Below are 57,671 nucleotides of genomic sequence, written 5' to 3' on the forward strand. Positions count from 1 at the left end.
GATTGATCTTGCTGGTTGTGATTGCCGTCTCTACTGTCGAGCTTGGAGAGGCCCTATGACCGCAAAATCTATACCGATTGAAGACCTTCGTTTAGACATCAAAAATCCCCGTATTGCAGACGCCAGCAGTCAGCGTGATGCGCTGCTAAAGATCGTGACCGATCAGGATGTTAAGCTTGTCGCCTTGGCTGAGAGCATTGTGGAAGATGGTCTCAACCCGATGGATCGCTTTCTAGTCATCCCTTCCGACGAGGAGCCAAACAAGTACATTGTACTTGAGGGAAACAGACGGCTGGCGGCGCTTAAAATTCTTCGCAACCCAACCGTGCTTACAGGCATGCAGGTTCGCGGACCCGTTCAGAAGAGGCTTGAGGACTTGGCTGCCACTTTCGACCGTGATGGCCTCGCTGACGCGGATTGCTTCGATATTGTGGCGCGAGAAGACGCTGCAATGTGGATCAACCAGCGCCACACGGGCGAGAACGAAGGGCGTGGCATCGTCGATTGGAGCGGTGTGGCAAGTGCCCGGTTCCGTGGGAACGATCCCGCGCTACAGGCCTTGGATTTTGTCACCATGCGAGGCAATCTGACGGAGGTGGAGCGGGCCAGAATTGCTGAGCGTTTTCCCATCACTACGCTTGATCGCCTGCTCTCAACCCCTGCTGTTCGGGGAATTATTGGCGTAGACATCAAGGGTGGTAAACTACTGAGCGGATTGCCTTTCGCTGAGCTGATCAAACCGCTCCAAAGAATGGTCCGCGACCTTGCGTCGGGTACAGTTACCGTCACTAACCTCAAGCGCCAGCCTCAAATGGTTGCGTACGCAAGCGGTCTGGATGCTGATCTACCAGACCCGACAACTGTATCGAGTTCCATCCTGCCAATTGAAGCCATTCTGCCTCTGGCCTCATCGGCAGCAAGCGGAGCGAGCAACAGTACTAGTACGGCAGGAGGTAGTACCGGCCAAGGTGGAAACACAGGGCAAGGCAGCACTGGTGCTGGCGGATCAGGTGGAGCCGGTGGAAGCAGTGCTGCTGCTAATCCGGGAACAAAAAAGAAATCCGCAAGCCGTGGCCCAGCCCTGATACCTAGGGCGTGCGTCTTGAGGGTAACCAACACAAAGATTGCGGAGGTCACCAAAGAACTTCGGACTTTGCACGTCAAAACGTACCCACACGCCATATCGGTGCTGTTTCGCGTGTTCCTGGAGTTGTCGGTAGATGAATACCTAAAACAGCATGGCATTAGCCTGACGTTAACGGTTCAGGGCGGAAGAATGACCGACAAGAAACTGGCAAAGAAGGTTGATGAGGCAGTGCAGCACATGGTCTCTGCGGGGGCACCAGCGAAAGAGTTTACCGGCATTACCAAAGCACTGTCGGACAAGAGCAATCCGCTACATCCCGATACACTGCATGCCTACGTGCACAACGCCTTCTACTCCCCTACGGAGCGAGATTTGACGGTTGCTTGGGACAACGCACAGCCATTTTTTGAACGGCTTTGGCCATGAGCGCGGATGATGATCGACCGCTGCCAAAGCGTCTTACTCGCTTCACGCCACTTCGCTATCCGGGTGGTAAAGGCAAGCTGGCCGCTTACATCAAAGCTCTGTTGACAGCAAACGACCTGCTGGATGGCGAATACGTCGAGCCGTATGCGGGTGGAGCAGGTATTGCACTTGAATTGCTTCTACAGGAATACGTCCGCCGCATTCATATCAACGATGTGAGTGAATTGGTTCACAGCTTCTGGTGGAGCGTTCTGCATGAGACTGAAGGTCTCAGCCGCTTGATCACGGACACTCCACGAACGGTAGAAGCATGGGACAAGCAGAAGCGCGTTCTAATGAAGCCAGCAGAGTACTCGCAGCTGGAGGTTGGCTTTGCTACGTTTTTCCTGAACCGGACTAATCGCTCAGGAATATTGAACGGTGGTATCATCGGGGGAAGAAACCAGACAGGGCCATGGAAGATCGACGCAAGATACAATGCGAGCGATCTTATTGCGCGCATTAGGGCTATTGCGCAGTTAGGTTCACGCGTGTCGCTGACCAAACTGGACGCCATCGCTTTTCTGAGTGCAGGCAAAGAGGTCTGGCCCCGAAAGACCCTGATATACCTGGACCCTCCATACTATGAGAAGGGTCGCGAACTCTATTACGACTTCTACAACAACGACGACCATGTAGCTGTTGCGGACTATATGCAGAGCGCGATCGTTGACCAGCAATGGATCGTGTCCTACGATAATGTAGAGCCGATCCGAAACATGTACTCTGGTCGCCGCCGTTCCACTTATAGCATCGGGTATAGTGCTCGTGGTAATCGCCAAGGCTCTGAAGTTATGTTCTACTGTGATAGCTTGAAAGCGCCTCCCTTGGTTGGTCCGGTAGTAGTCGCAGAGCAAGCAGAATTTGCATCTGTGTCAAATGTCAGGCCTCTCATTATTAGCCGGATGTAAGTCTTGACCGTGCGATGACGACATTCAGGCGTTTGACCTATAGCAGCAATCACAATACGACGGATTTCTACGAGTGGGTATTTAAGTTGTTTTCTGCAGCTATTTCCCCCTTGGACGGCACGGGTCTGATGCATCAAACTTTCCTTCACGCGTCATATACCATCTCGGCTCCAGACCCGCGTTCTGACACCGCGGACATAAGGCGGAGGTGCGGGCCCTTGTCCGCAAGGGTATATCTTTGCGGACATTGTTTGTTGTTGCAATTTAACGTCCGCAAGGCCTGAATTTAATCACCGGACAGCCGGGGCATCGGATAGAACCCTTTCGGACGCATGAGCAATTTGGAGCGACGGCCACTCTTGAGGTACCATCATCGTAAATCTACGACCTAAATGAAGGCGCATAACCGCTTACTTCAACGATATCGGTCCGCCGGCCTGTTGCCTTGCTCTCTCGAAAACTCCAATGTGGCCCGCGCGAACTGGAGATTGACTGATGAGTCATCGCTTAACGACAGCCATTCGAATTTGCGATGCTGCGAAGGCGGTACTTCGAAAGACGCGCAGTTTTCCCAAGGAGGCCTCTTCCGAGCAAGACGCCACCCTTCGCATGAAGGAAATGGGCGTTGAACCCATGCTACTTGGTCTCGCCATGGAGCTGGCATTGAAAGCGTGGTTCGTTTTCGATTTCGATGACCCTAAACATTCTAAGTCACATGACCTCTCCAAGCTCTTCGGCCAGCTCAAATTCGAAAGCCAAGAAAAGCTGGATCAAGAGTTTAAGAGGTCGATTGCACCGTACCACCCCAACATTTTCTATGTCGATTACGGCATTAAACACGTACTTTATCAGCATAGGAACGCCTTCGTAGATTGGCGCTATATCCATGAGCCTAAATCGACGACATTCGAACCTGGTACTTTCGAAGCGACTCTGGAAATGATTCTCAGTGAATTTGAAAAAAGATACCGCTCCGTACCGGTGATTCCACTGTGGCAGTCCTGACCGCTGTTGGGCGTTCTGTCAGACATAGTCATGATGCGCTATTGACCAAACTGGGCCCGCCGCCTGTAGGAATGGAAGCTTTCAGGAACTGGATACCCTACTCCAAATGATTGGAATGAGGGCGCAATCCAGCCAAGACGGCGATCAACCCAAATCGCCGAGCCGCAGAGACAGAGTTCCCCTTGGGGATGGCTCATCTGCGGTACGCCCTCCGTTATCCAGCGTCGCAATCATATTCTCGTTCGCCGTTACACAGGGCAGGCCCACGCATTCGGCCCTCGGAACGCAATCCTAGAATCCCGATAGCAACAAACTTCAAACCAAACACCGAGCTTCATCTGCTGGACGGAGGGCACTGGCTTATGGAGAAAAACCTCGACGATGTTTCACGGCATACCTGCGCAGGTCTGCGATGGCATCAATGTCATGCCCCTAGCGCCGCCGAACATTGTGCAACGCACAAAATTCGGAGGAATAGGTATGAAATTCGGATTTTTAGATACATATCATCCGAAAAAATTCGTCTAAAACTCTCTCAACTCAAGGAGAGAGACCATGACGGACACGACATCAGAATTTGATGGGTCAACAATTGCCCTGGAGGCCGCCGAGGAACCCGCATGGACCGCTGCGACCTGGTTCGCCGTTCTTTCGATGGCGGCCACCAGTTTTGCGCTGGTATCGGCCGAGTTTCTGCCAGCGGGATTGTTGACGCCCATGGCGCGCGATCTCGGTATTACCGAGGGTACAGCCGGACAGGTTGTTACGGCGACCGCTTCCGTTGGCGCTGTGACTGCGCTGCTGAGCAATGTTCTCATCGGCAAACTAAACCGCAAGACCGTGCTTGTCGGTCTTAGTGCGCTAGCGATCGCCTCCAACATTCTAGCGTCATTTGCTGCCGATTTCTGGCTATTGTTGGTGGGCCGGGCCGGACTGGGCATCGCGCTCAGCGGTTTCTGGGCGCTTTCGGTTGCTGTTGTGGCGCGGCTCGTTGGCGCGAATTCTACCGGGCGCGGCATGGCTATCGTCACCCTCGGCGTTTCGCTCGCCACCATCGCTGCCCCTTCAATGGGCGCCTTGATCAGCGACTGGGTGGGATGGCGCATTGCCATGTCGATGACGGCGGGGCTTGCCGTGATTGCCATGCTGTTGCAGATACTCAGCCTGCCATCTCTGCCGGCAAATACGAGCAACAGTCTTTCCGATGTTTTCAGGCTGACGCGGCGGCGCAGCGTTCAACTGGGGATGCTTGCAATACTGTTGCTGATGACAGGGCATTTTGCCGGCTCGGTCTATGTGCGTCCCTTCCTCGAACAGGTGACGCTGCTTGACACCACGCCGATTGCCCTTGCCCTGCTCGGCTTTGGCGTTGCTTCCGTACTCGGCAATGTGCTGGGGGGCCGGATGGCTGACACCAGTATCCGCCTCGCACTCATCGTTACTGCCGCCCTGATGGCATTTGCGACGATTGCCCTCGTTATCTGGGGTGTTCATACCGGTGCCGCATTTGCTCTCGTCGCCCTTTGGGGCCTTGCCTTCGGCATGGCGCCTGTGGTGCTGCCGACCAACCTTTCCCGCGGCGCACCCGACGCGCTGGAGGCGGCAGGCAGCCTGATGGTCGTTTCCTTTCAGGTGGCCATCAGTATCGGTGCGGTTTTCGGCGGCTATATCGTCGATTCCTACGGTGCTACTGCGCCGCTAGCTCTGACCGCGATACTGGCTGCATCCACGGTCGCTCTGGCCTTGCTGCAGCGTCCAGAGTGATCCTTGCCTTTGTGCGGGATACCTTCAGCAAAAATCCTGCCTGATCTTCCGGATCAGTCAGGACGTTTCATGGAAGAGCAGATTTTCGTTGCGGTCTGGCGCGCTGGACAGGACGTTTGAGCTTTGTTTAGCCGCGCGCGCCCAGTGGGGCGGCACCGGCGGAGGTCTTGCCTGGTCTACGGCTTCATGCGCCAGAGCGGCGGGGCCTCCAGATCACATCCCAACCGGGTGCGGTGCTTTTGCATCGCTGAAATTCCCGGTTTCGGCAGCAGGATGTGGAACCCTATCGTGGTTGACCGAAATGGCTCGATCTCGTTGGAGATCAAGCCACTTCCGTAGTCTTCGATGCAAACGAATTTGTAATCAATGAGCGAGCCACTACTGCCGCAGAGGCTCGCTCTTTTCACGCGCACTGGTTACTTCCGGTAGGCGAGCCCACCCCAGATGCGGCCTTCGTCTCTGTGTCGGCCGCCGTGCACTGCGCCGATATAAGCAGCAGCAGCGGAAACGAGTGCAGAAGCCGCCAGCAGGAACGCTGTCAGAATGCCCGCGATACGCGCTTTTTCAGCGGCATCGGCAGCCTTGTTCTTGGCGTCTTCCAAAGCCTTCTGCGCTTCCGCCTTCACGGCCTCGACCTGCTTCTGAGCTTCATCCACCTTTTTCTGGGCTTCCGCCCTGACTGCCTGCACGCGCGCAACCGTCTCGTTTACCCGTGTCTGCGCATCGGCCTGGCTGATGCTTGTACGGGCTGCAATCTGGTTGGTGAGCCAGGTTTTGTCAGCATCGGAAATCTGGCCGGTTGCGAGAAGATTACCGAGAATGCCGCTGATTTGCCGCTGATAGTCGCCGGCGCTTTGATCAGCCGGGACAGGAGTGGTGGGAGCATCGGTTCTCAGAAGCGTATCGGTGAAGTAGTCGATAGGATTGGTCTTCAAGCCTTGCGGCAGCATCTGCTCTATGCTTGGCGCCGCCGCCTGACCGGCACCCTGTGCGAGGCCGCCTGCAGCACTGCCAGCGCCGGAGATGATACCGCCAGCCAGCTGGCCTGCGCCCTGTACTGCGCTTCCCACGGCTGAGCCGGTTGCCTCTACGGCAGTTTGTGCAACACTGCCGACAGCTTTGGCTCCACCGGACAATACGCCAAGGGCGAGGAACGCGGAAACAACCGTTCCGAGGCCCCACACCACCAGGCCATTCACACCGTCGCGAACGGTCAGTTCGTTTCTATCGGCAGCGCCGGCGGGCCGCCGCATCCGGCCGGCAATATAGCCACCCAGCATATAGGAGCCGACCATGGAGATGATGACAAAGAGCCCGGTGATAATGAGCCAGACTGTACTGATGTCGCCACCATCGTCCGCTGAAATTGAACTCAGGCCAAGGCCGCCTGCGAATGCGGTGAGGATAGCCATGGCTCCCGAGGAGATTACCGCGCCGGCAAAAATTGCGGGCCAGTCGACATAGCTGCGGTTTGGATTCGTCTCGATACCAATTGGATCAACCATCAGCGTAACCCCAGCAATGAGAGAATAAACAGGACAACGACGACGAGGCCGACTAGATAGATGATGGAATTCATGCGATCTCCTCCGAATGGACGATCAATCCTCCGCGTAGCGGTGATTATATGCAGTGAGACATGCGAGCTGATTGCTCCTTCACCAAACTCGCCGCGCTCCAAAAAGTTTCACAACCAGTCATTGACGCAGGACGATTTTAAAAAATGTCGGCTCTCCGTAGCGCGACGCAGGCGTCCCGGATGTATGGCGACCTGCACCCGTCGGCCGGGACGATTTGCAATGGTTGGCCGTTGAATGAGGTGTAGTGCTGTATGGCGATCATGGGGAATGGAGGTTTCATCAAGTATGATCCACTATATGGACCTTAAAGGCGCGCAAATTAACTGCATAAATCCGTCTATTTACTGTTGATTTCGTGAAATATCCTGTGTATCCCGGATACATGGTTTTGTAACGGTCCATATTGTGGAGGCAATATCCCGATACATTCAGACCTTTGGAGGGGTCTGGCCTGTCTGGCAACAACAGCTATCCTGATGTCGCGGTCGTGGCACGGACATCCTGTTTTGCCGACACCTTTGTTGCGAAGGTTGTTCTGTGGGAGAGGAGGCCCCGATGACCATGACCGCAAACGCGAATGACGACGTATTTGTACTCGATGGCGAACTGTTGCACACCGGGCCGGTAACAGGCTCGTGGTTCATGCGCCCTATCGAGGCAGTGGCGGCGGTGCTGCTGGCGGTGATGATCGGCCTGCTTGTGCTGGGCGTGACGTCACGTTATGCCCTGCATCTGCCGATTGTCTGGATCGATGAAACGGCGTCCTTGTGCTTTCTGTGGTTTGCCATGCTGGGCGCGGCAATCGCCATCGATCGCAGTGAACACCTGCGCCTCACGCTGTTTCTCAACATGTTCCCGCAACGTGTTCTGGGCTATATCAATTCCCTGGCACTGGTGCTGGTGGCGACATTTCTTGCCGCAATCATCAAGCCCGCCATGGAATACGCCATCGAGGAGTGGGTGGTCACGTCAGCGGCGCTGAATATTCCGATGTCGTTTCGCGCTGCGGCGCTGCCGGTCGGCGCCTGTCTCATGCTGCTTTTGGTGCTCAACAATCTCTTCCGACGAGAAAATCTGCGCGATATCATTGCGGCCCTTGTAACGGTCGCGGTTGCCTCCGGTCTGCTCTATCTGGCATCGCCGATGCTGGAATCCCTCGGCAATTTCAATCTGGCGATCTTCCTCGGCCTGTTCGTTGCGGTATTTCTGGTGCTGGGCGTTCCGATTGCCTTCTGCTTCGGCCTTGGAACCCTCGCCTATCTGACCTTCACCACCTGGGTTCCGACCATTGTGATGATCGGGCGCATGGATGAGGGCATGTCCGGCATCATTCTGCTGTCAGTGCCAGTCTTCGTGCTGCTCGGCTGCGTGCTCGATGCAACCGGCATGGGTAAGGCGATTGTCGAGCTTCTGTCCTCGATGTTCGGCCACATTCGCGCGGGCATGTCCTATGTTCTGCTCGGTTCGCTATTTCTTGTCTCCGGCATTTCCGGCTCCAAGGTTTCTGATATGGCAACCGTCGCACCGGCGCTGTTTCCGGAAATGAAGCGCCGTGGCCACAAACCCAAGGAAATGATCGCGCTTCTGGCCACCGGCGCCGCCATGGCCGATACGGTTCCGCCCTCAATCGTGCTGATCGTTCTGGGTTCGGCGGCAGGTGTGTCTATTGCCGGCCTCTTCACCTCCGGTTTCATGATTGCAATGGTACTGCTTCTGGTGCTGGCCGTTCTGGCCCGCTGGAAGGCGCGGGATGAAAACATGGAAGGCGCAAAGCGCACGCCATGGCCGCAGGTCGGCAAGGCAGCCCTGATTGCCGCACCGGCGCTCGTTCTGCCCTTCCTCATCCGCAGCCTGGTGGGCGGCGGTGTCGCCACGGCAACCGAAGTATCCACTATTGCCGTGCTCTACGCCATGATCGTCGGCGCGGTGCTTTATGGCGGCATCAGCCTCAGGAAGCTTTATTCGATGCTGGTCGAGACGGCAGCACTTTCAGGGGCGATCCTGCTGATCCTCGGCTGTGCATCGGCCATGGCCTGGGGGCTGACACAGAGCGGCTTTGCTTTCCAGCTGACCGCGATGATTACCGATCTTCCGGGCGGCTGGATGACCTACATGGTCGTGTCGATCGTGATTTTCATGATCCTGGGCTGCGTCCTGGAAGGACTGCCGGCGATCGTTCTGCTCGCGCCGATCATGTTCCCGATCGCCCGCACGCTTGGCATCAATGACATCCATTATTCGATGGTCGTGGTGGTCGCCATGAATATCGGCCTGATGGCGCCGCCCATCGGTATCGGCTTTTACATCGCCTGCAAGATCGGCAACGTGTCGCCGGACGAAGCCATGGGTGCCATCTGGCCCTATCTCGCAGCCATGATCATCGGCCTGCTGCTGATTGCAGCAATCCCCGGATTTTCGACCATTCTGCTCTGAGACCGTGGCGGGTCCGCCCGCCACGCCGATGAATGATACCTGCTTTATTTTGGGAGGAGAAAGCAATGAATATCAACAGACGTACCATACTCGCCGGCGCCGGTTCCGCCGTACTGGCCACCGCCTTCGTGTCGCGCGCCCGCGCTGCCCAATACAATTACAAATATGCCAATAATCTGCCTGCGGCGCACCCGATGAACATTCGCGCCAAGGAGGCCGCCGAGCGTATCGCCAAAGAGACCGATGGGCAGGTCAATATCAGCATCTTCCCCAGCAGCCAGCTGGGTGCCGACACGGACGTTTTGAGCCAGGTGCGCTCTGGAGGCGTTGAATTCTTCACGCTTTCGCCGCTGATCCTGTCGACGCTGGTACCGAACGCATCCATCAGCGGCATCGGTTTCGCCTTCCCGAACTACGAGTCCGTATGGGCGGCCATGGATGGAGATCTCGGTAAATATGTCCGTGGTGAAATTGCCAAGCAGAATCTCGTTGCCATGGACACAATCTGGGATAACGGCTTCCGCCAGATCACCAGCGCGTCCAAGCCCATCGCCACGCCGGCCGATCTCGAAAGCTTCAAAATCCGTGTGCCGGTGAGCCCGCTCTGGACCTCTATGTTCAAGGCGTTCAAGTCGGCCCCTGCCTCGATCAATTTCGCAGAGGTCTATACCGCGCTGCAGACCGGTGTGGTCGATGGTCAGGAAAATCCGCTGGCGATTATTTCCACCGCAAAGCTGTTCGAAGTGCAGAAATTCTGCTCGGTCACCAATCACATGTGGGACGGGTTCTGGTTCCTGGCCAACAAGCGCGCCTGGGAGCGTTTGCCGGATGACCTGCGCGCCATCGTCGCCAAAAACCTCAACCAGTCGGGCAAGGATGAACGCGCCGATGTGGCGAAGCTCAATGCCTCGGTCAAGGAAGATCTGGTTTCCAAGGGCATGACCTTCAACGACACGGATGCGACACTCTTCCGCGCCGCGCTGAAAGAGGCAGGCTTCTATTCCGAGTGGAAGGGCAAATACGGCGATGAAGCCTGGGCCATTCTTGAAAAGGCCGTTGGTGCAAGCCTGACCTGACCGGCCCGTTGAGTAACTGGCCCCGCACGTAGCGGGGCCAACCCGACTATGTCTGACGATTGGAATGGAGACTGCTTTGACAGGTCGCCTGACGGGAAAACGCGCGCTTGTGTTTGGCGCAGGATCATCGGGGCCGGGTTTTGGCAACGGCAAGGCTGCGGCCGTGCAATTTGCCCGCGAAGGCGCGCGCGTAGCCTGTGTCGATCTCTCCGCTGACGCAGCCGAAGAGACGGCTGAGATCATTCGCGGCGAAGGCTTGGAGGCTATTGCAGTTGCCGCCGATGTCACTGAACTACAGTCCATATCGGCCACCGTTGCCCGCACCTGCGAGGCCTTTGGTGGCATCGATATTCTGCACAATAATGTCGGCGTGACCCATATGGGCGGGCCGGTTGAGCTGGATGAGGAAAGCTTTCGCGCCTCGGTGGATCTCAATATCGGCTCCGTTTATCGCACCTCCAAGGCTGTGTTGCCGCTGATGTTGGCGCAGGGCGGCGGGGCCATCGTTAATATCTCGTCGCTCGCCTCCATTCGCTGGACCGGCTATCCCTATTTTGCCTATTACGCCATGAAGGCAGCTGTAAATCAGGCGACTGTGGCGCTGGCCATGCAATATGCCCGGCAGGGCATTCGCGCCAATTGCATTCTTCCGGGAATGATCGACACCCCACTGATCTACAAGCAGATCAGCAATCAATATGCGTCTGTCGAGGAGATGGTGGCGGCGCGCAATGCGGCTGTCCCGGTTGGCCGCATGGGCGATGCCTTCGATATTGCCCGCGCCGCCGTTTTTCTCGCATCTGATGAGGCTAAGTTCATCACTGGCGTCTGTTTGCCGGTCGATGGCGGGCAAAGCTGTGCGGTGGGGGCGTTTTCCTGAGATGGCAACAACAACAACGATCCCGGTAGAAAACGATTTGACGGGCGCGCGCGCGGTGGACCGGGCTCTGGCGCTGCTCTCCATGGTCGGGAGGCACGCGGAACGCGGCGTGGCGCTTTCGGTCATCGTGACAGAAAGCGGACTGAACAAGCCGACGGCCCGCCGCCTGCTGCTGGCTCTGATCCGCGCCGGCCTTGTGGAGCAGGATGAGGAAACGCGGCGTTATTACCTCGGCGAAGAAACCTATGTGCTGGGCAGCCTGTCATCGCGCCGGTTTGGCCTTCTTCAAATGGCGCAGGACGGCCTGACGCGCATTTCCCGCCGCTCGGAGGATTCTAGCTTCCTTTCCGTGCGCCGTGATACATTTGCCCTGTGCCTTTACCGAGAAGAAGGCACCTGGCCGGTGCGCACCCATGCGCTTCAGGCCGGTTTCGAACACCCGTTGGGTATTGGTGCGGGTTCGCTCGCCATGCTGGCGGCGCTGCCAGACGCCGAGGTGGAAAGTATCATTGCGGCCAATAGCGGGCTGATTGCCGCTAATTATCCTGGCATAACGCTTGAGGGCCTGCGCCGTGATGTCGAGTTGACGAGAGCCAATGGCTATTCGCTCAACCCCGGCCTGATCCTTTCCAATTCCTGGGGTATTGGCGTTGCCATCCGCGCGCCTGATGGCGCGGTAGCGGGAGCGTTGAGCATTGCCGCTGTGGACAGCCGCATGCGGCCGGAGCGCCAGCCGGAACTGGCAGCGCTGCTGCGCGAGGAAGTAACCCGCATCGAGACACGCATCGCAGAAATGATGGCCAGCCGAGCCCGCACGCGCGGTGAAGGCGACACGAAACGGCAAACGAGGAGAACGAGCAAATGAGCAAAGCGCAGATCGTCGGCTGGGCGCATTCGCCTTTCGGCAAGTCGGCCCTTGAAAATACCGAGCAACTGATGGCTTCGGTCGTGGCGCCGGCCATAGACCATTCGGGCGTCGATGTCACCGATATCGACGGCATTTTCGTCGGCGTGATGAACAATGGCTTCTCGAAACAGGATTTTCAGGGCGCCCTGGTAGCGATGGGGGATGAGCGCCTCGCCTATACGCCCGCAGTGCGTTTCGAAAATGCCTGCTCAACAGGATCGGCCGCCCTCTACAGCGCCATGGACTTCATCGAAGCCGGGCGCGGCCGCATCGCACTTGTTGTCGGCGCCGAAAAAATGACGGCGCTGCCGACCGCAGATGTGGGCGAAATCCTGCTCTCCGCCTGCTACCGTGCGGAGGAGGCCAATATTCCCGGCGGGTTTGCCGGCCAGTTCGGCCGCATCGCCCAGGCATATTTTCAACGTTATGGCGACCGCTCCGAAGAGCTGGCGATGATTGCCGCAAAGAACCACGCCAATGGCGCGGTCAATCCCTATGCCCATATGCGCAAGGATTTCGGCTTCGATTTCTGCAATACGGTTTCGGACAAGAACCCCTACGTCGCAGGCCCGCTGCGCCGCACCGACTGCTCGCTGATTTCTGATGGCGCTGCCGCGATCATTTTGGCCGACGAGGAAACGGCAGCCACACTCAACCGCGCCATCGGTTTCCGGGGCCGCAAGCATGTCAACGACATCATGGCATTGAGCCGTCGCGATCCGTTGGCCTTCGAAGGCGCGCGCCGCGCCTGGGCCGGCTCGCTGGAACTTGCCGGCGCAACGCTCGACGACCTCTCTTTCGTTGAAACGCACGACTGCTTCACCATTGCCGAACTTATCGAATATGAGGCCATGGGGCTTGCGAAGCCCGGTGAAGGATATCGCGTTGTCCAGGATGGAACGGCGCTGAAGACCGGACGCCTGCCAATCAACCCATCGGGTGGATTGAAATCGAAAGGTCATCCCGTCGGAGCGACCGGCGTTTCCATGCATGTCATGGCGGCGATGCAATTGATGGGCGAGGCAGGCGACATGCAAATTCCCAATGCCTCCCTAGCTGGCGTGTTCAACATGGGGGGCACGGCGGTTGCCAATTACGTCTCGATCATGGAGCGTGTGAAATGACGACGCAAAGTGCCGTGCAGCATCCCGCGGGCGGGGTCGCGCCCTCCACCACGCGGGTGATGAACCTCTCGCATTTCCTGACGCAGGCGGCACGCCGCAACCCGGACCATATCGGTTTCGTCTGGGGTGAAAAGACTTGGAGCTGGGCTCAAATGGAAGCCCGCGTCGACGCCATGGCCCATGCGCTGGAGACTGAATTCAACGTCAGAAAGGGGGACCGCATTCTGGTGCAGTCCTCCAACAACAACCAGATGTTCGAATCCATGTTCGCATGCTTCCGCGTGGGTGCTGTGTGGGTGCCGACCAATTACCGTCAATCGCCCGATGAAGTTGCCTATCTGGCGAAGGCCAGCGGCGCACGCGGCATGATTTGCGCCAGTGCTTTTCCCGATCATGCAAAAGCCAGCCATGAGGCAAGCACTATCGATTTCAGCATCGCCATCGGCACGGCAGAGTTCGGTGAGGATTACGATGCCATCGTGGCCCGTCATATGGGGCACAAAGTCAAAAGCCAGGCAGTGGATCGGGATGACCCGTGTTGGTTCTTCTTCACCTCAGGCACCACCGGCCGGCCCAAGGCTGCAGTGCTTACCCATGGCCAGATGGCGTTCGTCATCACCAACCATCTCTGCGATCTGATGCCCGGCACCGGACCGGACGACGCCTCCATCGTCGTTGCCCCGCTTTCACACGGTGCGGGCATTCACCAGCTGGTGCAGGTGGCGCATGGCGCGAAAACCGTCCTGCCGGCGGCGGAAAAGCTCGATGTGCCCGCCGTCTGGGCGCTGATCGAAAAATGGCGCATCACCAACGCCTTCACTGTACCGACCATCCTTAAAATGCTCGTCGAAGACCCCTCTGTGGATCGTTTCGATCACTCCTCGCTGCGCTATGTCATCTATGCCGGCGCGCCGATGTATCGCGCGGACCAGAAACGGGCGCTTGCAAAGCTCGGCCCGGTGCTGGTCCAATATTTCGGCCTGGGTGAAGTCACCGGTAACATCACCGTGCTGCCGCCTTCTTTTCATAACGCCGAGGACGGTCCGGAAACGCGCATCGGCACCTGCGGCTTCGACCGCACCGCCATGGAAGTGCAGATCCAGAACGATGCTGGCGAGGAGGTTGGCGCAGGCGAAACCGGCGAAATTTGTGTAATCGGTCCCGCCGTTTTCGCCGGCTACTACGATAATCCCGAGGCAAATGCCAAAGCCTTCCGCAATGGCTGGTTCCGCACGGGCGACCTTGGTCATCGCGATGAGAACGGCTTCCTCTACATCACCGGGCGCGCCTCCGACATGTATATTTCCGGCGGCTCGAACATCTATCCGCGTGAAATCGAGGAAAAAATCCTCATGCACCCTGACATCAGCGAGACTGCGGTTCTGGGTGTTCCGGACGCGGTGTGGGGCGAGGTCGGTGTGGCCGTGTGCGTGGCCCGCGAGGGCGCGGATATCGCCGCCATCGATCTGAAGGCCTATCTGGAAGGCAAGATGGCCCGCTACAAGCTGCCGAAATCAGTGGTGTTCTGGGATGCCATGCCGAAATCCGCCTACGGCAAGATCACCAAGAAAATGATCCGCGAGGAACTGGAGAAACGCGGTCAGATGCCGACTTTCGAAGAAAAGCGGACAGGCTGACAGGCGTGACATTCAATCGGGAGGAGACGGCATGACACAAGAGAAGACAGGGACAAAAGGGGCTGTCGCGATCACCGGCGGTGCATCCGGCATCGGCTTTTCCACTGCGCAGCTCCTGATGGCGCGCGGCTGGCAGCCATGGTTGCTGGATCTCAAGCGCGAGGCGCTGGATATAGCCTGCGAAAAGCTCGGTATCGATCTCTCGCGCGGCATCGTCTGCAATGTTGCGGACGAGGCATCGATAGAGATGGCTTTCGCCGCCCTGACGGCTAACGGTGCCGATCATGCGGTTGATCTGGTCGCCGTCGTCAACAGCGCCGGCATCGGTATCGACAAGCTGTCCGTCGACACAAGCGTCGAAGAATTTCGCCGTATCGTTGATGTCAATCTCGTCGGCAGCTTCGCGGTAGCGCGCACTGCCGCACGTTACTGGCTGGAGCGCGATATTGCCGGCTCGATCGTGAATATCAGCTCTGTTTCCGGCATGTGTGGAAATCGTGGCCGCAGCGCCTATGGCGCTTCGAAGGGCGGCGTCAATCTTCTGACGATGGTAATGGCAAACGAGCTGGGGCAATCAGGCATTCGTGTCAATGCGATTGCTCCCGGTCCGGTCGATACCCCCCTCACCCAGGCGGTTCATACCGAAAATGTTCGCGACCAATGGCATAGCCGTGTTCCCATGCATCGCTATGGCAGGACGGACGAGATCGCTTCTGCCGTGGCTTTCCTCGTGTCGGATGACGCAAGCTACATCAACGGACAGGTGCTTGCCGTGGATGGGGGCTTCATTACCGCAGGGCTTGCGGTATGACGGAGACAGGCACGCAAGGGCTTCCCCGCCACATCGTCCATCCCGGACCGATAACGCCTGAACGCTTTCGCGCCGTCGGCTGCCATGCCTATCCTGTTACTCTGACGGTCCGGTCCGGCGTAAGCGCCAACGAAGCGATTGCCGATGCCTTTGCGGAGTTGGGGTTCGAAGGTGGTTACGTCAGACTGAAGAACGTACCGATGAAACGGTTGCATTATGTCATGCCGGCAGCCGCACCGGATGACGCACATGCCGCATGGTATAGCGAAACCTTTTCCATGCCGGGTGGCACGATCATCGATGCCGGCCTGCATATGGGCCGGCGCGATAACGCGCCGTTTCTGCACTGCCATGGTTCATGGAAGAGTGCCGACGGCGTTGTGTCCATGGGGCATCTGCTGCCTTTCGAAACCGAATTTGCTATAGAAACACCGCTTGAAGCTTTGGCGCTGGATGGAGCGATCCTCGATGTGCAACAGGATGAGGAAACCAATTTCCCCCTTTTCACACCCATCGCGCAACAGCGCCACCAAAAGGGTTCGGGTCTTCGGGCACTTTTATGCACAGTGCGCCCCAATACCGATATATGCACGGCACTCGAAGAGGCCTCTGCCGAGTTTGGAATGCGAGAAGCCGAAGTCAATGGAATCGGCAGCCTGATCGGTGCGGATTATGAAGACGGAACAAGCCTCACTGCCTACGCGAGCGAAATCCTCATAAGCAACGGCCGTATCGGCACGGCCGCCTCCGTAGACCGACAGGCAATGCTGGATATTGCGATGGTGGACCTCACCACACATATCAGCGGCGGGCGGCTGGTACGCGGCAAAAACCCGGTCTGCGTTACTTTCGAGCTACTTCTGACCGAAAGACAGGGGCGCGCCGCATGAGTTGCACTGCGCAACTCACCGGCCCGCCTTACTACAACTCACGCCGCCTGCGGCTTTTCCGCAGGCAACCACTCTTCCAGCGTCACTTCAAAGGTCATGCAAACCGGGTTAGCTCCGGCGATGAAGGGACCGCCATAAACCGAACCTTCGGTATCGGCGACGACGCCGGTCAGCGAGGCGCGCAGCGAGCCGTCGGGCTGGGCACGCACTTCGCCGGCGATGGAGACGATTTCCACGGCGGGACCGCGTATCTGCAAGAACGCGCCGTTGCGGGTGCCGAGGCAGGCATCAACGAGACTACCAAGTGCACCGCGCACAAAGGCATTTCGAAAACCTTCGGCAAGGCACAGTTTTTCGACACCGAGAACAAGGTCTTCATTGGGTGCGATGCGGGCATAGGCCACACGCCCCATGGATCCGATTTCGACTGTGTTATGCGTGTTCATCGGCGCGCTCCGTACGGTTCCTGGGTTGAAGAAGGGGAATGTTGGTTTCAGGGTCGAAGGACTGCTGCAGCACGAAACTGTCTAGTGAGGTCACTAGGGCAGAAACGCCGCTCTCCCCAACAATACAGGATTCAGTCAGCAGATGGCCGCCCTTGACCACACCTGCCGCGGTGCGCATGGCGGCATGGCAATGGACGATCGGCTCGCCCTTCATGCTGCGCCCGAGCGTAGCATTGCCGAAGACAAGCCAGGCCGCACCGGCGTCGATGGGTTTCGTATAGGCAATGACCGCCTTGCCGGAAGGGTCGGGCGGGGCGACGCAATAGGACAATATGTCGAAATAGCCGCCAAGAATGGTGAGCGAGGCATTCTCAATGCCGTTTTCGAAAAGCGGCTGCACGATTCCATCGTAAAGACTGCGGCCCGCCGCAATGAACAGCCGCACGTGGCGCGCAGATGGCGAGTGCAGGCTGTTGATGCGCACCGGCGAGGAAATGCCGGGATGGATCAACGTTCTCGGCCTTGGAAAATGATGTTGTTCTACGGGTGCCACGCCTGCTCCTCCTCGCTGCCTGTACCTTGCAGTACGGTACTTAAAAATCAGCGGAAGGTGCTTTCGAATGCCACCGCCAAACCGCCCGTCGGAAAACATTTCTTTCGCAGTCTGCCGCAGTGACGGCAGGTTTTTTGCAACGCATTGTGGGGAGACCGGGATGACGAAACCGCTGGACAGAATTGACCGCAAGATATTGCGCACCCTGCTGGAGAACGGCAGGTTGAGCAATGCGGAGCTTTCGGAAAAGGTGGGGCTGTCGCCCAGTCCTTGCTGGCAGCGGGTCAAGCGGCTTGAAGACGAAGGGGTCATTCGTGGCTATACCGCCATTCTCGATCAGGCCAAACTCGGACTGAGCGAAACTGTTATCATCGAGGTGATGCTGGAGCGCCACGACGACGAGGTTCTGGAACGCTTCGGAGAGGCGATGGCCGCTCTTCCGGAGGTGCTGGAAGCCTATCTGACGACAGGCGAATATGATTATCTCATCAAAGTGGCGGTGGCAGGAACCGCAGGCTACGAGCAGTTTCTGCGCCGGAAGCTCTACAAGATCGAGGGTGTACGCCACTCCCGATCCTGTTTCGCACTTAAATGCCTCAAACACACATTATCAGTCGTACCCGATCCCGAACCTCCATCAATGGAAGCGACCGGGACCGGCCGCGTGCCGGCAAGATAGCGGCAGCGGATGGCGAATGGCGTGCCTGAGCGTAGCGCCTCTACGCACGCCTTCAACAAGCCCTCCGATGCCAGCCGCCCTCCGCTGCGTTATAAAGGACGCAGAGCCCCCGCATAGCGGACAACTTGCTGCTACACATTCATCATCCGGCCTATCTCAATTCACATGCGGATCTCTGTCGCGCGAAAGACGAGACGCGGCGATGGCACCATCTTCCGGTGCAAGCAGATCGTGTCTTTCGGCAAAGGCCACGAACAAACCGCGGGCGGTCTCCGCTTCAATCTCGCCGCGCAACGCCGCGGCACATGCCTTGAGTGCGACGGAATGCGCGCTATCGCGGTTTGTCGCGGGCCACTCGGAAAGATGTCGGTAGGCCTCCAGCACGTTTCGAACCTCCGCTGGAAAGCCGAGACCGACAAGAATGAAAACAGGCTGTCTGAACATATCGGGTTTCATTGCTTTCTCCTTCCCATCCCGGATATTGGTGGGCGCCATCGCGACGGCGCCCCTGTTCATTCAACAATGTAAATCAAGCCGCCTTCTGTGCTTCGATCTGCCCCGGGGCAACTGTCGGCACCAGAACCGCATCGGTCTGGATGACGATTTTCCTGGGTTTCAAGGCCTCCGGAATTTCGCGGACGAGATCAATCGAAAGGAGACCGTTTTTCAGTTCGGCGCCACTCACTCTGACATGATCGGCGAGTTCGAACCGGTGCTCGAACGGACGGGTCGCAATGCCGCGGTGCAGGTAGCCCTCCACCGGTGTCTCCTGTCTCTTGCCTGTCACGGTCAGAAGATTGGACTGGAAAGTGATGTCGATCTCGTCCCGTGTAAAGCCAGCCACCGCAACAGAAATCTGATAGCTGTCTTCGCCCGTCCTGATAATGTCATAGGGCGGCCAGTCACTGATCGAGCGGGTGCGCTGGGCGTTTTCGAGAAGATTGAAGACCCGGTCGAATCCGATGCTCGATCGGTACAACGGTGCATAGTCGTAAGATGTTGCCATAACCATATCCTCCTTGAAGCAACATGGGTACCAAAGCGCCAAAAGCGGCGCTTGCAGCACGGCCAGTCCTGTCATCAGCGACTGGCGGCTGACGACTTGGTTTTTCGTGTTTTCAAAATCAAGAGGCGAAGCGAACGAATTTTGCTTTCGCACCCGCATTAAATATGGCTCGGGTACCGCGCGATCAAACGCCTCCAGCCACGCCGATGTTCGGCCCGGGAAGGAGGATTTCTGCCGGAGCCTGGGCACAACCTGGAACCGCCATTGAGGCGCCGCTCTCCTGGACGTCGGCGGGGAGCTCGGTCGGACTCGGTGTTACATCCATATCTTAAAACAGGACTTCGGTTCGAGGCCACACAGCGTCGCGTGCGGCTGCGCCTCGGGACGGCGCGCAGTCAGCTCGCGATCCACATCGGCCCGTCCCTGCCATTGATTGGCCCGGGGCATCACGGATTCCATAACCCATAAGGGCTTCATCTGCGTTTCAGCTACCAAAAGGATAGTACGGCGCCAACTTCGGAGTATTGGCCACTCCGTATCGTGAGCCCACTAGTCCTTACGACCAGCTTGCCGCCTGTTTTCACGTCGCCAAGAATGCTCCTTCAGACCGGACATTTGGCGGGAGAAAAAAGCGTGAGGATGATCTTCCTGAACAGATACGGTTTCCCCGACCAGTCGGCAACAAGCCGGATGATATCGTCGCTGGCCATCTCAATGGCGCAGCGCGGAATGAATGTGACTGTCGTTGCAAGTCGCGAAATACATAATCATCCCGGAAGCGTGTTGCCCGCAACCGAAACGGTTCGGGGTGTACAGATCCGACGGCTCGCAAGCGGCCGCTTCGGCCGCCACAGCCTCACGCGCCGGAGCATTGATTATCTTCTTTTTCAGGTGCTGGCATTCGCCTGGCTTCTGCGCAACGTTCGGGCGACGGATACGGTCGTTGTCTGCACCGATCCTCCGCTCCTCTCCGTCATGAGCAGCATCGCGATCCGCCTCAAGGGCGCACTCATGGTGAACTGGATCATGGATCTTTTTCCCGAGACCGCAATCGAGCTTGGATTTTTCAGGAAACGTGCAAGGTGGCTTGCGCCATGGCTGACGCAGGCGCGCAACTGGTCTCTGCGATCCCCCGGCATGGTTGTCTGCCCTACCGACAAGATGGCGGAATTCCTCTTCACGCAAGGGCTTGCAAAGGATCGCGTCAGCGTCCTGCATCACTGGTCGGATGGGGAGGAAATCTATCCTGTCCTGCCCCAGGATAACAGCCTGCGGAAGGCGTGGGGACTGCAGGATGTTTTTGTCGTCGGCTATTCAGGAAACTTCGGGCGGGCGCATGAGTTCGGCACTATGCTGGCAGCGGCGAAACGTCTCGAGCACCGGCAGGATATCCGGTTCCTTCTCATCGGCGGCGGACACCAGCACGCGGCTGTGAAGACTGTCGTTCAGGATCTCGGTCTTCAGAACGTCATCTTCAAGCCGCTGCAGCCTGTTGAGAAACTTGCTGAAAGCCTGAGCGTTGCGGATGTGCATCTGGTCTCGCTGCTGCCGGAACTGGAACACTGCATCATTCCAAGCAAATTCTATGGCATCCTGGCGGCCGGGAGGCCGACGATCTTCGTTGGCGACCCTGATGGAGAGGTGCCGCGCGTTCTCAGAGCCAAGGGATGCGGCAGCAACGTCGAAATCGGAGAGATCGATAAGCTCTCCAGCACCATCGAAAAGCTCTGCGACGACCCGGATACCACGACAGCAATGGGGAATGCGGCACGGCGGCTGCTTTGTGCCGACTATTCCCGAGAAAAGGCGGCAGATGCCTGGGCAGTGCTGATCGCCGGGCTGCAGACTGTCGAGCCTTCCAGGCCCCCTATCGCTCAAGGTATCTCGTCATGAAAGACAAAGTCGTCGTCAGCCAGCTCGGCGCCCGCATGCATTATGCCGTACCGAGAATATTTGCATCCGCTGGCCGCCTTGCGCATTTTTACACCGATATATGCGCCACGAAAGGCTGGCCCCGGATCGTCAATTCGTTTCCGGCAACCCTTTATCCCGCACCTGTCAAACGGCTGGCCGGTCGGCTGCCAAAAGGCGTGCCGACAGCGCTGACGACGGTGTTTTCCAGCTTTGGCCTCCGTTCCGTGCTGCGCCACATGCGTACGAAAGACGTTGTGGAGGAAACCTCTCACGCGATCTGGGCCGGGTCGATTTTCTCCGAAATGGTGGCCCGGCGCGGCTTCCATGGCGCAGCTGGTCTCTACGCCTTCAGCGGCGACGCCCTCGAACAGATGCGGGCGGCAAAACAGCAGGGCCTTTGGACCGCAGTCGAGCAGATGATCGCGCCACGCGATGTCGTCGAAACGCTTCTGGACCAGGAGATGATGCGGTTTCCCGCATGGGCCGGCCCGGTGCGGGATAATCCGCATGCGCGTCTGTTTGCCGATAGGGAGAAAGCGGAGTGGCGCCTTGCAGATGTCATCGTCTGCCCGTCGGAATTTGTCCGCAAGCACGTCGTCGCATGCGGTGGCCCGGAAGACCGGTGTGTCGTCGTTCCCTATGGGGTCAATTCCACGGCTGCCATCGACAGACCGGCACGCATGCCGGGTCCAATCAGGGTCCTGACCGTGGGCGAAGTCGGGCTGCGCAAGGGATCGCCCTATGTCGTGGAAGCTGCCAGATTGATGGACGGCGCCGCCCGCTTCCGGATGGCGGGTCGCGTTCGCGTACCCGATGATGTCAAGCAGCAGATTTCGCAATGGGTCGAGCTGAGAGGGATCGTTCCGCGCTCGCAGATCGTCGAGGAGTTTCGGTGGGCGGATGTCTTCCTGCTGCCGTCGCTCTGCGAAGGCTCCGCGACCGCCGTCTATGAAGCTCTTGCAGCGGGCCTGCCGGTTATAACGACCGAAAACACCGGCAGCGTCGTTCGCGATGGCATCGAAGGTTTCATCGTTCCCGTCTGCGATCCGGAAGCTATCGCGACCGCGGTGCGTGCGCTTGCCAACAATCCCGAGCTGAGGCGGATAATGTCTGCCAATGCACTCCTGCGCGCAGCCGAACATACCGTGGAGTCTTACGGCGAGCGGCTTCTTGCCGCCCTGTCGGGGCCGCATCTGTCCGGGTCCGCGGTTCTTTGCCTCGCGGACGACGCGCGATACCTGGGGAACAAAGAGATATGAAGATAATCCACGTCATTGCTTCGATCGATCCCAAGCATGGCGGCTTGCAGGCCGTTGCCATGCGCCTTGCCGCTGCACAGGCCGGCCTCGGCCTCGATGTGAATATCGTCAGCTACGGCGACGCCGCGATCGAGGCACAGGTCAAGGAAATCGGTCGCAGCATACCGCATTTCGAGAGTATCCACTGGCATCTCCTGCCGCCGGCCGGGAGGCTGGAAACATTGTTTTGCTTCAGGGGCCGGCGCATGCTGAAAGCCTTGCTGAAAGATGCCTCCTTCATGCATATTCACGGCGTATGGGAGCCTTTCCTGCTCTATGCTTCCAAGCTCGCCCGTGGCGCTGGCGTACCCTACTGCATCTGCCCGGCCGGCATGCTGGACCATTGGAGTCTCGGCCAGCGATCGTGGAAAAAGAAGATCGCCCTGATGCTGTGCTATCGCAAGATGCTGAACGAGGCCGCATTCCTGCACCTGTTGAACGTCGATGAAATGGCAGCTGTCGAGCCGCTGAATTTCCAGGCACGAAATCTGATCATACCGAACGGTGTTTTTGCCGAGGAATTCGATCCCCTGCCGGCCCGGGGACATTTCAAGCAGAAAATCGCCCTGGCGCACGGCAGGCGTTACATTCTGTTCCTGTCACGCCTGCACATCAAAAAAGGTGTCGACATTCTCGCCTCGGCCTTTGCGGCTATCTCTGACACCTATGTCGACGTTGATCTCGTCGTCGCAGGTCCACCCGGTGGAGCAGAGGGCCATTTTATGCACCTGGTCAAAAAACTGAACATCCGGAACCGGGTCTTTATGGTCGGGGCCATTTACGGCGAAGCAAAGCTCGAAGCCATGGTCGATGCCGACTGCTTCTGCCTGCCAAGCCGACAGGAGGGTTTCAGCATGGCGATCACCGAAGCGCTCGCCTGCGGCACGCCTGTGGTGATCACCGACCAGTGTCACTTTCCCGAAGTCGGATCTGCCGATGCCGGGGTTATCGTCGCGGTTGACGCGGCCGAGGTTGCAAAGGGCCTGGCAAGCGTGCTCAGCAACCCAGCCAAAGCGAGAACCATGGGTGAAAACGGTCGCCGACTTGTGCTGGAGAAATTCACCTGGCCGGCCATCGCCCATGCCACCCTGGAGGGCTATCGGCTGAGCGCGTTGGAGGCCGCCGCTTCCTGACGACGCGAGCCGACTGGCCTTGCCGGATTGCCGACATAGATCGTCCAGGGCTCCAATGACTTCGCGGTGACGGCTCGCGCGCCGAGTACAGCCCCCTTGCCGACGACGACACCGGGGCCGACGAAGGCTTCCGCCGCCACCCAGGCGTCCTCCTCGATCACCACCGGCCGCGTCACGAGGGGAAACGCGCTGTCCTGAACGTCATGCGACCCTGTGCACAGATGGGCACGTTGCGAGACCGAGGCATATTGGCCGATGGTGATCATGTCGACGTTGTAGCAGATCACCCCAGGTCCGAGAGATGAATGACGCCCCATGACGAGGTGCCCCGGCCACCACACGATCGCCTTGGAATGCACCATTGCCGTGGCATGCAGGCGCGCGCCGAAACTGCGCAGGAGAAAATTGCGCCAGCGGCGCATCGGCGGCGGCGTCCAGGAGGCAAGAAACCGCCAGACGATCATCCAGACCAGTCGTTTCAGCCGCAAATGCAGTGCAAAGGTCGGACCTCCGAAGCGCGGCAGAGGCGTCGTTGCATGCTGGAAGGCAGGATCGTCGTATCGTGAGCGCATGGCCTATCCTCCGGCTTGAGACGTCAGGGATGGTATCGCGTATCGACGCTGCTGCACGCGCGCTGGTATGACGGCAAATGCCAGCGCCGGCGCTGCAAACATCAGCATATGCACCCAGACCATGAGAACCCAGTCTGTCTGATGCGAGATGGCGTGCATGGACGGTATGATCGACAACAGATAGGTGAATTGCGCCGAAAACTCGCCCGTGTTTGCGGTCACCCAGATCCGGCGCACCAGATAGGCGAGCAGGAAAAATTTGAACGCTCCCAGATACCAGAAGGATCCGAACGCATCCGCCATTCCGGTCTCGGTCGTGCCGAGGACAGGATTGTAGTCGCGCGATTGGACTGGCACCGGCAGCATGAAGGATTGCTTGACCTCCACGCCAACGAGTTGCGCGGGCACGAAGTTGAACACCAGCCTGTTCCAGTGGAACTTGCCGTAGTCGAATTGCAAGGTGTTTGCGGTGTTGTCGATCCGCATGATCGCGTTGCGCATCTCGTCGCCGCCGTCCCGGAACACTTTCTCAAGATTGCCGATGACATCTATCCTCTTGATGTCATCCCACACGGGAGCGTCGTTGGCCTTGGTGATGGCGCGGTAGTCGCCCATGCTGTTCATCGACAGTGTGCCGAGGAAAAGCGCAATGATCACGAGGATGCGCGGGATCGCCCATCCCTTGTAAAACCACCATGCCAGCGCGAACATCATGATGAGTTCCACCGCTTCGGCGCGCTTTCCGGTTATCACGATGCGATCCAGGTAAAAGACGAGATCGAACGCAAGGACGGCCAGCGCCAGCCAGGAGAATCGCCGTGCAAGGCAAAGCACCGCAATGGCCAGACCATAGCTCAACAACCGCGAAAAGAAGATGTACATGACCGGAACTCCGGTCATCTGCACCGCAATGGTCAACTCTCCCGGCAAACGGCTAAGCTTGAAATAGAAGTAGGCGCCGGCGACCGAGAGAACGGCTGCGACGATCAGCAGACGTGTTTCATCGAAATCGATACGGAAGAATGCAAAGGGTTTTGCCGTTCTGCTCCATCCCCACCAGCACATGAAAAGGCAAAGCATCATGAAAAGCGCGGCTCTGGCAAACGCGCCTTCCGGCAGGAACCGTTCAGACGCCAGTCCGGGAACCTGCGGCAAGATGAAACTGAACGTGATGACGCCCGTCAGAAACGGGAACTCGTAAATTCGCTCCCGACGCATCATTCCCCAGAAGAGGAGCAGGACGACACCAGCGAAGAGGCAAAAGACCAGAAGCGTGTTCATGATGAAGCAAGCCCCGCCTGAACCGGCGGCATATCCCGCACGAAACTGCTTCTGATGTCGTAGAACAGCGCCTTGGCGTACTCCTTGAACACCTGCACCCCGTCAGCGTCGAAGGCAAGTCGCCACAGCGACACGGTTCTTTGCGCCGGAAGGGAAATCCACTGGATTTGCGGCATGACAAATCGGAAGCGCTTGACCGCACGCCGTGAGTGAAACCAGCTGGTGACCAGAATGGCGCGTTTTGCTCCCATTTCCGTCAGTATCGGCTGTGCGAATGTCGCGTTTTCCCAGGTGCTGAGCGAAAGACATTCCGTCGAGATGGCAGCGACATCCACTCCTGACCGCACCAGCACGTCGCGGATGAAGTCGCAGTCCCCGTAGCCGGTCACCAGAACCAGCGGCGCCTTTCCCTCGTGCCATAGTTTTGCGGCCTGGAGAGCGCGAGGCGGACCGTCACCGCCGAGCACGACGATGACATCGGCTTGCGCCGGCGGATCTTCCACGACGAGAAGCGATCCCGCTGAAACGAGCGCCAGTGCGTAGAGCCCGATTGCACTCAGCATCATCAAACCCAGAAAAATCGCGTTCCGTTTCAATGGCGGAGCGTTTCTGATGTTCCGGGAAATGCGCGAACGCGAAAGCCGTCCTTTCGAAACCGGTATCGAGGGAATTCGCGGTCCGGGCCACGGCGCTTTCATGATGCGATTACTCTTCATTCGCCGATTGAATGGCTCTTGGCTCCGGTGCGGCGCTGGCGGCGACCGGTAGACGCACCACCTCGCGGTAGAGATCGAAATTACCCCTGTTAAGCCATGTTTTCGAGAGGTAGCCCGTCGCGGTAAGGACGAACGCGGTGTGAAGGGCAATCGGCACGAGAAGGCCGGCGGCCATCATTTCCGCCGGAATACCGGCTTTTATCCCGGCAAAACCGATGCCGCCGCAAATGAAGGAAATGACGACCAGCGTGTTCGTTGCCGCCGCCGGCGTGAAACCATAGTCCAGCAGCAGATGATGAAAGTGCCAGCGATCGGCCGACATTGGACTGCGACCGTGCATGATACGACGGACAATCAGGCTGAGCGTATCGGTGATCGGCAGGATCACGATCCAGAGCAATGCCGGAAAGGATACGGCACTGCTTGTGGTCGCCAGCAGGACGATCACATAGGCAATCGTAGCACCCAGTGCGGTACTGCCCGCATCGCCGAGGAATATGCTCGCCCTTGCACGCCATGGACCGCGCATGTTGAAGACCAAAAAAGCGCAGAGGCACACGCAGAGTGCCTGAAGCGGCGCGATGATGTCGCCGACACCTGCGAAGATCGCCACGATCATCAGCCAGATCAACGCGACACCCGCAGTGCCACCTGCAAGCCCGTCGACGCCATCGAGCATGTTCCACGAATTCACCAGCCCGGTCACGAAGAGAACTCCGATGACGAAAAATAGCGGCAGGAACAGCTCGGAATGCTGCGTGAACAGCACGCCGATGGAGAGAGAGCCGATATCGGCGCCGCCTACGAGAGCGATCGCCATTGCCAGTTGCATGAGAAGGCGTCCTGCTGCGGGTAGCGGCCGGCGATCATCGACAACGCCCATTAGTAGAATGACCGCCAGCCCGAGCCAGAAGTTCATGCCGAGAGCCTCGCTCCACCCACCGACGAATGCGGAAACAGCGAAAGCGGCAAAGATCGCGATGCCACCGCAAAGAGGAACGGCTCCCGTGTGGCGTTTGCGGATTGAATCGGGGCGATCCACAAGCTGAAACACAATGGTCAGGCGCCTGAGAACGACGATGAGGGATACGCACAGAATGAAAGTGGCAATGGTGTTGAAGAGTATCCCCGACATGTCTGATCCCCACACTGAAGCTTGGCGGCGCATTTGCAACGATACGCGCCTCCAGACGATCCTAAAAAACACCGGCCCTGAGGGGTACGCGGGCAAAAGGCGTGTGAAATCCACCAAAGGGAGAGGGTGTCGAAATTAACGTCTACCCTCCCTACCCCCGAACCGGATCGACTATCGAAAGAGCTAGGTTTGAGACCTTGACGGCGAGCGACCACAAATGAACGACTCGGCAGCGAGCGGCATCTTGCGAGTGATCATTCCTGTGTGGAGAGAACGGCGATCCAGTCCTGAAAGCCAAAAGCATTCGCCGATGCCGGCACCGTCACGTTACGAAGGCCGCTGCGGCCAAGACGCTCGATCGGTTCGATGTAAATTCCATTCGAGGGATCATACCAGCGAAGGGTTTTCTCGCCTGCCGCCAAACTGTCGAGATCGATCGCAACGGAAGGAGTGTCGAGATAGATCACGGCGAAAGACCCTTCCCTGTCGCGCGCCGCGAATGCGCCCGCATCGCTTTTTAGCAAGCTGCCCTGATCGGGTGCGAGCTTCCACCATGCCAGTTGTCTGAAAAGCGAGGCCAGATGGGTGATGCTTTGAGCACCACGGCTGTTCAGCGAACCTTGCCAGCTGTCCCTTGCTTCATAAAGCCCGGCGGCGGAAAAATGCCAGACCGGATTGTTGCCGAAGAGCTGACCGCTCGCTCCTGAAAGCAGCGCACCATAGGCAATAAGACGAACCTGACGCTCCTTCACATCGTTCTCGCCTTCATATGCGCCTTCGATGAGGAAAAAAGGGCGTCTTGGTCCCGATCGGTAACGATCCAGCACCGCCGCCGCGACATTGCTGTAAGTATAAACTGAATCGATATCGAGCCAGGAAGCGTCCCGCCAAAAATCGCTCGTCACGGTATCGGGATTGCCATGCACGGTCTGCAATGCCGAAGGATCAGTTTCAGCGATCCCCATTGCAACAGCCATGACCAGATTGCGATCGGGCGGATCGTAATCCCCGCCCTGCACCCAGATGATGTTGGGGTACTTCGCAAAACGCTGCCCGAGATAGCGTCCATAAGCCCGCAGCTTTTCTGGCCCGGCCGCGACCATTTCCTGATACCATCCTTCGGGGCCACCGCGTGCGCCGCTATAGGCCGGACAGAGAAGCACCAGCAGGTTGCGACTTGCGGCTGCCCTTATGACGGCTTCTGCCCTGTCGAAATAGGCCTCGTTCGGTTGCTCGAAGGCATCGCCTGCGAAAGGTTTCTCGTCGTAGAAGTTCGCTGGCGCCTTGCGGGAGAACTGATGCTCGATCAACGATACAAGCAGGGTGTTGAAGCCCTGCCGCTTTCGGGTTTCCAGGTAAAATTCCGCATCGGGAATAGAGGTATCGCCAATGAGCGACCACGCACTGTCGCCGACAATCAGGAACGGCAGACCCTTGCTGTCTTCAAGATAACGCCCGTCCTGCGACGTCTGCAGCGGAAAAACGGTATCCTGTGCGTTGCAGGTCGAAAACATGCATAGCCAAAAAAAGAAGACGCCGCACAGATGTCCAAGTCGCCGCTGATCGCCGAACATCGCTTCAGAGCCGTTCACGAACGACGCGAAGCCAGTTTTTCAAGGGCAACGGCAGATACGTTCGAAGGCCCGGCCTCAAACCGGCGGGAATAGACCAGTCCTCCATCCTGAGCACCGTTGACAGGCCAGGACGATCGTTCAGTGTCATGGTAATGACTTCGTTATAGCGTGCGGCCATCCGTTCGATGCTGAAGCGGTTCAGGACCATTTCCTTTCCCGCGATCGACATCCGCTCGAGAAGGTCGCGATCGGCATGCAAGCGCGCGATCGCATTGGCCGCTGCCGTATAATTGCCGATCGGGAACAGAAAGCCGTTTCGACCCGGCTCGACAATCGTGTCCGTCACGCCACGGATATGAGACACGACCGGGACGCAGCCGCCGGCCATTGCCTCGATCATCGTCATGCCAAGCCCCTCGAAGCGGGACGGCATGATGAGAACATCGTGACTGGCCATGATGACCGGTATGTCTGAAAGCTGAACGGATCCTGCGTAACTGACGCGATCACCATGGCCGTCTAGCCTTCGCCTGAGCTTGCCCATATCCGGCCCATCTCCGACGATCGTCAGGCGCACCGCCTCGGGCGAGGCATCCAGTATCTCCCGCAGCCACATCACGCCTTTCGATGCATCTTCAATGCGGCCGACGAAGAGAACCTTGAGTTCCGGCCCCCGGTTGATGCGCCGAACCGCCTGGCTCCGGAACGCATCGCTGTCCACCGCGTTCGGGATTGCGTAGGTGCGATCCTTCGAAAAGCCGTTGCGCGCGACCAGATCGGCGCGGCACCGCTCCGATACGCCGATCGTGACATGGGCGTAGTCCCGGACCGAGCGCGCGGCAGCGTATGTTCCAGGCGAGATATTATGAACTACGAGAATACGCAGGATACCTTCTGGCAGATAGCGCGCGATATTTGTCTGCAACTGATCGCCAAGAACATTGACGATCACACCGTCGAACCCGCCGTCTTCGATGGCGGCCGCCATTCGTGCTGCACATTCGCGGTCGCTGAGATTGACGGGCATCCGCAGCAATTGACCGAAAGCCTTCTCACCCTGGAGATCGAAAGGCAGCCCGTATGTTTCCTTGCACACGCCGAGCCATCGCACGTCTATGCCATAGGCGGCGAGACCTTTGCGAAGATGTTTGAAGACGGAATAGGTGCCGCCGATATGGGGAAGAACAAAATAGGCAAGCTTCATGGGACACTCTCGCTCTTGCATCCACAACCATGCCGCAACGGATCGACGGCGGATGGTTCGAGTGGCTGCTAAGGCGACATACTAAAAAGCCAGGGGATGACAGTCAGTTGCATCTTAGGCTTAGCTGTATCTTCCTTTGAGAGGTTTGCGTCAGTCAGACTATTCGTTTGGCGTAAGACGCAACCCGAAGGTCGGTGTGGGGTCGTACTGCTCCAGCGGATATCAATGCCATATCGAGCGTGTCGGCGCCGGGCTGCGATTGGAAAATAAATGAGGATCACTCTCCTTGGACAATTTGGCTCTGGCAATTCGGGCAATGACGGATCGCTGGAAGCCATGCTCCTTTATCTACGCAGGATGAGGCCCGATGCCGATCTGTTGTGTATCTGTGCAAGTCCGACAGTCGTAAGTGCGAAGTTCAATATTCGTGCGATGGGTGTTGGGGGGCCTCCCCTGACAAACGCGTGGATGAGGCAACTGGACAAGCTACTCGGCAAGGTGCCTTCACGGCTAATGCTATTGGTCAGTTCCCTCTTTAGTTTCGACAAGGCTGACCTGATGATCATACCGGGGACCGGCATCCTCGATGATTTTCAGGAAAAGTGGTTCGGCTGGCCCTTTGTCGTGTTTTGCTGGTGTCTCGTTGCACGCCTTCGCAACACACGGATCGCCTTCGTCAGCATCGGCGCCGGCCCGATGAAAAGCCGTCTCAGCCGCTGGTTCCTGCGCTCCGCCGCACAGATGGCCTCCTATCGATCCTACCGGGACGATTTCTCGCTCAACTACATGAAAATGATCGGTGTCGACGTGTCGCGAGACCACCGCTACCCCGATATCGCTTTTGATCTTCCTGCTCCTGTGCCCCACCGGCAGAGGTCCGCCGACGGCGTAATGAGAATAGGCGTCGGCGTCATGGACTATCGCGGCTGGCGTCACAACGACCCCGAGGCCGCCAGGATTTACAAGACCTACATCCACAAGCTCTCACGGCTCGTGAGCTGGTTGATCGGTGAAGGCCATCGCATCACCCTTCTGATGGGAGACATTACGGACAGGGTCGCCTGCGCGGATCTGATGTTTCTGCTGACGGACATGCTCTCCGAGGACGAGTTGGCGCAGATCGACATCAGCTCGGCCGCAACGCTGCGCGATATCATGCAGCAGATGGCAGCAATCGACCTTGCGGTGGTGTCGAGATATCATGGAGTTGTCTGTTCCCTGAAACTCGGAAATCCGACGATATCAATAGGTTATGCCAGAAAGTTCGATGATCTTATGAACGATTTCGACCAGGAGAAATTTGCCCGACACATCGACACGTTCGAAGTCGAGGAAGTTATCGAGCTGGTGAAGGAGATACTCGCTGGAGCCGGGGCGGTAAGACAGCGGATCGACCACGCCAATGATCGCTTCAAGCGCCAGCTTTCCGAGCAAGAGGCGCTACTCGGCCGGGAATTTCTCTCAACTGATGCCGTCGCAACGCCGCAGAGCGTTACGCCTTAGCAAAGGTGTCCCGCAGCCTAATGCTTTCGACGTAATACCGAGGCTCTTCACCACTCGACGGGAGTAGTCCGCACAATGTCGCACGCCCTTCAACGGACATTCTCCAAACGGCCTACACCTACGGATCCGGCTGCCATCCCAACGGTCAGATTTCCAAGATCCAAGTCCCCACTCTAGATTTGACGCTACCGTCGATTATCGGCGACGCTGTCGGAGCCCTCGATGCACAAAGTCCGCCGCGCCTTTTTCATGGCCATGCTGGAACAGCACCTCGGAATTGCGATCAATCTCGCTCTGATCGCGATCGTATCGAGACTATTGTCGCCGGCGGAAGTTGGCTTTGCCGTCATCGGCTACGGGGTCACGTCGGTGATCTTCGCCTTTCGCGAATTCGTTTCGTCCGATTTCCTCATTCAGCTCGATGTCGTTGAACGCGATGACATCAACACGTCGCTTACACTCTTGCTCCTCGTCAGCGGCATTCTCGGGATCGTTCTCTATCTATGCGGACCCTATCTGGCGATTTTCTACCACCAGCCCGGTCTCCAGCATTATCTTATCCTCGCAATTGCCGCCGTCATGGCCGAAAGCCTGGGCATGCCGGCGTTTTCAATGCTGCGTCGACGGCTGGCATTCGGCACCATCGCACGCGTCCGAACCATCGGCCTCGTGGCTATGGCTGTCGTGACGATCTTCGCTGCCAGCAATGGATGGGGCTTCGTCAGCTTCGCGCTCGGCCTGCTCGTCGGCAACAGCGTTGCCAGCGCCCTTGCCGCCTATGCCGATCCGGCCCAGCGTACAGCACGCCTTTCGCTCAAGTCGTGGCGCCGTATGGCCGAATTCGGCCGTTACAGGGGCGCTGCAACCATCGTTGACAAATTATACGAGTCCCTGCCGCAACTGGTGCTCGGCTTTGCCATGACACCGACAGCGGTCGCGATCTATAATCGCGCCAATACCGTTTGCTCCATTCCCGATCGCATTTTCCTCTCGGCAATCTTTTCCTTCGCCTTCCCGGCGCTCGCCGCCGAAGTTCGCGAAGGTGGAGACGTCCGCAGGTCCTACCTGCGCGCCCTCAGTTACATCACCGTGCTGTATTGGCCGTCGCTGATCATGGTGGCCATTCTCGCCGATCCCATCGTGCGCCTTGCACTTGGAGACCAATGGCTCGCCGCCGTACCGATCACCCGGATTCTCGCGCTTGCGTCGATCTTCTGGTTTCCCATGGTTTTGACAACGCCGCTGCTGATCGCTCTCAACGCCAACCGGGAGGCTTTTCTAGGCAATTTCGTCTGCCGCAGCGTCTCGGCAATTGTGCTCTGCTCTGCCAGCTTCTTCGGCCTCACCGCGGTAGCGCTGAGCCAGTTCGTCACGCTGCCCTTCCAGATGCTCGTCGCCTTCTATCTCGTCAGACGCCATGCGCACTTCAAATTACCCGAACTGTTCGCAGCCATCGGGCCGAGTGCCGCCGTGACCCTTGCCGCGATTGTGGGGCCGCTCGCCATATCTGCCTGGATGGGATTCCGCTTCGATTACTCCCTCGCCCAGGCTGGCGGCGCCGTCCTGCTTTCGGTGACAGGCTGGGCCGTTTGCCTGTTTCTTCTGCGTCATCCACTCGTCAGCGAAATACGTTCGACGCTCGATGCTTTTGCCGGGCGTCTGCGCAGGGTCGGAAAACCTCCTGCGTCGGCTTCCATTCCCGACACCGTCGTTCCCGCAGCGGTGGAACCATGAGCAGCATCGATATCGTCATCCCCAACTACAATTACGGTCGCTTTCTGGAGGGATGCGTAGAAAGCGTCCTTGGCCAGAACATCCCGGACATGCGTATCCTCATCATAGACAACGCCTCCACAGACGACAGTGTCGCGATCGCCCGGTCTCTCGCGGCAGCAAATCCCCGTATCGAAACGAGCCTGCGCCCAAGGAACCTCGGCGGTCACGCGTCTTTCAACGAAGGCATCGATTGGGCTCGGGCGGACTATTTCGCCATCATCTGCGCCGACGATGTCCTGTCGCCTGGAGCACTCGCGCGCGCAATGGAGGCGCTCGACAATCACCCCGGCGCGAATATGGTGTTCGGCCGCACCGCCTTCTTCCGTGACGATGCCGATATACCATCAGGATTTCGCAGCGATGCCGATGGCATGCACCTTCATCGCGGCATGGACTTCATCGCCAGAATCTGCGCGACGGGACGCAGCCCGGTGCCGGGCCCACTCGCCGTTACCAGGACGCACATTCAACAACATGCCGGTCATTATCGGCCAGCACTGCGCCATACCGACGATGTCGAGATGTGGATGCGGCTCGCGGTACTGGGCGATATCGTCGAACTTGATGCCGTGCAGAATTTCACCCGTATCCACGGTGCGAACCAATCCGCCATCCTTGATAACGTGCTTGCCTGGAATACCGAAATCGAAGCCGCGCTCGAAAGCTTCTTTGGCAATGAAGGGGCTTTGCTTGCCGATGCCCAAACACTGCTAAGGCGCGGTCGCGCGAGCCTGAGCGACCGCGCCTATTGGTGCGCGCTTTCCAATCTGGTCCGGCGCCGGCCCGGCGCGGGTGCCCTTCTCGCACAGGCTTTCCGCCTGAGACCCGCTTCAGCGTTTCTGCCACCGGTGAGTTATCTTGTGCGCCGACCTGATGCGTTGCATCGCATTCGCGCAGCTATCGCCCGCCGATAGTGATCGACCGGCCAAATTTTCGATGATGACGGCCTATTCTTCGGCATTCAGGACAAGCCGCAACAGCGCCGGCAACGAAGCGGATTTCGTTCGGCGCATGATTGATGCGCGATGGTTCTCGACAGTGCGCTGACTAAGCTTCAAATCGGCTGCAATAACCTTGTTGGCCTGCCCCTGAACAATCAGGTCAAGGATCTGGCGTTGCTTGCGAGTAAGCGTCGCCAGCGTGGCACGAGCCGTTTCACGCCGCTCTTCGCGCTCGTTTGCATCACGCGATCGCTCGAGGGCCGATTGCACGCTCCGATATATTTCCTGGTAAGAAAACGGCTTCTCGATGAAATCGGCCGCTCCATATCGCATCGCATTGATTGCCATACGGACATCGCTGCGACCCGTGATCACAATCACCGGAAACCGATGATGTTTTTCTTTCAGCAAACGCAGCAACTCCATGCCGACCATGCCCGGCAGATACGCATCGACAAGCAGACAACCTGATCTTTCCGGCTGGTAATCTGCAAGATACTCTTCTGCCGATACATAGGTTGCAACCGTCCAGCCTTCTCCTTCGAAAAGAGCGCGCAAATTGTCCCTGATGTCCTGTTGGTCGTCGATGACTTCGATGAGCCGACCCGTCATCGGCCTCATGTATTCGGGTTCGCTTATGTGCACTACCCTCTCGTCGGTTTGGCGAACAACCAGGGTCTCGACGACCTGCACGACGTCCTTGAGTTTCGCCGGCTTGTGCAGATACGGAATTTCGTGCTGTGCAAAAGCCCTCAGGGCCTTGCTTGAAATATCGCCTGTGAGAATGAGCGCCGGAACATTTCGGCGGAGTGCTTGCCGGATATCTCCAATCGCAGCTATGCCATTCCCGCCGGTAGGGAGATTGTAGTCTGCGAGAATGACGTCGGGCGTGAACAGCAATCCTCGAACAATCGCGAGTGCCTCAGCAGCCGTAGAGGTCGCAGCCACCACATATCCAGTCTGCTCAAGTCCCATCTTGAGCAGATCACGCATGCCGTTTTCGTCTTCTATGATCAGAACCGACGCCCACGACAGGGCAGCCGCTTGGTTCGAATGGTCATCCACTGGCGCAGGAAGTGGTACAAGCGGCTCACCTGCCGGTGCATGATCGATCTCGATCATGAATGCCGAACCTTTATGCAGTCGTGACTGCACTACTACCCTCAGTTCGAGAAGCTCGCTGAGCCGCTTGACGATCGACAATCCCAGCCCCAAACCACGGTCTTCCGTTCCAGCAGGCGCATCGAGCTGGAGGTATTCCTGAAAAACATCCTCGATATGGTTTTCGGGAATGCCGATGCCAGTGTCCCACACTTCGAAGCGAACCTTCGTACCGCGCCGGCGACAACCGACCAGAATTTTGCCGCTCGTCGTATATTTCAGCGCATTGGACAGAAGGTTGCGAACGATCTGCTCGAACAGACGCGGATCGGTGCGAACGGCAAGGCTGGACGGCACGACATGGAGTTGCAGCCCGGCGGCCTGAGAGGGATAGTAAAATTCCTTGAAGAGCCTTCCCAGAAGATCGCCTATTGCAAAGCTCACGATCTGAGGTTCCACCATACCCGCTTCGATCTGGTTGATGTCGAGAACGGAGTTGAGTATTCCCAACATCGACGACAGCGTCTCCTCCATCCTCTGAACGAAAGTGCGCGCCTGGCCTTCGCCCACGCTCTTTTCCAAAAGCCCCTGCAACAGCTTCAAGGTTTGCAGCGGCTGACGCAGATCGTGGCTTGCCGCAGACAGGAACTGCGACTTTGCCTCAGTCGCCCGCTCGGCGGATTTCTTTGCAGCTTCCCTGCTTTCCGCAACCTGTTTCTGGGCGCTCATATCGATGAATGTGATAACGACCCCGTCGACGGTCTCGCTCTCGCCGCGATAGGGTTTGATGCGGCGGACATACCAGCGGCCGTCAGGTCCTCCTATCTCCCTGTCGATTGTATTGCCGTCCTGGAGGGTCGCCATCGCATCGGCTTGAAGCGTAATGTCGCCGTCAAAGCCGCTAAGGTCCGATAGGGGGCGGCCGACATCGGACGATATAATCTTGAATACTGACCGGGTGGCTGGTGTGAAAAACCGTATACGAAGACTGGCATCCAGAAAGAGCGTCGGGACATCGGTGCTGTACAAGACGTTTTGCAGATCGTTGGAAACTGCACGCTGACGCTCCAGTGCTTCGTGCAATTGATTGTTGAGGGCTGTCAGCTCTTCATTGAGGGATTGCAGCTCCTCTTTCGAAGTAACGAGTTCCTCATTCGTCGACTGATACTCTTCATTCAGAGACAGTGCTTCGGCGGTGATCTGCTTCTGTTCTTCGCTGGCAATTTCCAGATTGCGTATGGCGCCCTGCAATTCCGCCCGTGTCTCCTCCAGTTCGAATTCCAGCTCGGTAATGGGCGACGCATCTGTCGTCGATGATTTCTGCGATCGGACAACCCTGTTGGCCTGCGCAGCATCTTCCACGAAACATATGAGGAACAGCTCTTCACCCTGACTGAACAGCGGTTCGACGTGAATGCTGAACTCGATATGCGCGCCGTTGCTGTCGAGTTTTGCATTCTTGGCTACGAATGGCTTCTGATCCCGGGTCGCACGGTGGATCGCAGACCTGATCTTATTATGGATCGCCTTCGGTGTCATGGCGAACAGATCATGCGATGCCGGGCCTGAAGCGATCCGCAGGAACCTTGCTGTCGGGCCGATGGAGTAAAGATATTCATACTTTCGATTGACGAGGATCGCGGCGGGCACGTAGCTACCCAGCAGAACCTGGGCAACCGCGTCGGCAAGCGCACTGTGCCTCGACGCTGAAGTCACCTTTCCTAGCGAAGAGGGAATTCTGACATTTCCACCCGGAGCCACGCCGAAATTAAGATCACCGAAAACCGGCGGCCCGATACGCCGATATACCCGTTCGGTTTCCGAAATCAGCTTGAAACGGTCATCCATTCCGCCAACGGTTTCGGATTTTCCGACCAGTAAAATGCCGTTCTCCCGCAAGGCGAACCTGAAAAGCGACAAAACCTTGGCTTGGGCGTCCGCTTCAAGGTAAATCAACAAGTTGCGGCATGAAATCAGATCGATCCGTGAGAACGGTGGGTCGCTCAGGACATTCTGCACGGTGAATACCACCGCCCCACGCAGTTGCGCCGTCACGGTGTATCCGTTGTCATCCCTTACGAAATATTTTTCCAGCAAGTCCGTCGGCAGCGATTTGGTCGCCTCATGTGAATAATGTCCGTCTCTGGCAATTGCGACCGCCTCGCCATCGGCGTCCGAGGCAAACATCTGAAACTGGAGACGAAGGCCCATGGACTGAATGAGCTCGAGGAAGAGAATAGCCAGAGAATATGCTTCTTCCCCCGTGCTGCATCCAGCGACCCAGACCCGCACTGCTCCGTGAGCCGCTTTTGCGTGGAGAATATCCGGAATAATGGTGTCGCGTAGAAAGTCGAACACCTTCCCGTCGCGGAAGAAGCTGGTGACGTTGATCAGAAGATCCCTGACGAGATTTTGCCGCTCTTCTTCGCTGTTTTCGAGCATCTCAAGATATCGGTCAATCTCCTCGATCTCGATACCGAGAACCGCAATGCGTTTTTCGACACGGCGCTGCATCGTTCCATGTTTATAGGCCGAAAAATCATTCGCGGTGGAAACCCTCAATATCTCGATGATCCGGCCCAGCTGGGGCATTCGGCGCACCATCGAGTGATCGGCTCGAAGCCGCGACAACAGCGCAATATGTTTGGCTATGGCCGCAGGCATCTCTTCGACCGGTAAAACCGTAGCGCCAATGCCCAGCGAAATAACACTTTCGGGCATGCCGCCAAACTGTGCCTCTTGAGGCTCCTGGACCAGAACAAGTCCCTTGAAATCCCTGATCTGCTGGACGCCGGATGAGCCATCGGACCCTGTGCCGGACAGGACAGCTGCTATCGCCCACGGTCCAAATTCCTTGGCCATAGAACCCAGGAGAAAATCAAACGGCAGAGGTGCCTCATGCAGTTCCCGCCGGGGCGACAGATATATCCTTCCTCCGTCAACCGACATCAGGAATTTTGGTGGAATGACGTAGACGTGCTCGGGCTCTATCAAGGCAAGGTTGACAGCCTCCGTTACGACCATATTCGTTTCGCTCGCCAGAAGTTCTGCGAGCATGCTTTCATGCGACCGGTCAAGATGCTGAACGAGAAGAAACGCACAGCCGGTTTTTTCAGGCAACGCTTTGAGCAGGGCTCTGAACGCATTCAGTCCTCCCGATGAAGCTCCGACGCCGACAATCGGGAACATCCTAACAGGACTTGCTTCCTGTGATCCGGACATCGGACCGGTGTCTACCTCGAAAGTAGAAGGAACCTTGTTACTATCCGCGCCGCGTTCCGCCATATTCACTCTCGTTAAAATTGACGCGCATTCCAAATAGAGATCGACCCTTACGAAGCGTCAGGCGTTGTGGGTCAACAAGTCTTGAAAGCAGCCATCAAGGCCTTGAGATCATTCGTCAGGGATACATAGTCACCAAGCCCCGTCACATGCGGGGTGCAGCGCGTCCGATTGTCGCGAGGTGCAATTTCAAAATGCGATTAACACGCATAAGTTGCTGACATCGCGAACAAAAGCACGAATGGAGGATGATAAATCAATCCGGCCGCGATTATAATTCATCCATTATAGTTAGTGGTGTCGCGCAAAACATGATGATGGCCTGAAAGAATTATATTTCAACAAATCTGCCGTGTCTGGTTGTCTGCCCACATCATGCCAGATTGAACGCCACGTCGAAATCTCAATCAAAAGTGAGTAATTTCCGAACCTTTTCCAGTTGCGATACTCCATTGTAGGATGCCGGAGTCGAAATTCGGGTAGTGCCACGTCTGTTGATTTCTGGCCGATTTTAAATTCCGAAAAATCCAGACCGCAACAGAGTCGCTTCCGAAGTTCTGATTGATGACGGCGTTTCGGGTTGCATTACCTCAAACGTCCGTTGTGCCGAATCTTAGAAAGAAACTCTTCGGTTGCGTCTCTGCCAAGCCAGACAGATCCGCAAAGCACTCTTTAGCGCGGATAGGACATAACATGCTGACATCAGTTCCCAACAACGGACATAGCCAATTCTCATCAAATTTCCATGTGGTTGCGCATTCGAAACCTATGGAAACTTCGGTCAGAAAGCTGGCGATCATCGACGACCGCGCGCTCGATCGTGAGTGTCTGGCTCAGAGCCTGATCGCATACGGCCTTGATATGGAAGTCGAGTTGTTTTCATCACTCGACGACTGGAGACATGCTCCAAACGGCCAGCATAGCGGCATCCTGGTCAACGTCGGTCGCAGCGATTTTTGCGATGACGTATCCCTCCATGAGTTGCGGGAATTCATTGCCGACTTCCCTTATCTGCCGGTCGTCATTCTTGCGGAAAACCGCGATCTGCGTCAGGTCATGAGGGCGTTCGACGCGGGAGTTCGTGGATACATCTCCTCGTCGATAGGACTGGCGGTGTGCGTGGGCGCCATCTCACTTGCATTGGCGGGCGGCGCTTTCGTATCAGCTGAAAATCTGAGCGATCTCAGGCAGTTGCTCGTGGTTGCGGAAGACAAGGAACGTCAGCGCACGGCCATGTTCACCCAACGTGAGGTCGATGTCATCAACGCCTTGACGCAAGGCAAGCCAAACAAGATCATCGCTTATGAACTCAATCTTCGTGAAAGCACCGTAAAGGTACATATTCGCAATATCATGAAGAAAGTCGACGCCAAAAACAGAACGGAAGTGATCTTTAAAATATCCGATCTCTTCAAAAACTAGTCATGTGTCGTGCAGTGAACCTGTTGTAAAAACATAATTGCCTGCGGGTGTCGGGCCCCGCACGATGCAAACGCATCGGAGCGATTATGACAAGAAGGTTGTACATCTCCTCTAAGCCTTTCGGCTAGCATTCCAAGCATAAAGACGGGGTAACGGCCACCGAGCCGGATACGGTAATCTCTGGTCATTGGACATATGGACCCGGGATTTCGCTATGCAAACTTTCGTCGAAAATTTCGAAAACTCGGATCGACTGCGCCTGCGCTCCCGCAACATCATACCGGGCGGCGCACATACCTATGCAAAGGGTGACGACCAGTACCCTGTCCTGTCTCCCGGCTTCATTGAAAGGGGATATGGCTGTCATGTCTGGGATGTCGATGGAAATGAATATATCGAGTACGGCATGGGCAACAGGGCTGTCGGCCTTGGCCATGCCTATGCCGACGTCGTAGAGGCGGCGCGTGCGGAACTATACCGCGGCTGCAATTTCACGCGCCCGTCAAAGATCGAGGTGGATTGCGCATCGACCTTTCTCGATACGATCCAGACGGCCGAAATGGTCAAATTCTGCAAGAACGGTTCCGATGCGACATCCGCCGCGATACGACTTGCACGGGCTGTTACCGGCCGTGACCTGATCGCGCGCTGCAGCGACCACCCCTTTTTCTCCACCGACGACTGGTTCATCGGAACAACGGAGATGAATGCGGGCATTCCTCAGGCGATCCAGAATCTGGTCCTTGGCTTCAGCTATAATGATCTGGCGAGTGCGCGCAGTCTGTTTGACCGCTTTCCAGGGCGCATAGCCGCCTTCATTCTGGAGCCGTCGCGCGGTGATCCGCCTCGGGACCAGTTTCTTCACAAACTCCAGAATCTTTGCCACGAAAACGGCGCGCTTTTTATTCTCGACGAAATGATCACCGGCTTCCGCTGGGATGCTGGTGGAGCGCAGAAGACATACGATATCGTCCCCGATCTATCCTGTTTCGGCAAAGCGCTGGGCAATGGCTTTTCGATTTCCGCACTTGCCGGCAAGCGTGAGTTCATGGAACGAGGCGGTATCGATCAAACCGATGCCCCCCGCGTCTTCCTGCTTTCGACGACGCATGGCGCGGAAACGCATGCGATGGCGGCGGCCATCGCAACCATGAAGGTTTACACGCAGGAACCCGTGGTCTCACATCTCGTCCGACAGGGAAATTCGCTGCGCGCCGCCATCAGCCAGATCGCAATTGCGCACGGGCTCGATTCCTACTTCGGCATCCAGGGCCATTCCGCCTGCCTCAGCTACTTCACGCTGGACCAGACCGGAAAGCCGTCTCAGGCTTTTCGCTCGCTGTTTCTGCAGGAAACCATCCGTCGGGGCCTTCTCGCACCGTCTCTCGTTGTAAGCTACACGCATGAGGACGAGGATATAGCCAAAACGCTCGACGCCATCGATGGAGCGCTCGTCGTCTACCGTAAAGCGCTGGAATACGGCGTCGACAAATTCCTGACAGGACGCCCATCCGATGTCGTCTTCCGGCGTTTCAACGGCAACGCGCAGCATCAGGCCAGCCATGGGTTGGTCATGGCCGACATGCCCGAATTATCGGAAAGCATCCGAAAGCCTTAACCGGCCGGGGCACCTAGACCGTTCGCATTATCGATACAGCCGCTTTGCGCGGTGCATCGATCTAGCCTGAAAAGATACGCTCGTTGCGATCGAAAACAGATTTTGAGGGGAAATTTCATGCACGTTCTAGTCACCGGGCATCGCGGATACATCGGCTCCGTCATGGTACCCATCCTACGCAAGGCGGGTCACGAAGTACACGGTTATGACACTGAATTCTACCATCGCTGCGCTTATGTTCCAGGCGGACCTTTGCCGCAGGTCCCCGGCGTATGCAAGGACATCCGCGATATCCAGCCTTCGGATATGGAAGGTTTCGACGCTGTCATTCATCTTGCGGCGCTGTCCAACGATCCGCTGAGCAATCTCAATCCGGAAATTACCTATGAGATCAATTACCGCGGCAGCGTTCGGGCAGCGCGAGCCGCAAAGCAGGCAGGCGTCAAGCGTTTCATCTTCGCCTCGTCGTGCAGCAACTACGGCGCCGCTGGCGAAGGACTGGTCAACGAGACGGCCGAGCTGAAACCGGTATCGGCCTACGGCACGTCGAAGGTCTTGGCGGAGCGGGAGATTGCAAGCCTCGCGAGCCCCGGCTTCTCACCGGTCTATATGCGTCCGGCAACAGCATATGGCCTTTCGCCCATGCTGCGTTTCGATATCGTACTCAACAACCTGACCGCTTGGGCGGTGACGGAAGGACTGATCCTCCTGAAATCCGACGGATCGCCATGGCGCCCAATCGTTCACATCGAGGATATTTCGCGGGCCTTTCTGGCTGCGCTCGAAGCGCCGACCGATGCCATACACAATCAGGCTTTCAACGTCGGACAGGATGCGCACAACTATCAGATCCGGGAGATTGCCGAAATCGTCGCTCTCACGGTGCCCGGATGCCGGCTGCAATATGCGAGCGATGCAAGCCCCGATACCCGTTCCTACCGCGTCGATTTTGGCAAGATCGCCCGTGCGCTTCCGGCGTTCAAACCGACATGGACGGCGGCCGCAGGTGCCGAGCAACTCTACCGGGCCTACAAGAGCGCCGGCCTGACAATGGCCGAATTCGAGGGACCGCACTATCAGCGGATCGGCCAACTCCAGAAGCTGATCGGGGACAAGGATATCGACATCAACCTGCGCCGCCCCATGGCCGCGCCGCGCCAGAACGCCGATATTGCGGCATCGGTTTAAACAGGAGGCCCGGATGGGCAAGATGGAGCCTGGTGCAAAGCTGACAGGTGATGCATGGAGAGAGGCAGGTATCGGCCAGACTATTCATGATCTGGCTTCCCGCCTCTTTCCGATCTGTCGCAGCATCACCGGCAAAGGCGTGCGCGACACAATCGATATCCTTAAAGACTATATCGATATCGAGCAGCGCGCCGTCCCAAGCGGGACGCGGGTTTTCGACTGGACGGTGCCCCAGGAATGGAACGTCCGGGACGCCTATGTGAAGAACGCGGCGGGACGCAAGGTGATCGATTTTCAAATGTCGAACCTGCATCTCATGAGCTACAGCATCCCTCAACGTCGCATGATGCCGCTGGCCGAACTGCAAGCGCATATCTACACCTTGCCGGCACAACCCGATCTCATTCCTTACAAAACAGCCTATTACACGGATGCCTGGGGCTTTTGCATGTCGCATCATGAATTCCTCAAGCTAGAGGAAGGCGACTATGAAGTCGTCATCGACACCGAAAAGGCGTCAGGCAATCTGTATTACGGCGAATATCTGCATATCGGACAAAGCACCAAAGAGGTGCTTCTCTTCGCGCATATCTGTCACCCGTCGCTCGCAAACGACAATTGTTCCGGCCTGGCATTGCTGACGTGTCTTGCTGCAGGCCTGAAAAGCAGGTCCACATATTACAGCTACAGGTTCGTCTTCGCACCCGGAACGATCGGCTCCCTGTCATGGCTTGCGCAGAACGAAGACGGGATATCGAAAATTGCGCATGGTCTTGTAGTCTCATGCATTGGTGACGGGGGCGCGCCGAACTACAAGCGTAGCCGCAGGGGAGATGCACTGGTCGACCGGATCGCCGCCTGCACCCGCTGCGGAGAGGATCGCAAACATCTGGCAATCGCCGACTTCATTCCCTACGGCTATGACGAGCGCCAATTCTGTTCGCCGGGCTTCAACCTGCCGGTCGGACTGCTGCAGAGAAGCGCTTTCGGAACCTTTCCGGAATACCACACCTCGGCCGACAATCTCGACTTCATCGAGCCCAAACATCTCGACTCATCCTTTTGGATGATCATGGACATGATCGATGCTCTCGAAGAAAACTGGACGCCGTTGAACCTTCGGCCCAAGGGTGAGCCACAGCTGGGAAAATACGGGCTTTTTCCTGCGATAGGCGGCCATAAGACGAATGACGACCGTACCATGGCCTATCTATGGATACTCAACCTCGCCGATGGAACCAACTCGCTACTGGATATCGCCGAAAGGTCTAAAATGCCGTTTGTCGATATTGCGAGCGCTGCCGGCAGGCTGCTCGAGGCGGGCCTTGTCTCGAACCTCGGTTTCCTGACGCGCTAAACCTTCATTGCAAAGCGGGCCAACCGAGGTCCTTTTCCGATATGACCGAGGGTGGCGCCGGCCATTCTACACCTATCGCGGGCTCGTCATAACGGATCCCTGCCGCACTTGCCTCGGCATAGGGCACCGAAATCAGATAGGACACAGCAACGTCGTCGCTGAGCGACTGGAAGCCGTGTGCAAAACCCTCGGGAATGTAGAACTGCGCGCCATTGTCGGCCGACAGCACCGTGCCAACCCATTGCAGATAGGTCGGCGAGCCGCGGCGCAGATCGACGGCGACATCCCAGATCGATCCTTTGACGCAGGAAACCAGCTTTGTCTCCTGATGCGGCGGTCGCTGGAAATGCAGCCCTCGAACGGTGTGTTTAAGCTTTGATAGAGAAAGGCTGTGCTGACTGAAGTCCGATACCAGCGCGTTGCTCTCAAATTCGCGCTTGCAGAACGTCCTGGCAAAAGAGCCGCGACTGTCCCGCACAGGCACCGTACTGACGACCCAGAGCCCCTCGATTTTCGTCTTCTCAAACAGCATTCGGCGCTCCTGATGCAACCCCGTATTCAAGAAGAATTCTCCGCCATTTCAGCGGCTTCGGAATACACCCATAGGCAGCACCATACCTTGAAGGCGGGCTGGCAAATAAGTCACCCTTTCGGTTGCGGAAACCAGCCGCCGGAAGCGAATTTTAGCGAATTCCAATATAACCCTACGGCTTATGGATGACGTTTTCGAGCCGAATGCAGTATCGTCACCCACCCCGATCCATAGTATTTTTTCCAGTTAATAAAAGAATTTTCTGAAATTCACTCGAAGACAATGCGATGAAATCAGGGGGGCGTCAGATGAATAATGAGGCAGTTTTTTCTGCAAGACTGAGCTCGACGCATCACGTCGGGCTTTGCCGTCTTTGCAGCTCGCCATTGGTGCATACCTTCGTCGATCTTGGAATGTCTCCGCCCTGCGAAAGCTTCGTCGCAGCTGACGCAGCCAACGACGTCGAGGCGTTTTATCCGCTCCACGCATTCGTTTGCGACGAATGCTTCCTCGTCCAGCTTCAGGAATATGTAGCGCCCGAGAATATTTTCACGGAGTACGCGTATTTCTCCTCGTTCTCGGACAGTTGGGTCGCTCACGCAAAGCGGTACTGCGACATGGTCATCGAGCGCTTCGCGCTTGGCGAATCCAGTTTCGTTGTCGAGCTTGCCAGCAACGACGGTTACCTGCTGCAGCATTTCCTGACCAGCAACATCCCGATGCTCGGAATTGAACCGGCGGTGAACGTCGCAAAGGTGGCGATCGGCAAAGGTATTCCGACACTCACGGAATTTTTCAACGAGGCTCTGGCAATCGATATGGCGGCCAGGGGACAAAAAGCCGATCTCATCATCGGCAACAATGTCCTCGCACAGGTGCCTGATATCAACGATTTCGTTGCCGGCATGAAAGCCCTGCTCAAGCCTGAAGGCGTCATCACCCTTGAGTTCCCGCATATCGAAAAGCTCATCGAAGAGAACCAGTTTGACACCATCTATCACGAGCACTTTTCCTACTTCTCATTGCTGACCATAGAAAAAATGGCGCGCCGTCATGGGCTCAAGGTTTTCGATGTCGAAGAGATCCCCACACATGGCGGTTCGCTGCGGGTCTTTTTCTCGCACGAGGACAGCAATTTTCCGCGTGAAGCCCGCGTGGATAGCCTCCTGGAACGGGAGCTGAATGCCGGGCTCGACAGAATAGAGACTTATACGGCCTTCTCCGAAGCCGTGCGCCAGACAAAGCGAAACCTGCTGTCTTTCCTCATCCGCCTCAAGGAGATGCGCAAATCGATCTGCGCCTATGGCGCACCGGGAAAGGGCAACACTCTGCTGAATTATTGCGGTATCGGCACCGATTTCATCGATTTTGCAGTCGATCGCAACCCTTACAAACATGGTCGCCTCACGCCGGGAATGCATATCCCGATCCGCCCCGTCAGCGAAATCCAGCGCATAAAACCGGACTACATTCTCATTCTCCCCTGGAACCTGAAGACTGAGATCGTTGCACAAATGAACGACATCAGAAATTGGGGCGGGAAATTCATCGTTCCAATTCCCGACATATCCATCATTGATCCGAAGGAGTTGGTACAATGAAGGTCGTCTTGTTCTGCGGTGGCAGGGGTACCCGCATCAGGGAATATTCCGAAAGCGTACCGAAACCGCTGATCCCGCTCGGATCTCAACCGATCATGCGGCATGTCATGCAATATTACGCCCGTTTCGGACATGAGGACTTCATCCTCTGCCTTGGCTACAAGGCGCATGTCATAAAAGAATTCTTCCTGAACAGCCGGCCGGAAAGCTATGCCGACTGCGTCATATCAAGCCCCGGACGCGTGGAGTTGCTCGAGGAACTGCCGAGGGACTGGCGGGTATCCCTGATCGATACGGGGATATGGCGCAATATAGGCGAGCGCCTCTGGGCCGTACGTCATCATCTCAAGGGCGAGAAGATGTTCCTTGCCAATTATAGCGACGGCCTGACCGACGTCGATCTCGACGACATGATTGCCCAATTCGAAAAGAGCGACAAGCTCGCCTGTTTCCTGGCTGTCAGACCGCCCCTCACCTACCACCTGGCGGAAATCGACGAGAGCGGAAGGGTCCGGGAATTTCGGTCGTCGGAAACATCCGATATGTGGATCAACGGCGGCTACTTCCTGATGCGGCCGGAAATTTTCGACTACATGCGCGAGGGTGAAGAACTCGTGCTGGAACCGTTCTCGAGGTTGATTTCTGAAGACAAATTGATGGCCTACAAACACGAGGGTTTCTGGCGGTCAATGGATACGCTGCGCGACTGGCAGACGTTGGAGGCGATGGTCGAGCGTGGTGACATGCCATGGATTGGAGACGATGGGTCAATGGCACACAAGTCGTCAAACACGAAGCTGCTGCCATGAAAAACATGTCCCTCGCCTCCGCCGGTGATCGCCTGTCGATCCTTTGTCTGGGAGCTCACTCCGACGACATTGAGATCGGCGTCGGAGGCACGGTCCTCAGTCTGCTTTCAAAGGGCGTATTGCTTGATGTCTATTGGTGCGTCCTCAGTGCCGGCAACGAGCGGGCCCTGGAGGCACGCAGTTCCGCCGAAGCTTTTCTTGCAAGAGCAGCATCCTACTCAATTGAGCTGGCATCGTTTCAGGACAGCTACTTTCCCTCGCAGAGCCGCGAGATCAAGTCATGGCTGCTGACATTGCGCGACAAAGTCAACCCCGACGTCATATTCACGCATAGCCGCGAGGACGCGCATCAGGATCACCGCGAAATCAACAGGCTCACATCCAACATCTTCAGAAATCACCTGATCATGGAATACGAAATCCCAAAATGGGATGGCGATTTCGGCAGAAGAAACGCCTACGTGCCGTTGAGCGAAGACGCGATGAACATGAAGGTGGAGCTTCTCTTGCAGCATTTTGGAACGCAGAGATCCAAGGACTGGTTCGATGCGGATACCTTTCGCGGCCTGGCGCGGCTGCGGGGGATGGAGTGCCGTGCGCCTACACGTTTTGCGGAAGCCTTTACCGTTAGAAAGCTGACGTTCGCCTGAAACAGGCGAAAGCCTGTTGACGGTACGAAATCGACGTTTTTCGGAAATTAAAAGAAACCAAAAACAATACAGGGGGCATTTTCGTCATGATCCATAACCACATCTCCGAGAACCCGCCGGAAGGCGCACCGCATCCGCAGGCCGCATCAAGCGCGGCTGGCTATATCGGCATCATAGATCGTCGCATGCTCGAGCGGGAATGCCTCGCCCATAGTCTCAACTATCAATATGCGGACAGGCGCATCCTGACCTTCTCCAATCTCGGCGAATGGCAACAGGCACGCGCGGAAATCGGCATGCCTGCGGCAGTTCTGGTCAGTGCCTGGCCTGGTCCGTCGGCAGAGACGAACCGCGAGCTTGGGGAGATTGTCGCTGCGGTTTCGCCGGCCGCCGTCGTCGTGCTCTCCGACGATCAGGACATCAATACCATCCTCGATACGATCGCTCTTGGCGTGCGCGGGTATATATCGAGCTCCGTCAGCGTCGATGTCTGCGTCCAGGCGATCAGTCTTGCAATCGCGGGCGGCCGTTTCATACCGGCCAGCAGCGTCATGAACATGAAAAGTCTGTTCGGCCTGACGGCACACGCCGCCATACCGCCGATGAAATTTACAAGCCGTCAATCGGCTATCGCGGAGGCCCTGCGGTGCGGAAAGGCGAACAAGGATATCGCTCTGGAGCTGAACCTCTGCGAAAGCACCATCAAGGTGCATATCCGCAATATCATGAAGAAGCTTGGGGCAACCAACCGCACGGAAGTTGCCTGCAAGATCGGTGACATGGCGTACGAGCGCTAAGCACACGCCAGTCACCGACCGCTACCGAATGCCCCGCTTACAGCAGGAACCGTCATGATCCAGTCGTCATCATCTCCGGGTGAGCAGGAAGGTATTTCCCGCTTCATATCCATCCTGCGGGAGCGGCGCAGAGCCGTCTTCATCTGCTTTCTCGCCAGTTTCGCAATCGCGGCAATCGGCTATGCGCGAACCCCGATCCGTTACAAGGCCGAGGCGACCCTTGCGCTTGATGTCCGCAAGCTCCAGGCGCTCCCCACCGAATCCGTGGTGTCTCCGCTGCCTCAGGAAAGCCCGGTGCTTCGAACCGAACTCGATATCATCGGATCGAGGTCCATGGCCGAACGGGTTCTCGTCATCCTGCAAAAAGATCGCCTGCTCGAAGGGCGGCAAACCAAATCCGACCGGGCGACCACCGACGCGATCGTGCTTGGCAATGACGCCGAGACATCGAAAATGATCGATGACCTCATGACCAATGTTCGTGTGATGAATGATGGCCGGTCTTACACGATTTACATCTCCTATTATGCCGGCGATCCGGCGCTTGCCGCAAAAGTCGCCAATGCTTTCGGGGAAGCCTATATCGACTATCAGATCGACCTCCAGACAACAGCAACCCGGCGTGTGAGCGCGTGGCTCGGGGAACGGCTGGTCAGTTTGCGGACGGAACTCGAGGAGTCCGAACGCCAGGCGTCGCAATTTCGCGAAAAATCCGGATTGATAGACACCGGTGGTCTCCCGCTGCAGTCGCAGCGTCTTTCAAGTCTGAATGTCGAGCTGACGACGCTACAGGCCAAACTGGCGGGGTCAAGGGCGCGCCTGGCCACAGCGCTCGAACTGCAGAAAAGCGGCGATGGGCTCGGGATCACCGAAGTTCTGTCCTCACCATCGATCCAGCTTTTAAGGGCCGAGCAGGCAAGGGTCATCAGAGCCATTGCCCAGATCGATGAAAGCGGCGCCGTCATGAGTCCGGAGCGGCCGCAGTTATCCTCCCAGCTCAGTTCACTCAACAAGCAGATCGATTCAGAGATCGCGCAGATCATCGCTGCCTTGCGCAACGAGATCGAGGTCAACGAAAAACAGCGGCAGGAAGTCGAGGCCAGCCTCAATGATGTGCAACGCGCCATTTCCACGACGGATATGGCAATGGTTCAATCCGGGCAACTTGACCGGGAAGCAGCAGCGAACCGCTCGATCTACGAGACATACCTCGCACGCTACAAGCAGACCATCGAACAGGACGGTATCGCAACTGCCGAGGCGCGGATCATATCGAGCGCCATGCCGTCCCGTAAACCGACCAGTCCTGACGAGCGTCTGTGGGGTCTGGTTGCACTTCTTCTCGGTTGCAGCACCGGCTTGGCGGCAGCTTTTATCCTGAACTTTACGGACCGGTCCGTTGGCTCCATCACGTCTCTTCAGCAGAAAACCGGACTGAACGTCATCGGGCGCATTCCACGCATTTCCTTCGGAGAGTTCCAGAACAAGCCCGGGAAATTCAGCAGCGGCGCGGCGGATTTCTACAGCGCGTTTGCCGACCTTCAGACCCACATACAGTTGGCCGAGAGCAAGGCGAAAGTGATCGCCTTCACCTCTTCGGCCGATGGGGAAGGCAAGACGTTCGTGATTGCCAACCTTGCCAGATCTCTTGCCATGAGCGGCGTTAATCTGCTGCTGATCGATGCCAATCTGCGGAACCCGGCTCTCGGGGGGGAATTCGATGTGGGATCGACATTGCATGTTGCGCAGGCGGTCAGCCGCGAGGTGTCCCTGGACGACGTCATGCAACGCGATCAGGCCTCCGGGGTCGACATCATCGTCGCCGAGAAAAGCGACCTGCCGCCAAATCTTGTTCTTGGAAGCAAGCGCTTCGCCGGCCTGATTGCGGAGGCGAGACAGCGATACGAACTGGTATTGATCGAGGCCCCATCCGTTGCCCATGACCTCGACCTTTTGCGGATCGCCAGTCTGTCTGACGCCGTATCCTTTGTAGTCCGACAGGACGTCGCCGATGGCACGGGCATGAAAAATGCCGTCATCAAGCTGCGGGTCGCGGGCCGGCCGATTACGGGCATTATCCTCAACGGAATACGACGCCCGAGAAAGCGTCAGCCCCCGGTCTGGCCGAGGATTTTCCGGGACTGGAATACTCATTTCAAGCTGCGGAAACGGGCGACCAGCCTGCGCCCCCCGGCTGTCGTCCATAGTGAGAGGTGAAACATGCGTTTCGTGACAAGGTCCAAGGGCTTTTCCCTGATGATGGTCAGCACCACCTTTCTGTCTCTGGCCGTTTGCCAATTACCGGCCGCTGCAGATGGCACCAACTACAAGGTCGCCACCGGCGACGTCTTGACGATCTCCGTCTATGGCGACCCGGGCCTGACCGGCCTCTTCCCGGTCAGTGCAGATGGAACGATAGGTTATCCGCTTCTTGGCAACGTCAACGTGGTCGACCAGACGGTGAACGAAATCGGTGCGCGGATCAGCCGAGATCTGGCAAGCCATGTGGCAAACCGCTCCGTTGCCGTCGCGGTCAAGGAGTATGCTCCGATCTTCGTTGTCGGCGACGTCCAGAAGCCGGGAAAATATGAATATCGTCCCGGCATGATCGTGCTTGAACTCTTCGCACTCGGCGGGGGATTGCGCGAATCGAATGCACAGAGGGATACCTCGGGCATACAGTTGATCGCTGCCCAGCAGGAATATGAAGATATGTCGATGCAACTCCTGTCGCAGGATATCCGGCGCGTCCGGCTGGAAGCGGAACTGAACGACACCGAATTCGAATATAGGGGCGACGAAATCGGACTTGTCCGGGATCGCACCGCACTGGAGAAGATCGTAGAATCTGAAAAAAGTCTGTTTCGCCTTCGCCTCTCGGCGCAGCAGGACGAAAAGACCAACCTCGAGGTCCAGCGACAGAACTTCATTCAGGAAATAGATACGCTTCAGAAAAGCAACGTCATGCGCACCCAGCAACTTGAGTTGCTTGACATGGACGTCAACGCCTCGAAGGAACTTGTCACGCGTGGTGCAGCCTCCGAATCTGCCCTGAGAGAACGCAAGCGCGAACTGCTGTCCATGAACCAGCAGGTGCTGGAATCGACATCGTTCCTGGCGCGCGCGCAACAAAACAAGAGCGAAGTGGAGCGGCGTATCCTGGAGCTGAAGAGCAAAAGGCACAATGACGCCGCGACCGAACTGCGGGAGACCTCCCTGGACATCATGCGTCTGAAGAAAAAACTGGCCTTCAGCCTTCAATCCATGGCCGAGATCGGCTCGGCGGCGCGGCGGGTTTCCAGCCTTGAGGACATGATCCAGACCAAATTCTTCATCGTGCGTCAGGTTGCAGGCACATATCGCGAAACAGCTGCGGACGAGCATACGCAGGTCCGCGCGGGGGACGTCGTCCGCGTCCGCCTGTCGGTATCCGGCAGAGATCCGGTTTCGGCAGCGGTCGTCACAGGAAGCGTCAACTAGAAAGACGAGCGTTTCTGATGCCCCTGCTTGAGCGGCCCTGCAAAGCAGCTACCGCTTTTGGAGAGCTATAGCTCCAGCTCGCAATTTGCTATCCTGAATAGTGCCCTCCAACAGTCTTGTAGGCCCGCACCAATCAAAAGAGCTTGCCGGCGTTCCGATCGGTAGGCTCCTTATTTCCTCCAGAGAACAGAAACAATCGGCACAAGTGTCGGGGAGACGGAGATGGAATCTGCGATCGTTCCGGTTGGTTATCATATGGTCAGGCAGCGTGCCGTCATCATCGTGAACGGCGAGAGAGGGCTACAGCCCGTCCATGTGACGCAAGATGCCCTGAACGACATCCAATCCCCACCGCAGTGCGATGCGCAACGTCTGGCGCAATTCGTCGACGTGTTTGCAACGATAGCGGCATCCAAAATCGAGAAGGGAATGTTTGCGTTCGATGGACAGATCTGGATCACTGCGACCGACGTCCGAGCCTGGCTCAATATGGCGACGGAAACCGGACCGGCCAAGTGACGTCTCTCAAACTCTAACGCTTTTGTCCTTTTACCGTTACCCAAAGCGCGAAAATTTGTGAGACAGCAGATGGATGGATGTGGACCCTACCGCTTATAGCCAGATTGAACCGAAGCGATAAAAGCGGTTTGTAAGAGTAACCCGTCGCCCCCTGATACTTTGGCGGGTCCCTGGTAACCGGGGATTACCTGGTAACTGGGAGGGCTCGCTCGTTCAACCGGGCGAGCCTATTTGCGTTATGCACAAACCATCACCAACGCCGCGCAAATCTTGTCGCGCCGACGGGTTCAGATTGAAATTTGCAGGAATATTACCCAGTCAAACTGGAACCACAGACCGCTCGCCACTCATGGAGTAACGAACGATCCGTCGGTCCCCTCGCCTGAAATGAAAACCGCCGAGCCTGAATTTCAATGGCCCATGGTATCGCATGGCCTTGATTTATTGAGCCATATTCGCCACTTTCCGGCAGCTCGTCAATTCACCGCAGATACGTCATTAGAGGTAGTTTTCCGGGATTTTCGCAGGAATGGACTCCGGTTCAATCAGGTGTTGGCCTTGCAGCATTGGAGGACGATTTAACGGTGCCGGCCTTAGGGCCCCCGTTTCCCATTGCAAAACCGCTCCATGTGGAGCCGACATTTACCCAGCTGTTCTGCGGATGCATCGTCACGAAACCCGCACTTTGAACGGGCCCTGGCGTTCCTCGGGTAAAATGATTGTCGTAGAGCACCGTGTTGATCCGCCTTGAGCGTTCGGCCGGTCCGGCCTTGAAGCTGCCGTCATGCGTCCACATGAGTTTGTAGGCATCTACGAAGCCGTAACGGACGTTGGCGAAGGTATTTCCATCGAAGACCGTCCCATTATAGTCGGCGCCGGGATGGTTCCAGGTTTCATATTCGACGCCGATATAGGCGATATCCGTAAACCGGTTCCTGCGATAAATATTCCCCAAACCGCCCCAGATGCCGGCAACCCCGGAATCCGCGAATGTCGTGCCGACATAGAGGCCGCTGTTGCTGCGTGTCACACTATTGTTGGAATATTGCAGGAAATACGGGCTAAGTCCCCGCGTCGAGTCCAGCGCAACCGTCATCATGCCGTGTCGCATCTGAGAGATGCGGTTGCTGTCGACCACCACGTCGTAGACGTTGCCGTAGAGAAGAACGCCGGTGGAATCGGAATCATGCTCCGCATAGCTTGACCTGCCATCGAACACATTATCGTATATCACGGCTCTCGATGCGGTCGCTGCCAGAGCAAAACGGCTCGTTCGATCCGGCACGACATTCCAGGGTTGCTCGAGCAGAACGACAGAACCGTCCGTCGATGCGATGTGACGGTGTTGCCCGGCACCTCGCCCGCCAACGATGACGAGATCGAAACCGCCCGGCGTGGCATCCCCCAGATCCGACAGGGACTTGAAGGTAACCGAGTTCGAGGAAGCGCGGACGAAATCGTTTTTAAGCTTGCTCCCGACGATCTCGAAGCAGATCTGTTCGCCCTTGTTGCAATCGACCTTGGTGCAGTCGTGGGGCGCGGCGTTTCGCGAGATGTTTTTCTCAAAATAGAGGTTTCGCATGCTCCCGAAATGCGCCTGGGCAACAAAAAAACGTCCGATGCCATGACCGTCGTCGCGGCTTTCATCCGCATTTGTCAGCTCGTTGCCCGTCATGGCGAAATCGCGCCCACCCCATAGCGCGACGACGGATTCGCCGTAACCCGTCATCCGGAACCGGTTGTTGGAGAAAAACACCTGCCGGCTCGCGCCGTAAAAGGATCCGTTCTCGATCAGCTCGGACGCATGCACAAAAAGCCCTACGGTGTCCTGGGCATCGAACGCCGGCACGCCCCAGGCGTCGATGCGTACGGAATCCAGCCGTGTGTTTTTGGTGTTGCGCAAAGCAAGAAGAGGTTTACCGGCAATGTTGCGGTTGGCATTGAGGGTCAGGTTTCCGAACCGGGTGTCGTCGCCATTAACGACAACCATGCTCTGATCAATCCCTTGGTTCAGCCTGATCTCCGTTTTATTCACCCCTTCCCCGAACCACGCCACATTGGCGGGCGCAATCAAAGGCTTTGTCACGAGATAAATCCCGGCGGGGAAATACAAAACCGATGGCGCCGTTGCGGCCGCGGCGTCGAGCGCGCGCAAAATGGCTGCGGTGTCGTCGGTCATGCCATCGCCCGTTGCACCGAACTGCCTGGCATCGACGCGCTTTTTATCCTGCCCCGCCCATGGCGATTGCGACAGGACGTCAAGTGTCAGCGGACCGCTCCAGCCGAAGCGGCCGCCATGGGTATTGTGAACCCACACCTCATAATTGCCCGGTGGCAGAGTCGGCACCTCGAAATCGACCTTGAAGGGGTTGACGGAAATTACCGGAACATACCAGCCGGCGACAGCGACCGGCTTGATATAGAGATAGGATTGGCTGGTCCCGTTGGACCGCGAAAGGTTGCGTCCATAGACCGAGACGATCGCTCCCGGCGCTGCGGCATCCGGCCCGATCCACCAGCTTTCCGTGCGATTGATCGCAAAGCTGCGTCCTTGAACAGTGCCCCGCCGGGGCCTGATCAGGTAGGTGGACCATGAAGGAAGCGTGGCTGGCAGCAGCGTCGTCGCCGCCGTCGCGTCAGCCGTCAGCGGCGCCACTGGCGTCACCACGCCCTCCGCGGCACCGGGGTGTTGCGAAAAGACTTCGAAACCCGTTCGTCTATCGAGATCGACGCCGGTCATCGAGACAACCTCGCCAGCGCCCGCCGTTCTCGAAATCTCCGCGATTGCCGGACCCTTGCCGCCTACCTCTATCCACGGCGGATTGAAGGCATCCGCATCATCCGGCAATCGTGGTTCTGGAACAGGTATCGGGAAACCGAACTGCCGTGGATCAGGTTGGCTGCCTTGCTCTTGCCCTCCCCGCACCGCAGGCTGCCCGGCAAACGAGAGACCTGAAAATGCGAGCGCAAGGGCGGCAAGCAAAACCGATGATATCAGGGAATTTGATGATCTCATCTTGCCGCTTGTCGTAACATATCCGATTGCAGCGACTTCGGGTGTCGCCACCACTCATACAAATCCTGAATTCCGTATCTGAGTTCGACCGTCGAGTTCCAGCCAAGCGCATTGAGCCGCGAGCAATCGAGCAGCTTTCTGGGGGCTCCATCCGGTTTGCTGGTGTCAAAAACGATCTGCCCATCGTAGCCGACGATACCCGCAATCAGATGGGCGAGATTGCGGATGGATATCTCCCGCCCCGAGCCGATGTTGATCAGCGGAAAATGCGCAGATGATTTCATGAGGAAGCAACAGGCATCCGCCAGATCGTCCACATGGAGAAACTCACGCAAAGGACTGCCCGTACCCCATAGAACAATCTTGTTCTGACCGCTGATTTTCGCTTCATGCATTCTCCTGATCATCGCAGGAATGACGTGTGAGCTTTGCGAATCGAAATTGTCGTTCAGCCCATAAATATTGGTCGGCATGACGGAGACGCAATTCAGGCCGTACTGACTGGAATAGAATTGGGAAAGCTTGAGCGCCGCGATCTTCGCAATCGCGTAGGCCTCGTTGGTCGGCTCCAGCGGACCTGTCAAAAGGGCATTTTCCGTGATCGGTTGTGCTGCGAATTTCGGATAGATGCAGCTAGATCCCATCCAGAGAAGCTTTTCGACACCGATATCGGCAGCCGATTTCATGATATTCATCGAAATGAGCGTGTTGGTGTAAAGAAAGTCCGCCGGATAGGCCGCATTTGCTGCGATGCCTCCGACCTTGGCGGCAGCGACAAAAATGACCTCCGGTCTTGCCGCCGCCATCCATTGCTCCGTCTCGTACTGTCGGGTCAGATCAAGCTCGCTGCGAGAGACCTTGAGAATTTCGCAATTCTCGCGCTCCAGACGTCGCACGAGTGCCGAGCCGACCATTCCGGTATGGCCGGCAACCCAGACGCGCTTGCCATTCAAGCTGAACGGGATTTCTTGCGATTTATGCGACAAATTCATTTCTTCCCTCTTCCAACATCACGAGGCGAAGATCCGCTTCGACCATTTCCTGAACGAGGTCGCAAAAGGAAGTCGAGTGGCTCCAGTGGAGTTTCCTGCGCGCCTTACTGGGGTCGCCGAGAAGAAAATCCACTTCCGCCGGACGAAAATATCTGGGATCGATTTCGATGATCGTATTGCCGGTTTTGGCGTCGTATCCCACTTCGTCACTGCCATCGCCGTTCCACTCGATGGTCTTGCCGACCACGCCGAAAGCAAGCTCAACGAATTCCCGCACCGTATGTGCCTCGCCGGTTGCGAGCACATAGTCCTCGGGTATTTCCTGCTGCACGATGCGCCACATGCCTTCAACATAATCGCGCGCATGCCCCCAGTCTCTCTTTGCGTCGAGATTGCCAAGACGCAGCTTGCTCATGAGACCGCGTTCGATGGCGGCAACGCCGCGCGTGATTTTCCGCGTGACGAATGTCTCCCCGCGAATCGGGCTCTCATGGTTGAAGAGAATGCCGTTGGATGCGTGAAAGCCGTAACTTTCCCGGTAATTGACCGTCATCCAGTATGCGTAGAGTTTTGCCGCAGCATAGGGGCTTCTCGGATAGAACGGTGTACCCTCGTGCTGGGCAACAGTGCCCATCCCCCCGAACAGCTCCGATGTGGACGCCTGATAAAACCGGCAACGGTCGCCGAGGTTCAAAATGCGCATGGCTTCAAGCAGCCTCAGCGTGCCAAGCGCATCCGCATTTGCCGTATATTCCGGCGTCTCGAAGCTGACCTGGACATGGCTTTGGGCGCCGAGATTATAGATCTCGTCGGGCTGGACCTCCTGAATGACCCGGCACAGGTTCGTGGCGTCCGTGAGGTCACCGAAGTGAAGACGAAAGCGAAGGTTTTCCTCGAAGGGATCTTGATAAAGATGATCGATCCGGCCGGTATTGAATGAGGAAGACCGCCTTTTCAGGCCGTGCACGATATATCCCTTGGCAAGCAGCAATTCACTGAGATAAGC

At 57.2% G+C, this 57,671-nt stretch carries 46 protein-coding genes (1 of these 46 running past the window's edge); 30 read left to right on the top strand and 16 right to left on the bottom strand.

Annotated features, from left to right (window positions below; genetic code table 11):
* Window positions 1-55: 55 nt before the first annotated feature.
* The 4 genes from CRP02_RS03490 (at window position 56) to CRP02_RS03505 (ending at window position 5,232) form a co-directional block, all read left to right on the top strand.
* Window positions 56-1,513: a hypothetical protein gene (locus CRP02_RS03490; RefSeq protein WP_097170281.1), complete on the top strand. Its 1,458-nt coding sequence runs from the start codon at window positions 56-58 to the stop codon at window positions 1,511-1,513.
* Window positions 1,510-2,463: a DNA adenine methylase gene (locus tag CRP02_RS03495; protein ID WP_097170282.1), complete on the top strand. Its 954-nt coding sequence runs from the start codon at window positions 1,510-1,512 to the stop codon at window positions 2,461-2,463. The genes CRP02_RS03490 and CRP02_RS03495 overlap by 4 nt, the downstream gene beginning before the upstream one ends.
* Window positions 2,464-2,958: 495 nt before the next feature.
* Window positions 2,959-3,468 (top strand): hypothetical protein, encoded by a 510-nt coding sequence (locus CRP02_RS03500; RefSeq protein WP_097170283.1) that lies wholly within the window; start codon window positions 2,959-2,961, stop codon window positions 3,466-3,468.
* Window positions 3,469-4,023: 555 nt separating this feature from the next.
* Window positions 4,024-5,232, top strand: coding sequence for an MFS transporter (locus tag CRP02_RS03505; protein ID WP_097170284.1), 1,209 nt, complete (start codon window positions 4,024-4,026; stop codon window positions 5,230-5,232).
* 416 nt (window positions 5,233-5,648) lie between these two features.
* Here CRP02_RS03505 and CRP02_RS03515 read toward each other — a convergent pair whose 3' ends face one another.
* On the bottom strand, window positions 5,649-6,737 hold the full coding sequence (locus tag CRP02_RS03515; protein ID WP_097170286.1) for a hypothetical protein: 1,089 nt from the start codon (window positions 6,735-6,737) through the stop codon (window positions 5,649-5,651).
* A gap of 630 nt (window positions 6,738-7,367) precedes the next feature.
* Between CRP02_RS03515 and CRP02_RS03520 the strand changes: the two genes are divergently transcribed.
* The 8 genes from CRP02_RS03520 to CRP02_RS03555 all read left to right on the top strand — a co-directional run bounded on the left by CRP02_RS03520 (window position 7,368) and on the right by CRP02_RS03555 (window position 16,570).
* The gene (locus CRP02_RS03520; RefSeq protein WP_097170287.1) at window positions 7,368-9,245 is read left to right on the top strand and encodes a TRAP transporter large permease subunit; all 1,878 of its coding nucleotides are present in this window, start codon (window positions 7,368-7,370) and stop codon (window positions 9,243-9,245) included.
* Between the two features lie 65 nt (window positions 9,246-9,310).
* Window positions 9,311-10,321, top strand: coding sequence for a TRAP transporter substrate-binding protein (locus CRP02_RS03525; protein ID WP_097170288.1), 1,011 nt, complete (start codon window positions 9,311-9,313; stop codon window positions 10,319-10,321).
* A 76-nt stretch (window positions 10,322-10,397) separates the two neighbouring features.
* Window positions 10,398-11,201: an SDR family NAD(P)-dependent oxidoreductase gene (locus CRP02_RS03530; protein WP_179783928.1), complete on the top strand. Its 804-nt coding sequence runs from the start codon at window positions 10,398-10,400 to the stop codon at window positions 11,199-11,201.
* Window position 11,202: 1 nt separating this feature from the next.
* Window positions 11,203-12,066, top strand: coding sequence for an IclR family transcriptional regulator (locus tag CRP02_RS03535; protein ID WP_097170290.1), 864 nt, complete (start codon window positions 11,203-11,205; stop codon window positions 12,064-12,066).
* A complete protein-coding gene (locus tag CRP02_RS03540) occupies window positions 12,063-13,232 on the top strand; it encodes an acetyl-CoA acetyltransferase (RefSeq protein ID WP_097170291.1) in 1,170 nt (389 codons plus the stop codon). Before CRP02_RS03535 ends, CRP02_RS03540 begins: the two co-directional genes overlap by 4 nt.
* Window positions 13,229-14,869, top strand: coding sequence for an acyl-CoA synthetase (locus CRP02_RS03545; protein ID WP_097170292.1), 1,641 nt, complete (start codon window positions 13,229-13,231; stop codon window positions 14,867-14,869). The genes CRP02_RS03540 and CRP02_RS03545 overlap by 4 nt, the downstream gene beginning before the upstream one ends.
* Before the next feature lie 31 nt (window positions 14,870-14,900).
* Window positions 14,901-15,680, top strand: a complete 780-nt coding sequence (locus CRP02_RS03550) for an SDR family NAD(P)-dependent oxidoreductase (RefSeq protein WP_065688961.1) — start codon at window positions 14,901-14,903, stop codon at window positions 15,678-15,680.
* Entirely contained in the window at window positions 15,677-16,570 is an 894-nt protein-coding gene (locus tag CRP02_RS03555; RefSeq protein ID WP_097170293.1) for a DUF296 domain-containing protein, read from the top strand. Before CRP02_RS03550 ends, CRP02_RS03555 begins: the two co-directional genes overlap by 4 nt.
* A 38-nt stretch (window positions 16,571-16,608) precedes the next feature.
* On the opposite strand, the gene CRP02_RS03560 is transcribed toward CRP02_RS03555, so the two are convergent.
* On the bottom strand, window positions 16,609-17,016 hold the full coding sequence (locus tag CRP02_RS03560; RefSeq protein WP_035199191.1) for a PPC domain-containing DNA-binding protein: 408 nt from the start codon (window positions 17,014-17,016) through the stop codon (window positions 16,609-16,611).
* The gene (locus tag CRP02_RS03565) at window positions 17,003-17,569 is read right to left on the bottom strand and encodes a hypothetical protein (RefSeq protein WP_025596087.1); all 567 of its coding nucleotides are present in this window, start codon (window positions 17,567-17,569) and stop codon (window positions 17,003-17,005) included. The genes CRP02_RS03560 and CRP02_RS03565 overlap by 14 nt, the downstream gene beginning before the upstream one ends.
* A gap of 160 nt (window positions 17,570-17,729) precedes the next feature.
* Between CRP02_RS03565 and CRP02_RS03570 the strand changes: the two genes are divergently transcribed.
* Window positions 17,730-18,248, top strand: coding sequence for an Lrp/AsnC family transcriptional regulator (locus CRP02_RS03570; protein WP_076844883.1), 519 nt, complete (start codon window positions 17,730-17,732; stop codon window positions 18,246-18,248).
* Between the two features lie 156 nt (window positions 18,249-18,404).
* Here CRP02_RS03570 and CRP02_RS03575 read toward each other — a convergent pair whose 3' ends face one another.
* Complete coding sequence (locus CRP02_RS03575; RefSeq protein ID WP_097170295.1) at window positions 18,405-18,704, bottom strand: DUF982 domain-containing protein; 300 nt, start codon at window positions 18,702-18,704, stop codon at window positions 18,405-18,407.
* A gap of 73 nt (window positions 18,705-18,777) precedes the next feature.
* The gene (locus CRP02_RS03580) at window positions 18,778-19,254 is read right to left on the bottom strand and encodes an Hsp20 family protein (RefSeq protein ID WP_097171230.1); all 477 of its coding nucleotides are present in this window, start codon (window positions 19,252-19,254) and stop codon (window positions 18,778-18,780) included.
* Window positions 19,255-19,893: 639 nt separating this feature from the next.
* Between CRP02_RS03580 and CRP02_RS03585 the strand changes: the two genes are divergently transcribed.
* From CRP02_RS03585 to CRP02_RS03595, 3 genes are read left to right on the top strand one after another with little or no spacing between them, the layout of a single operon-like run.
* Window positions 19,894-21,147 carry a glycosyltransferase family 4 protein gene (locus CRP02_RS03585; RefSeq protein WP_097170296.1) on the top strand — a complete coding sequence of 418 codons (1,254 nt, stop codon included), beginning with the start codon at window positions 19,894-19,896 and terminating at the stop codon, window positions 21,145-21,147.
* Entirely contained in the window at window positions 21,144-22,427 is a 1,284-nt protein-coding gene (locus CRP02_RS03590; RefSeq protein ID WP_097170297.1) for a glycosyltransferase family 4 protein, read from the top strand. Before CRP02_RS03585 ends, CRP02_RS03590 begins: the two co-directional genes overlap by 4 nt.
* On the top strand, window positions 22,424-23,599 hold the full coding sequence (locus CRP02_RS03595; RefSeq protein WP_097170298.1) for a glycosyltransferase: 1,176 nt from the start codon (window positions 22,424-22,426) through the stop codon (window positions 23,597-23,599). The genes CRP02_RS03590 and CRP02_RS03595 overlap by 4 nt, the downstream gene beginning before the upstream one ends.
* On the opposite strand, the gene CRP02_RS03600 is transcribed toward CRP02_RS03595, so the two are convergent.
* The 6 genes from CRP02_RS03600 to CRP02_RS03625 form a co-directional block, all read right to left on the bottom strand.
* Complete coding sequence (locus tag CRP02_RS03600) at window positions 23,563-24,171, bottom strand: putative colanic acid biosynthesis acetyltransferase (RefSeq protein ID WP_097170299.1); 609 nt, start codon at window positions 24,169-24,171, stop codon at window positions 23,563-23,565. The genes CRP02_RS03595 and CRP02_RS03600 overlap by 37 nt on opposite strands.
* A 3-nt stretch (window positions 24,172-24,174) precedes the next feature.
* Window positions 24,175-25,452 carry a hypothetical protein gene (locus CRP02_RS03605; RefSeq protein ID WP_179783929.1) on the bottom strand — a complete coding sequence of 426 codons (1,278 nt, stop codon included), beginning with the start codon at window positions 25,450-25,452 and terminating at the stop codon, window positions 24,175-24,177.
* On the bottom strand, window positions 25,449-26,015 hold the full coding sequence (locus tag CRP02_RS03610) for a YdcF family protein (protein WP_323455332.1): 567 nt from the start codon (window positions 26,013-26,015) through the stop codon (window positions 25,449-25,451). Before CRP02_RS03610 ends, CRP02_RS03605 begins: the two co-directional genes overlap by 4 nt.
* 142 nt (window positions 26,016-26,157) lie before the next feature.
* Window positions 26,158-27,303, bottom strand: coding sequence for an MraY family glycosyltransferase (locus CRP02_RS03615; RefSeq protein WP_097170301.1), 1,146 nt, complete (start codon window positions 27,301-27,303; stop codon window positions 26,158-26,160).
* Between the two features lie 254 nt (window positions 27,304-27,557).
* On the bottom strand, window positions 27,558-28,817 hold the full coding sequence (locus CRP02_RS03620) for a DUF4038 domain-containing protein (RefSeq protein WP_323455333.1): 1,260 nt from the start codon (window positions 28,815-28,817) through the stop codon (window positions 27,558-27,560).
* Between the two features lie 64 nt (window positions 28,818-28,881).
* Window positions 28,882-30,081 (bottom strand): glycosyltransferase family 4 protein, encoded by a 1,200-nt coding sequence (locus CRP02_RS03625; protein WP_097170302.1) that lies wholly within the window; start codon window positions 30,079-30,081, stop codon window positions 28,882-28,884.
* Between the two features lie 270 nt (window positions 30,082-30,351).
* Between CRP02_RS03625 and CRP02_RS03630 the strand changes: the two genes are divergently transcribed.
* The 3 genes from CRP02_RS03630 (at window position 30,352) to CRP02_RS03640 (ending at window position 34,274) form a co-directional block, all read left to right on the top strand.
* Complete coding sequence (locus CRP02_RS03630; RefSeq protein ID WP_097170303.1) at window positions 30,352-31,584, top strand: polysaccharide pyruvyl transferase family protein; 1,233 nt, start codon at window positions 30,352-30,354, stop codon at window positions 31,582-31,584.
* Between the two features lie 222 nt (window positions 31,585-31,806).
* A complete protein-coding gene (locus tag CRP02_RS03635; protein ID WP_097170304.1) occupies window positions 31,807-33,318 on the top strand; it encodes an oligosaccharide flippase family protein in 1,512 nt (503 codons plus the stop codon).
* Window positions 33,315-34,274: a glycosyltransferase family 2 protein gene (locus CRP02_RS03640; RefSeq protein ID WP_097170305.1), complete on the top strand. Its 960-nt coding sequence runs from the start codon at window positions 33,315-33,317 to the stop codon at window positions 34,272-34,274. The genes CRP02_RS03635 and CRP02_RS03640 overlap by 4 nt, the downstream gene beginning before the upstream one ends.
* A gap of 33 nt (window positions 34,275-34,307) precedes the next feature.
* On the opposite strand, the gene CRP02_RS03645 is transcribed toward CRP02_RS03640, so the two are convergent.
* Window positions 34,308-38,591 carry a CheR family methyltransferase gene (locus CRP02_RS03645; protein ID WP_097170306.1) on the bottom strand — a complete coding sequence of 1,428 codons (4,284 nt, stop codon included), beginning with the start codon at window positions 38,589-38,591 and terminating at the stop codon, window positions 34,308-34,310.
* A gap of 786 nt (window positions 38,592-39,377) precedes the next feature.
* On the opposite strand from CRP02_RS03645, the gene CRP02_RS03650 reads away from it, so the two are divergent.
* The 4 genes from CRP02_RS03650 to CRP02_RS03665 all read left to right on the top strand — a co-directional run bounded on the left by CRP02_RS03650 (window position 39,378) and on the right by CRP02_RS03665 (window position 44,269).
* The gene (locus CRP02_RS03650) at window positions 39,378-40,106 is read left to right on the top strand and encodes a LuxR C-terminal-related transcriptional regulator (protein WP_003517620.1); all 729 of its coding nucleotides are present in this window, start codon (window positions 39,378-39,380) and stop codon (window positions 40,104-40,106) included.
* A 214-nt stretch (window positions 40,107-40,320) separates the two neighbouring features.
* Entirely contained in the window at window positions 40,321-41,724 is a 1,404-nt protein-coding gene (locus CRP02_RS03655) for a glutamate-1-semialdehyde 2,1-aminomutase (protein WP_097170307.1), read from the top strand.
* A 117-nt stretch (window positions 41,725-41,841) separates the two neighbouring features.
* On the top strand, window positions 41,842-42,912 hold the full coding sequence (locus CRP02_RS03660) for an NAD-dependent epimerase/dehydratase family protein (protein ID WP_003517624.1): 1,071 nt from the start codon (window positions 41,842-41,844) through the stop codon (window positions 42,910-42,912).
* A gap of 13 nt (window positions 42,913-42,925) precedes the next feature.
* Window positions 42,926-44,269 (top strand): DUF4910 domain-containing protein, encoded by a 1,344-nt coding sequence (locus CRP02_RS03665; RefSeq protein ID WP_097170308.1) that lies wholly within the window; start codon window positions 42,926-42,928, stop codon window positions 44,267-44,269.
* A gap of 4 nt (window positions 44,270-44,273) precedes the next feature.
* Here CRP02_RS03665 and rfbC read toward each other — a convergent pair whose 3' ends face one another.
* The gene (gene rfbC, locus CRP02_RS03670; protein WP_097100341.1) at window positions 44,274-44,801 is read right to left on the bottom strand and encodes a dTDP-4-dehydrorhamnose 3,5-epimerase; all 528 of its coding nucleotides are present in this window, start codon (window positions 44,799-44,801) and stop codon (window positions 44,274-44,276) included.
* Window positions 44,802-45,109: 308 nt separating this feature from the next.
* On the opposite strand from rfbC, the gene CRP02_RS03675 reads away from it, so the two are divergent.
* The 7 genes from CRP02_RS03675 to CRP02_RS03705 all read left to right on the top strand — a co-directional run bounded on the left by CRP02_RS03675 (window position 45,110) and on the right by CRP02_RS03705 (window position 52,657).
* On the top strand, window positions 45,110-46,402 hold the full coding sequence (locus CRP02_RS03675) for a class I SAM-dependent methyltransferase (protein ID WP_097170309.1): 1,293 nt from the start codon (window positions 45,110-45,112) through the stop codon (window positions 46,400-46,402).
* Window positions 46,399-47,211 (top strand): glucose-1-phosphate cytidylyltransferase, encoded by an 813-nt coding sequence (locus tag CRP02_RS03680; protein ID WP_003517634.1) that lies wholly within the window; start codon window positions 46,399-46,401, stop codon window positions 47,209-47,211. The genes CRP02_RS03675 and CRP02_RS03680 overlap by 4 nt, the downstream gene beginning before the upstream one ends.
* The gene (locus CRP02_RS03685; RefSeq protein WP_179783930.1) at window positions 47,208-47,861 is read left to right on the top strand and encodes a PIG-L deacetylase family protein; all 654 of its coding nucleotides are present in this window, start codon (window positions 47,208-47,210) and stop codon (window positions 47,859-47,861) included. The genes CRP02_RS03680 and CRP02_RS03685 overlap by 4 nt, the downstream gene beginning before the upstream one ends.
* A gap of 86 nt (window positions 47,862-47,947) precedes the next feature.
* Window positions 47,948-48,658: a helix-turn-helix transcriptional regulator gene (locus CRP02_RS03690; protein ID WP_097170311.1), complete on the top strand. Its 711-nt coding sequence runs from the start codon at window positions 47,948-47,950 to the stop codon at window positions 48,656-48,658.
* A 54-nt stretch (window positions 48,659-48,712) separates the two neighbouring features.
* Window positions 48,713-50,875 (top strand): GumC family protein, encoded by a 2,163-nt coding sequence (locus CRP02_RS03695; protein WP_097170312.1) that lies wholly within the window; start codon window positions 48,713-48,715, stop codon window positions 50,873-50,875.
* Window positions 50,876-50,878: 3 nt separating this feature from the next.
* Window positions 50,879-52,138, top strand: coding sequence for a polysaccharide biosynthesis/export family protein (locus CRP02_RS03700; protein WP_097170313.1), 1,260 nt, complete (start codon window positions 50,879-50,881; stop codon window positions 52,136-52,138).
* Between the two features lie 222 nt (window positions 52,139-52,360).
* Window positions 52,361-52,657 (top strand): hypothetical protein, encoded by a 297-nt coding sequence (locus CRP02_RS03705; protein WP_097170314.1) that lies wholly within the window; start codon window positions 52,361-52,363, stop codon window positions 52,655-52,657.
* Window positions 52,658-53,198: 541 nt separating this feature from the next.
* Here CRP02_RS03705 and CRP02_RS03710 read toward each other — a convergent pair.
* From CRP02_RS03710 to gmd, 3 genes are all read right to left on the bottom strand, one after another.
* Complete coding sequence (locus CRP02_RS03710) at window positions 53,199-55,505, bottom strand: glycosyl hydrolase family 28-related protein (RefSeq protein WP_097170315.1); 2,307 nt, start codon at window positions 55,503-55,505, stop codon at window positions 53,199-53,201.
* 164 nt (window positions 55,506-55,669) lie between these two features.
* Window positions 55,670-56,665 carry a GDP-L-fucose synthase family protein gene (locus CRP02_RS03715; protein ID WP_179783931.1) on the bottom strand — a complete coding sequence of 332 codons (996 nt, stop codon included), beginning with the start codon at window positions 56,663-56,665 and terminating at the stop codon, window positions 55,670-55,672.
* A protein-coding gene (gene gmd / locus CRP02_RS03720) for a GDP-mannose 4,6-dehydratase (RefSeq protein WP_097100336.1) crosses the window boundary here: on the bottom strand, window positions 56,649-57,671 show its 3' portion. The gene runs 48 nt beyond the window's last position; the window shows 1,023 of its 1,071 coding nt (coding positions 49-1,071); the start codon falls outside the window, past its right edge — the gene reads right to left on this strand; it ends in the stop codon at window positions 56,649-56,651. Before gmd ends, CRP02_RS03715 begins: the two co-directional genes overlap by 17 nt.

This window comes from Rhizobium sp. AN5 (genome assembly GCF_900215255.1).
Classification (GTDB): domain Bacteria; phylum Pseudomonadota; class Alphaproteobacteria; order Rhizobiales; family Rhizobiaceae; genus Agrobacterium; species Agrobacterium tumefaciens.

Coding starts and splice junctions, on each gene's coding strand:
- rfbC (WP_097100341.1), bottom strand. CDS start 44,801: ATGCTGTTTGAGAAGACGAAAATCGAGGGGCTCTGGGTCGTCAGTACG.
- CRP02_RS03550 (WP_065688961.1), top strand. CDS start 14,901: ATGACACAAGAGAAGACAGGGACAAAAGGGGCTGTCGCGATCACCGGC.
- CRP02_RS03700 (WP_097170313.1), top strand. CDS start 50,879: ATGCGTTTCGTGACAAGGTCCAAGGGCTTTTCCCTGATGATGGTCAGC.
- CRP02_RS03665 (WP_097170308.1), top strand. CDS start 42,926: ATGGGCAAGATGGAGCCTGGTGCAAAGCTGACAGGTGATGCATGGAGA.
- CRP02_RS03620 (WP_323455333.1), bottom strand. CDS start 28,817: ATGTTTTCGACCTGCAACGCACAGGATACCGTTTTTCCGCTGCAGACG.
- CRP02_RS03540 (WP_097170291.1), top strand. CDS start 12,063: ATGAGCAAAGCGCAGATCGTCGGCTGGGCGCATTCGCCTTTCGGCAAG.
- CRP02_RS03535 (WP_097170290.1), top strand. CDS start 11,203: ATGGCAACAACAACAACGATCCCGGTAGAAAACGATTTGACGGGCGCG.
- CRP02_RS03625 (WP_097170302.1), bottom strand. CDS start 30,081: ATGAAGCTTGCCTATTTTGTTCTTCCCCATATCGGCGGCACCTATTCC.
- CRP02_RS03650 (WP_003517620.1), top strand. CDS start 39,378: ATGCTGACATCAGTTCCCAACAACGGACATAGCCAATTCTCATCAAAT.
- CRP02_RS03570 (WP_076844883.1), top strand. CDS start 17,730: ATGACGAAACCGCTGGACAGAATTGACCGCAAGATATTGCGCACCCTG.
- CRP02_RS03605 (WP_179783929.1), bottom strand. CDS start 25,452: ATGAACACGCTTCTGGTCTTTTGCCTCTTCGCTGGTGTCGTCCTGCTC.
- CRP02_RS03675 (WP_097170309.1), top strand. CDS start 45,110: ATGAATAATGAGGCAGTTTTTTCTGCAAGACTGAGCTCGACGCATCAC.
- CRP02_RS03490 (WP_097170281.1), top strand. CDS start 56: ATGACCGCAAAATCTATACCGATTGAAGACCTTCGTTTAGACATCAAA.
- CRP02_RS03590 (WP_097170297.1), top strand. CDS start 21,144: ATGAAAGACAAAGTCGTCGTCAGCCAGCTCGGCGCCCGCATGCATTAT.
- CRP02_RS03645 (WP_097170306.1), bottom strand. CDS start 38,591: ATGTTCCCGATTGTCGGCGTCGGAGCTTCATCGGGAGGACTGAATGCG.
- CRP02_RS03640 (WP_097170305.1), top strand. CDS start 33,315: ATGAGCAGCATCGATATCGTCATCCCCAACTACAATTACGGTCGCTTT.
- CRP02_RS03660 (WP_003517624.1), top strand. CDS start 41,842: ATGCACGTTCTAGTCACCGGGCATCGCGGATACATCGGCTCCGTCATG.
- CRP02_RS03575 (WP_097170295.1), bottom strand. CDS start 18,704: ATGAAACCCGATATGTTCAGACAGCCTGTTTTCATTCTTGTCGGTCTC.
- CRP02_RS03630 (WP_097170303.1), top strand. CDS start 30,352: ATGAGGATCACTCTCCTTGGACAATTTGGCTCTGGCAATTCGGGCAAT.
- CRP02_RS03705 (WP_097170314.1), top strand. CDS start 52,361: ATGGAATCTGCGATCGTTCCGGTTGGTTATCATATGGTCAGGCAGCGT.
- CRP02_RS03655 (WP_097170307.1), top strand. CDS start 40,321: ATGCAAACTTTCGTCGAAAATTTCGAAAACTCGGATCGACTGCGCCTG.
- CRP02_RS03695 (WP_097170312.1), top strand. CDS start 48,713: ATGATCCAGTCGTCATCATCTCCGGGTGAGCAGGAAGGTATTTCCCGC.
- CRP02_RS03560 (WP_035199191.1), bottom strand. CDS start 17,016: ATGAACACGCATAACACAGTCGAAATCGGATCCATGGGGCGTGTGGCC.
- CRP02_RS03600 (WP_097170299.1), bottom strand. CDS start 24,171: ATGCGCTCACGATACGACGATCCTGCCTTCCAGCATGCAACGACGCCT.
- CRP02_RS03595 (WP_097170298.1), top strand. CDS start 22,424: ATGAAGATAATCCACGTCATTGCTTCGATCGATCCCAAGCATGGCGGC.
- CRP02_RS03585 (WP_097170296.1), top strand. CDS start 19,894: ATGATCTTCCTGAACAGATACGGTTTCCCCGACCAGTCGGCAACAAGC.
- CRP02_RS03500 (WP_097170283.1), top strand. CDS start 2,959: ATGAGTCATCGCTTAACGACAGCCATTCGAATTTGCGATGCTGCGAAG.
- CRP02_RS03615 (WP_097170301.1), bottom strand. CDS start 27,303: ATGTCGGGGATACTCTTCAACACCATTGCCACTTTCATTCTGTGCGTA.
- CRP02_RS03685 (WP_179783930.1), top strand. CDS start 47,208: ATGAAAAACATGTCCCTCGCCTCCGCCGGTGATCGCCTGTCGATCCTT.
- CRP02_RS03680 (WP_003517634.1), top strand. CDS start 46,399: ATGAAGGTCGTCTTGTTCTGCGGTGGCAGGGGTACCCGCATCAGGGAA.
- CRP02_RS03515 (WP_097170286.1), bottom strand. CDS start 6,737: ATGGTTGATCCAATTGGTATCGAGACGAATCCAAACCGCAGCTATGTC.
- CRP02_RS03505 (WP_097170284.1), top strand. CDS start 4,024: ATGACGGACACGACATCAGAATTTGATGGGTCAACAATTGCCCTGGAG.
- CRP02_RS03610 (WP_323455332.1), bottom strand. CDS start 26,015: ATGCTGAGTGCAATCGGGCTCTACGCACTGGCGCTCGTTTCAGCGGGA.
- CRP02_RS03525 (WP_097170288.1), top strand. CDS start 9,311: ATGAATATCAACAGACGTACCATACTCGCCGGCGCCGGTTCCGCCGTA.
- CRP02_RS03555 (WP_097170293.1), top strand. CDS start 15,677: ATGACGGAGACAGGCACGCAAGGGCTTCCCCGCCACATCGTCCATCCC.
- CRP02_RS03495 (WP_097170282.1), top strand. CDS start 1,510: ATGAGCGCGGATGATGATCGACCGCTGCCAAAGCGTCTTACTCGCTTC.
- CRP02_RS03690 (WP_097170311.1), top strand. CDS start 47,948: ATGATCCATAACCACATCTCCGAGAACCCGCCGGAAGGCGCACCGCAT.
- CRP02_RS03520 (WP_097170287.1), top strand. CDS start 7,368: ATGACCATGACCGCAAACGCGAATGACGACGTATTTGTACTCGATGGC.
- CRP02_RS03580 (WP_097171230.1), bottom strand. CDS start 19,254: ATGGCAACATCTTACGACTATGCACCGTTGTACCGATCGAGCATCGGA.
- CRP02_RS03715 (WP_179783931.1), bottom strand. CDS start 56,665: ATGAATTTGTCGCATAAATCGCAAGAAATCCCGTTCAGCTTGAATGGC.
- CRP02_RS03635 (WP_097170304.1), top strand. CDS start 31,807: ATGCACAAAGTCCGCCGCGCCTTTTTCATGGCCATGCTGGAACAGCAC.
- CRP02_RS03545 (WP_097170292.1), top strand. CDS start 13,229: ATGACGACGCAAAGTGCCGTGCAGCATCCCGCGGGCGGGGTCGCGCCC.